We start from the raw sequence: 57,671 nt of genomic DNA on the forward strand, positions 1-57,671 counted from the left end.
TACAACGGCTCACAAAGTTTATCTGCAAAGGTAAAGTCAACCACTTGTTCCACTCGGCTCCAAAAAGGATGGGGAGGAACCGAAGAGAAGACTTCATAATCTGATAGGGTTAACTGACCAAATGATTTATATTGAATGTGCGCCATCACGATCACTCCATACGTAAGATATATCTTAATTTTACCGTACATATGGAGTGAGGTGATTAGTAGATTGGAAAATTTGGATAAAGTTTGTGAAAAAGGGGTTTTTTATGAGTTAATCGACGGTCTCAAATCTTCGCTTATTTCTTACTTATGCTGGTTTCTTGATTAAGGACAAGACATCTTATTTAAAAAGGAGTGAGTTTTATCCAAAAATCCAAAAGAACCTTTTAAATTTACAAAGAGATCCTTTTAAAAAACTTAGTTTTTCAATCTTTTTCAAGTTCAGCTTTCAAGAATTTTGCAAGTTCCAGCATGCCAAATTTCCCGGCATTGGCTTCAGCATCTGAATTATAGTTCGTATTCGTATTGATATCATAGGTGAAAATTTCACCTTCCACATTGCGGATAAATTCGATACCAGCAATCTGAATCCCATTATCCGCTAACACTCGCTGATATTTTTCAATGATCGGATCCGCAAAACCATCAATAATTTGGAACTTTGGTTTATTCTCTACCTCTTCCCCCACAGGGCAGAACAGGTCACCTATTTGGCATGCGTCTGCAGGACATAATTGGAACCCTTCTGATGTGTCTACCTTAACCGCATATACAAATTTCCCGCCGACAAACTCACAGCGAGTAATATAGCTTTCAGGAGCCTGAATATATTCCTGGATTAACGTAATACCATCAATCGATTCATCAAACGCTGGCCCTTCAACATAGGAACGAAGGGCTTCAATCGATTGGAATAACTGAACACCAAGTCCTTTTCCAGCCCGGTTATGCTTTGTAATAAACGGTGTACCGGCAAATTCGCGGGCAGCTTCGATTATTTGTTCTATTCCAACAGCCGCAATCGTTCTTGGTGTACGAACTTCATGTTTATTCAACTCTAAGTATTGTAAAACCTTACTTACCTCCAACTGGAGAGCTCGTGTGCCATTAAATACTTTACGCCCATGAGCTTCAAGCCATGCAAGAACCTGCGCAGTCAATTCAGGCGCAAAGCGATGACCTCTTGTGTGAGAGGATGCACTCATTCTGTTATAGAAGACCCCTTCTGGCGGTTCTTTCGCTAAATCAAGTCTCCCGTTGTCTAAATGCCATTCTTCGTATGGGACCTCCAGTTCGTCTAAACGCTTTGTTAAATGAACAGTCCACTCGCTATTTTCATGTATGATATATACCTTTTTCAAAAGAAGATCTCCTCTCATTACTGATTTTACTAGTCTATCCGTTTTGAATATACCACTATAAAAACTTCCCTATTTCTATAATAGAATAGTTTTTGCGTTTTTTTCAAAATTAATTTATTACAAAGATTATTTATTACCCCTGCAACTCTCCTACACTTTAAAGCGAAAAAGTATTTCAAGAAATTATTCTCAAAAATTAATAGATTTTCAAAATAATCTAAATTTACCACTACTATTTAATTCCATTTTCCTACATATTCGTAACTATTTTGAAATTTTAAGAAAATGGACTCATTGTCTTGTCATAATTTTCAAAATATTATGGAATTGTATCAAATTAAATCAGTTTAGGGGGAATTTGGTTGAAAAAGTTTTTAAAAACCGGTCTATCAACAGCCGTGATTGCCGGAACATTATTTGCAGGGTTTCCTGGCAACTACGCTAGCTCAACTGGGGGAGACATACTACATAAAAATCCTACTGTCTCACACTCTTACGGTTCACTAGACTTATCTGTAGTAAATGAAGACAAGTTACTAGATTCATTAATTAAACGTGGAGTGATTTCTAAGAGTGCCTCTTCTGCGGAAAAGCAAAAAGCATTGCAAAACTATTTAGAGTTAAAAGGGAAACAAGACAAAGCCACACAATCCGATCCACTAGCTGCTAAGGTCAAAGCAGCTGATTCCGAAAAACAACGGAAATTCAAAGACTTTAATAAAGGTCTCTTAAAAGGTAAAGGAAACAAATATGGGCAGTTAAAGGGAAATCCGGATCCAGTTGAGGAAGGGACTTCACCTGGAGTACAGAAAAAAGGGAAACTATTAACCCTGATGGTAGAATTTTCTGACCTTCCACATAACACTCTTAAACCTACTGAAACTGATAACTACTACAAAGATTATGATACCGATCATTTTGAAAATATGATATTTGGCGACAAAGGACAATATAAAGGCCCAAATGGCGAAGAGCAAGTTTCGCAAAAGCAATTTTATGAAGAACAATCAGGCGGTACTTATACAATTGAAGGGAAAGCTTATGGTTGGTTAAAAGTGCCTGGAACTGCTTCTTACTATGGTGCTGACGATCCAAAAGGCGGCCATGATAATGTTGTGGACAGTGAATCAGAAGGCGGAGCCCAACAACTTGTAAAAGATGCACTTGTAGCTGCAAAAGCTGAAGGCGTTCCTCTACAAAACTATGATTTAGAAGATCCACATGATTTGGACCGAGACGGTAACTTCTGGGAACCAGATGGTTTAGTTGACCACTTACAAATTATTCACTCTGGGATGGGACAAGAAGCTGGCGGAGGTGCTTTAGGTGATAATGCGATTTGGTCGCATCGTTCAGCTGTTTTCTTTGATCCAGATGGTTTAGGAAAAGGCTTGCCTGGATTCTATGATTATACTGTAATGCCGGAAGATGGTGCCACCGGAGTATTCGCTCATGAATATGGTCATGACTTAGGTCTTCCTGATGAATATGATACTCAGTATACTGGAACTGGTGAAGCAATCGGCTACTGGTCCATCATGGCGAGCGGTTCATGGGCTGGTAAAATCCCTGGTGCGGAACCAACAGGATTCTCTCCATTTGCAAAACAGTACTTCCAATCTACCCTTGGCGGAAAATGGACAAACCCAGTTGTTGTAAATTGGGATGATGTTTCTACGAAGGGAACTCAATTCTTACTTGACCAGGCAAATTCACCACTTGGAAAAAATGATCAAGCAATCCGTATTAATTTACCAACAAAAATTACACCTATTAACACCCCTACTGGAAGCTATGAGTATTGGGGTGGACAAGCGGATGAGTCTGATACAAACATGGTTACCGACGTTGATTTATCAGATAAATCTTCAGCAACCTTAACGTTTGATGCTTGGTATGATATCGAGCCACAATGGGATTTTGCCTTTGTTCAAGTTTCTACCGATAATGGTACAACTTGGAAATCATTAGGTAATGCGAATACTCGCACTGATGTAGTTTCTAATGGATATCCAACAATTAAAAACTCTATGCCTGGTTTTACTGGAAGTACTAATGGCAAATGGCAGCCTCAGTCATTCGACTTATCTGAGTATAAAGGTCAAAAAATTAAACTTCGCCTGCGCTATGCAACTGACTGGGGAAGTTCATACACCGGCTTCTATGCAGACAACATCAAGGTTGTTGCCGACGGTGAAACTTTAGTGGATGACGGTGCTGAAAATGCCACTTCTAAATTTACTTTAAACGGATTTTCAAAAGAAGATGGAAACAAGTATAGTGACCACTACTATTTGTTAGAATGGCGCAACCATAAAGGTGTTGACGAAGGTCTTGCCCATATTGCACGAGGTAAATCATTAATGAGCTATGATGGCGGTTTAGTGGTTTGGTACGTAGACAATAGCTTTACTGATAACTGGACAGGTCCAGTATCAGCAGGCGGTCATCCTGGAGATGGATTCTTAGGTGTAGTTGACGCCCACTTAGGTAACGACCTAGAATGGCTCCTAAGCACTGGAAAAACTGCCGAAGCAAGCACTCGCTACCATATTGCTGACGCTGCCTTTGGTCTAGATCCAACATCTGGTCTAAATATTGACTATCCAGGTGTACAAACATTGACTGCACCAAGCCAACCAGCGGTATCATTATTTAATGATAGCAACTCATTCAAAAACACATTTATGCCGGATGCCGGTCGAAACATCGGTAACTATGGCCTAAAGGTTCGTGTTAACGGCGAATCCAAAGACAAATCCGTCGGCTCAATCGTAATCTATAAATAACTGTAAGAAAAAGGTCGATTCATTGTGAATCGACCTTTTTCTTTAGAAATTATTGGTGAATAACCACCCTGGTTCCATTCGGTACTGTATCGGAAAGTTGTAGTACATCTCTGTTGTACATTCTTACACATCCGTGGGAAACGGCCTTTCCAATCGAACTTGGATTATTTGTCCCATGGATTCCATAGCCTTGTTTGGAAAGTGAAAGCCACATGACTCCAAATGGTCCCCCGGGATTCATTTGCCGGTTTACAATCACGAACTCACCCGTTGGAGTATTCGTCAGCATTTTCCCAACGGCAATTGGAAAAATTTTCACTAACTTTCCATTGTGGTATAATGCAAGTCTTCTTTTTCCTACAGAAACATCAATCGAATATGGAATTGTATTCGGGTCAGGCAGGCCAGGAATTTGAACTTTTTGACCTACATGTAAATGTCCAATTCCGGGGTTTGCTGCATAAAGTTGGTGCAAATTCACTCGATAATCTGCAGAAATCGACGCAAGTGTTTCCCCGCGTTTGACTGTATGAATCATGACTTCCCACCTTTTTTCAATATGATATGCCCGGACAAGTTTACCGTTGCCAACATTAAAGGCAGAAGCTATTATGAACTGCGTCCTTCAATCGATATAATAGCAAATAGGAGGTTTAAAAAAATGGATATACGTCAGCTAAAATATTTTTTAGAAATTGCCAAACACAAAAGTATTACAAAGGCAGCGGAATCTCTCCATGTTTCACAGCCCGCCCTCAGCAAAATGATGAAAGGCCTTGAAGATGAGCTCGGCATTCCACTCATCATTCGCTCAAATAAAACAAGTGATATCACAGACGCAGGCTTAATTGTCATGGAGTATGCTCAGAAAATGCTGCTGTTAATGGATGAAATGTCTACAACCCTTAATGATATGACCAATCTATCAAGAGGACAAATTCACATCGGCATCCCGCCCATTATCGGCAGTCTCTTTTTTCCAAAAGTACTGGCAAAATTTCATAAAGCTTACCCTAATGTACAAATCAATATAACCGAATATGGTGGAGCAAGGGTCGTAAAAAGTGTTGATGAAGGAGAGTTTGAATTAGGAGTGGCTGTCCTTCCTGTTTCAGAAAAAGATTTTGATGTCTATCCAATCGTCGAGGAGGAATTGAAATTATTAGTTCATCATGAACATCCCTTTGCAGATCGGGAAATGGTTAATCTTCATGAATTAAGAGATGAGGAATTTATTTTTTACAGTGAGGAATTCGCTTTGCATCAATTCGTCCGAGATGAATGTATTAATCAAGGCTTCGAACCGAAAATATTATATAAAAGCTCGCAATGGGATTTTATGTCGGAAATGGTAGCGGCCAATTTAGGCGTAACGGCACTTCCGGATTCTATTTGTCATCGTGTCCTTAATCCTGAAATTAAAATTATTAAACTGCGTCCAGTCATTCCCTGGAAGCTAGCCGTGATTACGAAAAAAGGGCGTTATATATCATACGCTTCTCGAACCTTTATTAATTTTATTCTCAGTGCAAAGCAATTTTTCCATTATAACTAAAAGTAATGTCCCTGATTCCAAATATGTATTTTACGAATAACCAATTTCATCGTAACATTACCTAGTAATTACAAATGATGCTTTTTTCAAGGAAGGTTGTTAGGATGAAACTACTAAAAATTTGTATCCAAATCGCATTTATCGATTTATTTTTTATTCTTGGCATGGCAATCAAGTCGTTTATCCACGGGCCCATTCCAGCATCCATGATTGGTTTACTCCTATTGTTTTTCGCTCTAAAGTTAAAAATTGTTAAACTTGCTTGGATTGAACAGGGCGGAAAATGGCTGCTCGCTGAATTGTTGCTCTTTTTTGTTCCATCTGCTGTGGGGATCGTAAATTATAAAGAAATCTTGGGGTTTGAAGGGATCGAAACGATTGCTTTAATTATTTTTAGCACGATTATCGTCATGGGAACTACCGCGTTTGTATCTGAAAAAATATATAACCATAAAAGAAGTGATGCAATATGAAAATTATTTTTTTCACATTAATAACGTATCTATTTTACCGCCTTTCTAAAAAGGCTTACATGAAATGGTCTTTTCCGTTATTTCATCCATTATTGATTGCACCGCTAGCATTAATTGGTCTCATTAAAATAATCCATGTTTCAGCGGATATTTATCTAGAGTCGACCAACATTTTAAGTTACATGCTTGGACCGGCAACCGTTGCCTTTGCCATTCCAATCTATAAGCATTTTCATTTGATTAAAAAATATATTGGAAACATCTTAATCAGTATTACAACAGGAAGCTTCATTGCTATTTTATCTTCCTTAGGACTTTCTAAGCTTATCCATTTAAATCCAGATTTTGTTATTAGTATCCTGCCAAGATCCATTACAACACCGATTGCCATAGAGGTTTCGAAGGAAATTGGTGGACTTCCAACTTTAACAACGGTATTTGTCATATTAACTGGCGTTGTTGGTGGAGTTGTCGGTCCGATGGTTATGAAAGGATTATCGATAAAAACACCGATTGCCAAAGGGCTTGCACTTGGGATGGCGGCACACGGTGCCGGAACGAATAAAGCCATGGAATATGGTGAACAAGAAGGAACCTTTTCAACACTTGCAATGATTTTTGCCGCTTGGATTACCTTGATTTTATGCTTTTCCTTTATTCCTGTACTGATGAATTTTATTCATATTCATTAAAAAACTGCCTTGCGATTTATCGGAAAGGCAGTTTTTTCGATTTAAATCAATCACTTAATCGGAACAGTGGTGCCATGTCTTCACGAATATGGTGGATATAAAAATAGTCATTACTAGCTGGATCGTAAACATAATCCTTTTTCCAAACATCGATATTCGCAATAATTTCTTTTATTGCATGAATAAACAACCAAATTTCCTCATTTGTCATAATCGGATGCAGGGAAAAACGAACCCAGCCAGGTTTTGTAGATAGATCCCCATGGTTAATTTTATCTGTTATTTGCTTTGAGGCAGGTTGATCAATCTGATATAAATAATGGCCATATGTTCCGGCACATGAGCAACCACCCCTGACCTGAAAGCCAAAACGATCATTCAGCAAACGAACGATTAAATTATAATGGATATTTTCAATGTAAAAAGAAATAATTCCTAAACGGTTTTTTACGTGACCGTCTAATATATGAAAGGTTGGAATTTTTTCAAGTTGTGGCAATAGGATTCCTAGCAGCTCTTTTTCTCTTTTCAATATATTTTCAACGCCCATTTGCTCTTTTAATTTTATGCAAAGGGCTGTGCGAATCGCTTGCAAAATCCCTGGGGTTCCTCCATCCTCTCTGAGTTCAATATCCGGATAATAATGATGCTCCCCCCAAGGATTGGTCCAAAGTACAGTTCCTCCCCCCGGATGGTCCGGTACCAGATTTGAATAAAGCCTTGAATCAAAAACTAATACCCCGCTTGTTCCCGGCCCACCTAAAAACTTATGAGGCGAGAAAACAATCGCATCTAACTTTTCTAAAGGATCCTCCGGATGCATATCGATTTTGACATATGGTGCAGAGGCAGCAAAATCGACAAAACATAATCCTCCATGTTGATGCATGATTTTTGCTAATTGACGATAAGGGGTTTCGATTCCCGTAACATTCGAACAAGCCGTAAAAGACCCTATTTTCACTGGACGTTCACGATATTTGTGGAGAAGCTCCTCCAATTGCTGAACATCAATCTCTCCGGTTGAGCTAGGTTTTAAAATGACAACCTCACCGATGGTCTCAAGCCAAGTTGTCTGATTTGAATGATGCTCCATATGAGTGATAAAAATTACGGGGCGCTCTTTTTCAGGAATTTGCAAATACCCTCTTAACTGTTCGGGCACCCGCAACCCTAAGATTCTCTGAAATTTATTGATCACTGAGGTCATCCCGAAGCCATCCAGAATAAGCGAATCCCGTTCATCCGCGTTGACATGATCTTTTATAATTTTTTTGGATTGTTTATAGATAGCGGTCATCATTAAACTTGTTGTATTGGACTCTGTATGTGTGTTTGCCATAAAGGGGCCAAATACCTCTGATATTTTCCTTTCGATTGGGCGGTAAAGACGCCCGCTTGCCGTCCAGTCCGTATAAATAATTTTCTTTTTTCCATAGGGCGTATCATATTCATGATTGATTCCGATCACTTGAGAGCGAAATCTTTGAAAATATTCCTCCAGGTTTTCTGGCAGTGAATAGGTTTTACTGCCGATCATGGCGGTGATCATCTGCTTCACCTCTCCTCTATCCTGTTAATCAATATATGCAAGGTGAAGGGATGCGGGTTCATGTTCTAAAGCATCATAAAAAGCAGCTTTATACCGTAAAAGCTGCTTCCATCCGGATATATTCATACTTATGAAACATTCAATTTAGCTGATTCTTTCCGAGTGACTTCGTCAATTTTTTGAATAAACATTTGAAAAACCTTTCGTTTCTCTTCTAGGTCTCGTATGTACACTTTTAGTTGGTTATAACTTTCCTCAAAAGGTTTATGGTACATTTGCCGAATACTCTCTATGATCTCCTCATTTACCGTTGATTGAATTACTTGTTTCGTAATGTTGTATTTATATGAATATACCTTTAACTCTTGCGCTACCTCTTCATATTCTTTATCAATTTCACCAAGGAAATTGGATATATCCTCTTTCCAATCATCCAATGATTTTTGTAAATATGATTTTACTAGTGTCTCTTCCATAAAACCACCACCTTTTAGTCTTATCAATTAGTATAGCGGTGTTTGTTTACATAATAATTTCTGTCCGTTTACAATATAATTATTTTTAAATCAACAAAGACTTAACAAATTGTTAACATTTTTTTCATCTGTTTTTAATCGGTTCAGTTTATTATGTTTATTGTAGGTCAAAGTTGTCCGGGCTTAAAATACTCTGGTTAGGAGTTCACCTGTTGGAGTGAGTTTTTGGCTATGATGCTAAGCTCGAACAACGGCCACACAAATTCTACATATTTTTCTTATTGACTGAAATCTTTTTCCTTGATAAGATTTGGTTAATTCAATATAGCAGGCTATGATGGTTGTGGATCACACTATAACCGGAGCAGCTTCTGGAGAGACCGCGCATTTGCGGCGCCGAAGGATTCACAATCTCAGGCAAAAGGACAGAAGAGAACGTTGTACATAAAACTACACACTCTTCTTTTACCGTGAGATTGGATCTATCCAATCTTTTTTTATTTTATTCATAGAGGTGGAAGAAATGGAGCGAAGACGAGCAGTTGTAAGTGTAATTGGAAAGGATCAGGTAGGAATTATTTCAAAGGTAACAACCATTCTTGCAAACAACAACATGAACATTCTTGATATCAGCCAAACGATTCTACAGGATTTTTTCACCATGATGATGATTATCGATGTTACCGGAAACGTAAATTTAAATAGGTTACGGGACGAATTGACCCTCATCGATGAAGATATGGGATTAAAAATTAACATTCAGCTTGAGGAAATTTTTCAAGCAATGCACCGCGTGTAAAAGGGAGAGATCGTATTATGACTATTGCAATGGATGAAATTCTACAGACGATTCGCATGGTTCAAATGGAAAATCTCGATATTCGTACGGTAACGATGGGCATCAGCCTCCAGGATTGTGCCGATTCCGATTTTGAAAAAATGAATCAGCGAGTCTATGAAAAAATCACAAAATACGCACAAAACTTAAGAGAAGTAGCTGAGGAAACCGAGAAGGAATTTGGAATTCCAATCATAAATAAAAGAATTTCCATTACACCGATTGCCGAAATTCTCGGCAATGCAACGGTGGAACAAACTGTGGAGCTAGCGAAAACGCTTGACAAAGCGGCCAAACAATTGGGAATTGATTTTATCGGCGGCTTTTCTGCCCTTGTCCATAAAGGAACATCAAAGGGTGACGAAACATTGTTAAAAGCCCTTCCGAAAGCACTGAGTGTAACGGAACGTGTTTGCTCTTCTGTTTCGGTTGCAACCACCCGTACAGGGATTAATATGGATGCTGTTAGAGAAATGGGTTTTATTATTAAAGAGGCAGCCGAAAGAACAAAGGATCAAAACGGGATTGCTTGTGCGAAGCTTGTTGTCTTTTGTAATCCTGTAGAGGATAACCCTTTTATGGCAGGTGCCTTTCACGGTGCCGGCGAAGGGGAAGCTGTTATTAATGTTGGCGTAAGTGGTCCAGGTGTAGTCTTAAGTGCGTTGAAGCGCTATCCAGATGCAGATCTTGGTGAGGTTTCCGATATCATTAAGAAAACGGCTTTTAAAATTACTCGTGCCGGAGAATTGATTGGCAGAGTTGTGGCTAGTCGACTCGGAATTCCTTTTGGGATTATGGATTTATCATTAGCACCAACCAATGCATTAAATGATAGTGTTGCCGAAATTCTTGAAGAAGTTGGACTTGAGCGAGTGGGAACCCACGGGACGATTGCAGCACTTGCACTTATGAATGATGCCGTGAAAAAGGGCGGTGCCATGGCTAGCTCTTATGTTGGCGGATTGAGCGGCGCCTTTATCCCCGTCAGCGAAGATAACGGGATGATTCGTGGAATTATCGATGGGGCTCTTAATTTATCTAAGCTCGAAGCGATGACTTGCGTATGTTCTGTTGGTCTTGACATGATTGCTATAACAGGAGATGCGGCTCCTTCAACTCTTTCGGCAATGATTGCGGATGAAGCTGCCATCGGGATGATCAATAAGAAAACGACCGCCGTCCGTGTAATTCCGGTTCCGGGAAAAAAGGAAGGCGAAATGGTCGAGTTCGGCGGCCTGCTTGGCAGGGCACCTGTCATCGGGGTGAACCCATACAGCTCTCAAAGGCTAATTAATCGTGGCGGAAGAATCCCAGCTCCACTGCAGGCACTGATTAACTAAAGCAAAAAAGGGGATGAGAGTCCGACAAAGGGAGGAGATATTCTCCCTTTGTCGTTTGGCCCTCTTCTATTGTCGAATAACTCTTCCCATTGTCGTTTGACCCTCTTCTATTGTCGGATAACTCTTTCCCATTGTCGTTTGACCCTCTTCTATTGTCGGATACTCTTCCCATTGTCGTTTGGCCCTCTTCTATTGTCGGATAACTCTTCCCCATTGTCGTTTGCCACTCTTCTATTGTCGGATAACTCTTCCCATTGTCGTTTGCTACTCTTCTATTGTGGGATAACCTTATCCATGTCGGATACCTCTCCTAGCTAAAAAACTAACTAAACGATGGCTTCCTCAAAGAGCAATTTGTGCTTTCTGCTTGAAGCTCAGGAGCGAATTCCGCTAATTTTTTCACAAAATAACAGGTCTCCGGAAAATGATGCTCCAAAAAGCGCAGTGTTGTTTTATTTAAGATCCGGTCCCCTCGATATTTTTCCACCACCGACCTTATATACCCATTCATTTCAATAACCGTTTTTCCTACCTCCAATGCCAATTCTCTCTGTCTAGGAAACCCTTGCTCTGTAAATCTTAAAAAACCTTTTACATGATGGTTTTGTAAAATAAACATTTGAAATCGTTGTGCATATAGGTCGGTTTGCCGATCAACCGCTAACTCTATTGGATCTGTGATATTTCTTAATAAAATAATATGGCCAAGCTGATCCTCTAGCCATAAATCCAATAATTGGTCTAGACGCAGCGAAACCGGCTCCTGTCCATTCGCATAAAAGGATAGCACCCGCAAATACTCTTGATTTTCATTCAACGTGCCATTCAGGTAAGTAGGAGATAAATTAAGATTAATCTCGTTTTTTATCCGCAAATTTTGCAGATGGCCTTCAAAACGGTAATACTCATAAGCAACGGAGTAGGCTTGTTTAGCAAACGAAATTAACTCACTAGAGCGATAATCTAATGCAGGATCCATTTTTCCAAGATTAGTTTCTAAATTAGCAAATGATTGAATAAACCTTTTTGCAATCGAAATTTCCTGTTCATGTTCAACGGATAAATGATCACGTACAAAAATCGCATGATCATAAAGAATTTCTGTCCAAAATAAATGTTCTTCCCACACACTGATTGTAGCAGCCATAAACAACAATCCCTCCCTATCTAAAGCATATTCCACGTTTGTCCCATTAAAAACCACAAAAAAAACGATTACGATTTTCGTAACCGCCTTAATCCATATTTACAATTTTTGCGAAATCGTCTAATGATGTGGAATATTTGATATAGGTCCTTGGCAGAAGATAATGTTCGTTTTCAATTCCTTGCTTGATATAGGGACCTGGTGTTGTCGTCAATCCAAAAAGGTAATACTTTTTTGTCTCATTCACAACCGTGGAATTAACATTTCCATATGGATAGGAAATCGCAATAACCTTTTCCCCAATTATTTTTTCCACCTTCTTTTGCGAATCTCTTAATTCTGAAACAAGATTTTCTGTTTTGGTCAGGTCAGGATGGGTAGCAGTATGAGACTGGATTGAAATCAAACCAGATTTAGAGAGCGATTTTAAATCAGCTTCCGACAAACGGTTCGCACGCCCAATAAAATCCGTGATGATAAAAAAGGTTCCTCTCGGTTTAAACTGACTGGTTTGAAGTTTTTGAAAAACCTTAAAGGCATTCAAATTATTTATATAGCCATCATCAAAAGTGAGGAAAATCGGCTTCTTAACAAGATCAATCTCCTGCCATTGCTCAAACGTTAATAAGGTAAATCCATGATCCCGTAAGTAAGTGATTTGCTTTTCAAAATTCTCCGGGGGCACATACAACTCCTTTTGGCCATGTCCTGTAAATTCTGCAATGGAATGATAGACTAAGATGGGTACCTTCTTTTGTGCAAACACTTCTGCCGGAGAACTGATAAGCAGAAATCCAAGGATAAGAACTAATAATTTATACATAGAATTCCTCTCTTTTACTGATTATTTACCTTTATTATCCCTAAGAGAAATCATTCTATGAACTTGTGTCATACTGGATTTATAGAGGTCAACTTTTCGGTCCCTTTAAATTTCCTATTTCTCCTCCATTCAATTATTCCAAGGTTAATCATGATGGATAAATATACAGCAATCGGGAAGGAAATAGAGTGATTGAGAAAGATTGATAGCGGTATTAGAACGATTCTGAATGTGACAAAGACCCAGGTGATGGCATAGCTTCTCATCATCCACAGTTTATGCTCCTGGACTTTTCGCTGAATTGCGCGCATGACCCCGAAAGATGTAGTCCATAACCAACAAACATCCAGGACTAGGAAAGCAATTGTGGACCCTCTCCCTCCTGTTGCAAAAAGGGAAAGATATGGTACGGCAAGGATATTAAGAAAAATGGCCCCTGCATATAGGTAACCCAATCTCTTATGGAGCTTTATGTTCTTCCGGCTTTTCATTGTTAATTGAAATGGCCCCAAAGCCAACGAAATGATTCCCAGCACAATATGCGGGTAAAAGAACCATTTCCATATGGATAATGAAAAATCATGATTCTTCAATTTTGCCTTTACCATGGGTGCATGCTCTACCCCATTGTATAAAAACATAAAGAAGATATATAAAGTAAATAAAAAAATGATTGAATAAAGGAACCCTGTTTGCCTATTTCTCTTTTTGGTATTTTTCATTCTTCCAATCTCCCTACCTATTTATATGGTTCGCTACTGTTTTTTCAAAACATTTATAGGGATATTTGCGAAAAGGAAAGTAGACCTCTCCCCGCTCTCCAAACCCTGCTTTTTCATACAACCTGACGGCACCCGGATTCCCGGTAAACACATCTAGGCGAATACTCGTATAACCATTTTTATCTGCAAATTCTTCAGCAAATAAAAGAAGCATTTTCCCAAAACCCCTGCCTTGAAAATCCGGGTGAACTGCTAATCGGTGAACAATCAACGGTTTCCCAGTAAGATCATCCCATTTAATCTGTTCATACTGTTTGCTTCCATTCGTATCCAGAGTTACTGCGGCGACTAATTGATCTTCCTCAAAGATTCCAAAAAGATTTCCTTTTTTAATATCATCCTTTATAACAAATCGATTTGGATAAAAACGATCCCATTGGAAAATCCTCTTTTTCTGTAAATCAACAGTGATCTTTGTGTAAAATTGTTTCACATTTTTATACTCCTTTAAGCCGATGGAGACAATCTCCATTCTTACCCCCTCTTTCGAAATACCGACCGTCGGTATGGGATGTTGTTAAGAATCCCCCCTTAGGAAGACTCTTTAAGACAATGTCTTCATAATCAATTGAAAAATATCACTCAATTCAACTTTATCCTCTTCTGAAGACGTTAATATTTGCGTGACCCGTAACCCATAGGAAAAAGTCATCAACAAAATTGACATTTTCGCTGCATCAATATTTGTAGGAATCACACCATTTTCCTGACCCATTTTAATCCATTGGGCTCCCGTCTCTTTGCTGTAATTAAAAAGATCATTAAGAATTTTTTTTACTTTTTCATTCTCCTGACTTAATAGATAAATAAAGATGAGATTGCCAATATCCTTCGTATTTTGACGCGAGTGGAAAAATTGACCAACTACATCAAAGCGGCTACCATCATCTGCTTCTTCAATCGAGCGTGTAATTGTATTGTGAAATTTTTCATTCATTTCGGTTATTTTCGATTTCAAGATCAGTCCAAATAATTCGTCTTTGCTATCCACATAATGATATATGGCACCTTTAGAAAGTCCGGATTTTTCAATGATATCCTTTAAGGTAGTATTTCTACAGCCCTTTTCTAAAATGATTTCTTCTGTAGTGGATAAGATATGCTGAAAGCTCGGATTATCGTAGATTGTTGGATTTGACATGATTACTACCTTCCCTGCTTGTTTAATTATGAATGATTAAGTCTAAACGTTTTTTGGCATACCTGCGATAAATAATGGTAAAAAGAATCGCTGCCCCAATAACACAATAAAAGATAATTTGAGAAACAGCTAAAAAAGTAGAAATTGAAAGTTCAAATACCAGAATGACCCTCAACACCGCATCACCAAGTAAAGCAATACCCCAAATTGCAGTCATGACACGAAGTACAAAACGGAAATACGGTACTTCCCAGTTTTTTGTAAACTGTCCCTTTTTTACTGATTCGTCATTTGCGCTAAATCGAATCGCAAAATGATAGATCAATGGCTTCCCAAAAAACAACGACCCAATAAAAATGAGCCCTAATAAACCAGTGACCATTGACTCCCGTAATAAAATAAGCCGCTCATTCCCTCCTAAAACAAATGCTGCTAAACTTAGCAGAAAACCAATTAACATAAATAAACCAAAAGCATCAGCTTTACGATCCTTTACAAGATGATAAAGATTATCCCCTAATGGAATCAATGTCGCCAAAAGTAATGAAACAAAGCTTGAAAAATGACCTAAAAGTAGATTGTAAACCAATACCGGAATAGCCCCATTTATGACGATACTGAAAGCAATACTTAAAATCAATTTCTTTTTGGATGAAATCTTCATAGCCCTTTCCTCCATTTACCAATTTATAAGAATATCATACAAACCGACAGTCGGTTTGTCAATAAGTTTATTTCCAATCTGAACCCAATTTTTTATGATTGTTCTCCTTATGTGACTTCTTTAATTCGAAAGTGGTAGACTAAAATTATATTCACAAAAAAGGAGTACCTATCATGCCGGAATACAAAGTATTATTTCTAGATGTTGATGGAACCATCCTAAGGCCGGATGACACCATTGAAGCCTCAACCAAGGAGGCAATTGCCACAGTCCAAGAAAAGGGAATCGAAGTTTTTTTAGCAACCGGAAGGCCACTGCATGAGCTTGATAAAATTGCTGAGGAATTAAATATTCATTCTTTTATTGGCTACAATGGTGCCTATGCCGTCTACAATCAGGAAGATCTTTTTAAAGAGTATATGAGTGAGGAAAATGTCAAACAGTTTCTGCAAATAGCAGCAGATAATCAACATGAAGCCGTCCTTTATACAAACGATAGTAATGCATTCACCCATCTGGAATCTCCTATTGCAGCACAGTTTATTGAAAAATTCCACATACACAAAAATAGCAGCTACACTGCATCATTGGATAATCAGATTTTAGGAATAACGCTGATGAATTTAAAGGAGGGCGATGCTGATCTTTATAAAAATAACGATGGGATTCATTTATCACAGGTGCATCTTGAAGGCTTAAAGCACTGTTATGATGTCATCAGGGACAAAGTGAACAAGGGAATCGGGATCCAAATGGTTTTAAAACATCTTGGGATTGACAAGGAGAGCTCGATTGCTTTTGGTGATGGAATGAATGATAAGGAAATGCTAATGAGTGTGGGCGAAGGTTTTGCGATGGGAAATGGCCACCCGGATCTCTTTCAATACGCGAAACATAAAACGACTGAGGTAACGAACTCAGGGATTTATAATGGCTTGAAAAAACTTGGTTTAGTGGGTTAATAAAAGAAGCAGTGGAATTAAATTTTCCACTGCTCTTTTAACGTCCTATTATATTTTTGTTAAAAGAATTCCCAGCACTGCCGAGAACACACCAATAATTTGATATAATTTTAATTTTTCCTTATAAATCCAGCAACCCGCCAAAACGACGATTAAACAATTTAAACTAACAATTGGGAAAACAATGCTGGCAGCTCCAAACTGTAGGGCAAAGAAATAAGCAGCATAACCAAAAACACTTATGATTCCCACCATTGCCCCTACACCCGCCTCATTCCGCCGCCATTTTTCTTTTTTCAGAAGACTGCAAACGGCCAAATAAACACTGCCGCCGCCATACATCGAAATAAGGATATTCACAGAATTAATGTGTAAATAGGTGGAAGTTTTCATCAATATTCCCAAAATACCAAAAGACAAAATGGCAAGTGCAACCCTTAGAATCCACGGCAGATAACTTGTATTCCGTTTTGAAGACGGTGAATACTGAATCACCATTGCGGACCCTAACATAAATATAATACCCAGCCATTGTAATAAGCTTATTTTCTCGTGAAAAATAAGCCCAGCACTTAAAATTGGAAAGAGTGCATTCGTTCCGATTAGTGGTGAAGTGAGACTTGCTGGTCCCTTTTCAAAGGCTTTAGACATTTGGATATTGCCGTTTGCATTTAAAATACCAATTAAAGAACCTAGTAAAATGGTGAATAGGTTAAAGTGAAGGATTCCATTCATCGCTCCATATCCAAATGATACGATAAAGGCAACAAAATAAAAGAAAAATTGGATATGAAGTTTTGATAGTCCATTTCCGGTACTCCACTTAAAAATCGTGTTATTCGTTCCAAAACTAATCATGGTTATAAATGCAGCTGCGATCCACATGATGAACCTTCTTTCTGTCTATCAAATTCTCTTAAAATTTTATTCCTTTTTTCGAAATTTCTCAATCCCTTTTTTGTCAATTTTCGATATTTACGCTCTTTTTGCAGAAAGCTGTAGGTATTTTGAGATTTCCGTCTTGTTTTGATAGCTTTTGTCACCTAGCAGGAAAAGCAGGTACTTCTTGGTGAATTATAAGATTAAGAGAAACATTCGTAGATAATAGGGGAAGGAATGAATTTTTTATGAAAGCATACACAATCAAAGAAGCCGCTAAGGAAATTAATATATCTCATGGAATTATTCGTAAGTGGGTAAAAGAATTTGATGGACTCTTAGACATTCCAAGAACAAAGCAAGGAGCAAGAATTTATACCGAGGCAGAAATAGAGCTCTTTCAAGAGATTAAGCAAAGATTTGCTAATAAAGAAAGCAAAGAATCTGTACGTGAATGGCTACTAATTAGACATGAACCTGTCGTTGAAACAATATCTGAACCAGAGGAAGTAACCGTTCCCATGGATTCTAATCCATTGGACAACGACCTCGATCCGGTGCCAAACCCGGATGAAAGTGAAAGCCCCGAAACTCAAGAAATCTCCTTAGAGCTTGTTTCCAGCCCTGAGCCGGAATCTGCAATTGCAACCCATGAACTTTTAAACAATGCTAATTTGTTTTTTGAAGCAATGGATACGTACAAGCAAACCTTTTTAAGTGAAGTAAAAAATGAAATCCGCAGTGTGGTTCGCAAGGAAGTTCTTGATGAAGTAAAGAAAGAGATTCAAAAAGGGAGTTGCATAACTGTAAAATCCCTTTCTGATGCGGTTTATAAGTCATCGGAAAACACCAAGGAAGAAATTAAAGAGCTATCTGCTGCAATTGAAAAAAACGGCGAACAGACAACGGATTCCCTTAAATATCTTTCGAACAGCATTGCAAACGTATCAATTGAAACCGCTGAAGAGATTTACTCCCTTTCCAAGCAAGTTGCCGAAACATCAGAAGGCCTTTCTCACTATATGGATGTCACCAATGAGGAAATTACCAATTTAACAGAAGCGATTACAAAGGAACGAGAGATTCACCTAGAAGAACGTGAACATTTATCACGTGAAATTATCAAAAGAGAGGCTGCCTTTCAAAACATGTTAACCAGTTTTCGTGATGTCGCTGCCACAAAAGAGAAGAAATGGTGGAAATTCTGGTCTTAGGATTATTGATCACTTATTGCCAAGGGTCTAAATCATTTTAGGAGGGTGATATTGATGAATACAAGTGAGGTTTCAAAATTATTAGGAGTATCTTCAAGTACCATCCAACGCTGGGTAAAGCAACTCGAACTTCCAATGGAAAGAAATGAACGGGGACATTATTTTTTTAAAGATGGGGACATTACCATACTAAAAAAAATCCAGGAACAAATCCAAAATGGAGCACTTATACAAGATATTGCACCCATCCAGGAGAAAAAGCCACGAAGGGGAATCGTTAAGGAAGTGGAAAACGATCATGCAATGGAAAAACTGTTTGCCAAGGTAAGTGAGTTGGAAATCAGCCTGAATGAAAAAGCGGACTCCGTTGCCTCGTATCAACTCCTGCAGCACCGTAGAGAAATTGAGGAACTTCAGTCCCAAGTAAAGGCATTAAATCTCCAGCTCGAAACACTTCAAAAGCAAGTTACCGAGCTATCCACCCCTGTTCAGACAGAAATTGTTCCTTTCCAAAAGAAAAAACCTAAAAAGAAGAACATTGTCAGCATGTTATTCGGATTGTTTTAATAAAAAAAGGGTCGAATGTGGGAAATCACATTCGACCCTTTTTTATTAAAGATTATCTGGTCAAACCCTTCTGCTTATGACCAGATAAAATATCTAATTCGACCAACGGACTTGTATACTTCTTGATAAGATAACTTCCAAGACCTATACAAATGATAAATGAAAAAATAATCAGTAAAACATAATTATTCGATACCATATCTAAACGATCGTTCGGTAAAAACGATTGAATCGATTTTAAAATAAACCCATGAAATAAATAGACATAAAGGGTTCTTTCCCCTATTTTTGTTACTTTAAACTTATTTGAAGGAATTAATGCCAAAAAGCCAAATACAACAACAAGTGTAAGGACATATTGACCGGCACGAAGTAATCCATCGATAAGCTGCTCTTCCCCCATATGTGCATAAGAGGTATCACCTAATAGCCATGGAACCGCATCCTTCGGAAAGCCAATCGCAAACAATACCATTATCGAAAGAATGACCACCACTCCAAGAGGACGTGAAATTTTGGAGCGAATCAGTCCTCTAAGCATTTCCTTATCCAACAAGTACCCTAATAAAAAATAAGGAAAAAACACGAAGGTTCTTGAAAGGCTTAAAAAACTGCCGACGGAATCAATATAACCAATCAGAATTCCTAAAATGACGGAAACCAAAAATCCATACCATCTGTATTTTGCAAATAAATAAAGCATTAAATTCCAACAAAACATACTAAGTAAGAACCATAACGACCAATGCGGATGAAGAAAATCAACTTCAAATGATTTTTCCTGACCGCTTACAAAGTAAAAAATGGAGTAGATAATTTGAAAAATAAAATAGGGTAATAATATTTTTTTTACTGTTTTTAATAAATAGCCTTTTTTTCGGTAGCCTTTGGCGAAATACCCTGAAATCAAAATAAAGGCCGGCATATGAAATAGGAATATGACTGTATATAACGTGAATAAGAATCCATCATCCTCTTTTAACGGACTAATCACATGACCAAAAACAACCAGAAAAATTAATACAAACTTCGCATTATCAAAAAACATACTCCTTTTTGAAGCTGAAGCCATTTTATCACCTCAAATATTATTTCAAAAAAGGTATTTAAAATTATTCAAGATTTTAAAAGTGGAGATCTAAAATCATTATACCCTTTTTATATTACAGGGATATGTAACTGAGTTTTCTTTCTGTTTCATCCTTTTTACAATTTTACAATAATAATCAAAAATACCCACGATTAATTTACCATAAAAATCTTAACCCAAGCTTAATATTAGCAATTTTTTTTTAAGCTTTGGTTAATTAATGTAAATGCCTTCCAATATTAATTTTAAAAAAATCATAAAAAAATAACTCGGACCAATTTTCAGATCCGAGTTGATTTTTCTTATTTATCTAATTTATCGATTAATTTTTTTACCAATGGTTGATAGTTTTCTTTGACCTCATCTATTTTGATTGAAAAAGCTTCCGCCAATTGTTGGATACATTCCTGATCATAACGAAGCCAAGATCCGTACGTCCGTTTAATATACCGTTCTGCTTCCTCATATGTTTTAAATATGGAATCATATCTCTTACCATTATGTATGACCGCATAGGCATTCTCATTTACCGGACGGATAAAGGAAATTTCTCCTTTTACACTTTTATAGCTTGTACCAGTTTTTGCTTCTTTTAAATTAAATTCATTCTTGTCCGGATCCGGCTTTAGCGTTGGTAAACTAAATACCTTTATCACAAATTTTTCAAATGCTTCGGCTGACATTTCTGAGCCGGAAGCTTTCGGATGGCCGCCGCCTCCAAAACGTTTTGCATATTCAGCAACATTCACTTCGTCATGTATGGTTCGATACCCAACCTTTTTGCCACTTACATTTAGAAGTAGAATCATATCTAAATGAGGATAGAGTTTATTTAACGCGTTTCCGAGCTCAGATAAATACTGTTCTGCATGAATGATTCCAATGCAATAATCATCAATAAAGGCTTGCACGGTCTGTCTGCTTTTCGAATGAATATAGCGGTTAATTTTCGCTTCTTCCATATCCAGCAGCATATTTTCAGTTTCCGTTAAATAGAAATTTTGTGGATTTTCAGAAAAACGCTTGAGCATCGCTTCTTCAAATTGTTCACGATTTAAAATATAGAACAAATCATTCAGGCGTTTGGCATCAATATTATTATTTTCGTCCCATTCCCATGTATCATATTGGCGGACTAATTCGATAAATTCCTCAAGTGCCTGATTCCGCTGAATTAAACCTTTTTCCATTAAATAATCATAAAATAAGGAAGTTGCGCAGGTTTTCTTTCCTGTATCATATTCAGGGTGAACAAGTGCCCACTTATATTCATTAAAATGCAGGGCTGTAACATGATGGTCAATCATTCTAATATGCTTCCCTTGTTGATAACGGGCTGCTAGCTTTTTCTCATTCGTTTCATTGACAGCTAAATCCGTAATATAGATTTGTGAACTATGATTTTCGGGATTTTCGATATATGTTTCTACCTGCTGGTTTAAAGTCCGATATGAGCAATATGAAACATCAGCGTTTTCACCAAATGCAAGTTTAGCAATGACTCCGCAGCCAAGTCCGTCCAAATCAATATCGGTAAATAATTTTACCATCTTCCTTACCACCATTCTTCATTTTTTCCATAAGAGTTAGTTTGTTGTTGGAACAATCATCTTATACGATTGTCAAAAAAGTGGAGCCAACTGCAAAGTAGCAATTGGCTTTTCTAGTCTATCGCAGTTCCTTTAGTTTATTTTGCATGGGTGTCCGTGGTTTTGGCTCACTGATTTCTTCAGGGTAACCAACGCCAAATACCCCAATCACGTCATATCCTTCTGGTACCCCCAGAATCTCCCGTTTGTTTGCTGCCGCTGCAATAGAGGACCAAAATGTCCCGACCCCTTCTTCCCATGCAGCTAAATTAAAATTTTGAACAAAACATGCCGTTGCTAGAGCATTTTCCTCTGTTTCAAGAGCTGTTGCCCCATGTTTTGATAAAACAGCCATTAAGACAGGAGCATTTCCAAAATTGGTTTTATGGTTCAATTTTGCTCGAGTTTCTTGTCCAATAAAATATACTTCCCAAGGCTCCGTCATTCGATGATTGGGGGCCATGGCCGCCGCCTCAAGCCAGGTGATCAGTTTCTCGGATTGAACCGGATCAGTTTTAAATTTTTTTATCGTGCGGCGTGACTTAATCGTTTCCAAAATACTCAATGGATTTCTTCCTCCCATTCAAAATACAGTTAACGAATACACGTTATACTATCATATGTAGGATGTATTTTCCAGATTCCTTTCTTTTAGAGTTACAGTTATAAAAAATACATGCCTGTACACAATAATGGTCGAGGTTAAAGAAAAGGGGTGACATCATGACCAATCGTAATGATAACCGGGAACGTAAAAACAAGTATCCGAATAATAAAAAACAAGACAGTGAATTTGCGAAAGAAACAAGCATCCGCAGTGAAATCACTAAAAAAGATATGCAAAATAATTAAAATAAAGAAAAGAAACTCACTCCTAAGGAGGGTTTCTTTTCTTTATGAACGAAAGATGACCGTTCGTTTACATTTTTGGAAGTGTCACTTTAATGGTTGTTCCTTTGCCTTTTTGGCTCAATGCCTCTACTTTTCCATGATGCAACTGCACAATCGATTGAACGATCGACAGCCCAAGGCCGGTTCCTTCAACGAATCGCGTCCTAGAAGTATCCGCCCGATAAAAACGGTCAAATATTCTTTTCAATTGCTCTTGTTCCAAACCAATTCCACTATCTTTAACTGTCACTTCGACGGATGAACTGGAATCAATTAGGTCAATTTCAATATTTCCATTTTCATTATTATACTTAATCGCATTTGTCAGCAGGTTTTCCCAAACAGAATAAAGCAAAGAGGAGTCCCCATTAATCCACGTTTCAGGGAGTGAATAACTCATCATAATCCCTTTATCACCAATACTCCACTGATATTGATGTAGCACGCCTTTTAATTGCTCAGCAAGATTAAAACGGCTGATCTTCATTAAGTCCTTCTTGCTTTCAATTGAGGCAAGAAGTAGTAACTGCTTTGTAATCGTCGATAACCGCTCTACTTCCGATTGAACAACATGGATATATTGAGTTTTTTCCTTTTCCTCAAGATTTTGATCATCTAGTAAATTTAAATATCCCTTTATATTGGTTAGCGGGGATTGTATATCATGAGAAATATTTGAAATCAATTCTCTTCTTAATTGTTCCACTTTCGCTAATTTCTGTGACATATTCGTAAAGCTGACTGCCAAATCCCCTAATTCGTCACTCCGGTCAATGTCTAATTTTACCGAAAAATTACCCTCTGAAATTTCCTTTGTTGCTGCGTTTAGCTTTCTAATCGGTTTCACCAAATAATTTGTACTCACTAGGACCAAAATAACACTGAGCAAAATCGCAAGCAGCAGGAGCCAGCCAAATAAAATATGCATTTCATTAAACATTAACTTAATATCAGGGCGAATAAAAATAGCATATGATTTTTTCTCGTATGTAAACGGAACACCAATTGAGTTCTCTAATTCATTAGCAAAAAAACCAGTCACAAAGGTTTGTTTCGGAAATTGACGAATCCCATGGTACACCTCACCATTGAGCACCATTTCCTTCACAGCATCAGGGAGATTTTTTTTTCGAAAGGCTGACCCAAATGACTGTTGATGCCCCGTCGAATCGACCAATAAGATTTGATAGCCGATTCCGCCAATATGAGTGAAATAATCCTTTAAACTGATCTTTTTTTGCTTACTGGCAAAGTCAGCAATTTTTAGGGCAAAACCAGTGATTTTCTCATCATTCTGTTTCTTCAATGTCACCTGGTAATAATGATTGGAAACAATAAACGAAAGAACCCCGCTTAAAATCATGATTAAAATCGTCGTAATCGCGAACTTACTATAAAGAGATTTCATTTATTGAACCTCCAGCGAATAGCCAACCCCTCTGATTGTCTTGATGGAAAAATCTTTTTCAATCGTATTGAATCGTTCTCTGAGGCGCTTAATATGTACATCGACGGTTCGTTCATCCCCTTCAAAATCCAGTCCCCAAATCTTTTCAATTAAATGGCCGCGGCTAAATACTTGATTTTGGTGTTCGGCTAGAAAGGAAAGCAATTCAAATTCTTTTAATGGCAGCATATAGGTTTTCTGATTGATTTTCACCTCATATCCCTTTTTATTAATAAAGAGGGAGCCAAGACTTATATTGGCTTCACTTGTTTTTCCATATCTTCTTAACAGTGCGTTCACGCGGAAAATTAATTCGCGGGGTTCAAATGGCTTAACTAAATAATCATCCGTTCCCGACTCAAACCCTTTCTCTTTATCTTCAATCTGGCTTTTGGCTGTTAATAAAATAACTGGGATGTCATACTGCTTCCGTATTTCTCTTGTTAAACTATATCCATCCATTACGGGCATCATAATATCGACAATGGCCAAATCGCATATGTCTGATTCGAGAAGCTTTAATGCTTTTGCACCGTTCTCTGCGGCAACAACCTTAAATCCCTCTTTCGTTAACAATCCTTTAATCAGATTAAGGATATTCACATCATCGTCAGCTGCCAAAATTGTTTTCATTTACACACCTTCTACTAATTTACATTATTAATTCCCCTACAATTGTAATCAATCCATAACAATAAGGAAAGATTAAGCCTTTAAATCAGCGATTCCAATCTCGATTCGACAAAGTAACAACTTTTATGTTATACTTAGGTTGTTGCATTAAGGCATGCTAAATAACAAGGTTGATTTTTAAAGCATAGTTAATTGAAGCGGAAATCAACAACCAACACAAAAAGGAGGACAAAACATGATCGAATTTAAAAATATTGTTAAAAAGTATCGGACAAAGACAATTATCAATTCATTTTCGTTAGATATCGAAGCAGGACAGTTAGTCGTATTTATCGGTCCCAGTGGATGTGGAAAAACAACACTGCTGAAAATGATCAATAAATTAATTCAACCCTCATCGGGAAAAATCTATGTAAATGGGAAAGATATCTCGACCATGAATACGATTGAACTTCGCCGAAACATTGGCTATGTTATCCAGAATACGGGTTTATTCCCACATATGTCGATTAAGGAAAATTTGGAACTCATTCCGAAGCTAAAAGGCGAAGATCCGGAGGCAATTACCAAAAAAACGGAGGAATTATTGGAGACGGTCGGATTAAATCCAAAGGAATATCTGCACCGCTATCCAAATGAACTGAGCGGCGGGCAGCAGCAAAGGGTTGGAGTAGCTCGTGCTTTCTCCACTAACTCCGATATCATCTTAATGGATGAACCATTTAGTGCCTTAGACCCCGTGACTAGAAGCTCTCTGCAGGATGAACTATTCCAAATGCAAAAGGAATTTAACAAGACGATTATCTTTGTAACGCATGATATGGATGAAGCTATTAAAATAGCTGACAAGATTTGTATTTTAAAAGATGGTGATATTCTTCAATATGATTCACCTGAAAATATCTTAAAAAATCCGGCTAACCATTTTGTTGAAGACTTCATTGGAAAAAGAAGGGTATGGAATAACCCTGAATTACTATTGGCCGAGGATATTATGATCGCTCATCCGGTTAAAATTACTGGCAAACGTAATGTTCTTCAGGCAATTGAAATTATGAAGGACCATAAGGTAGACAGCTTAATGGTAACGAATAAGAATAATATTCTCATCGGTTTAGTGACATTGAAAGGAATTCAATTGCTGAACCGTAATGATGCAATTGAGGATGTGATGGAGCAAAATGTTCTATCTGTATCCCAAGATGCCAATTTGATTTCAGTTCTTACAACGATGAATGAACACAAGATTGGCTATGTACCTGTTGTAAATCACATGAATCAATTAACAGGTCTTATTACAAGGAGCAGTATTTTATCAGCATTAAGCAGCCAACTAATTGACTTGGAGGTGGCCTTTTAATGAAGGATTTCTTGAACTATTTACAATCAAACTCAGACCAAATTTTTGGTTTAATCGGGGAACATTTATATTTAAGTGTCGTTTCAGTTGTGATTGCGATTATTGTCGGCATCCCGCTCGGAATCTTGATTTCCAGAGAGCCGAAATTATCAAAGCCGATTATTGGAACAACCAATGTCATTCAAGCGGTTCCAAGCTTGGCCTTACTCGGGTTTTTAATCCCGTTTATCGGGATTGGCAGCACCCCTGCCATTGTAATGGTAGTGCTTTATTCTTTACTTCCTATTGTTAAAAATACCTATACAGGGTTAACGAATATTAATGCAGACATTCTGGAAGCCGCCAAAGGTATCGGTTTAACCAAGAGCCAGACGATGAGAAAGGTTCAGTTGCCGTTAGCTTTCCCGATGATTATGGCGGGAATCAGAATTTCAGCAGTTACCGCAGTAGGTCTGATGACGATCGCTGCCTTTGTCGGAGCTGGCGGGCTTGGTTATTTGGTCTTCTCAGGTGTGCAAACTGTTGACAACAACATGATCTTAGCGGGTGCGATTCCTGCATGTATCCTGGCACTGTTAATTGACTTTATTGTTGGAAAACTTGAGTCTTCCATCTCTTATACTAGTAAAATCAAATCCTCTAAAATGAAGAAGAAACCAGCAAAAAAATGGCTAATTGCCACTAGTGCTATTGTTGTTGTCGTTGCTGGAGGCTTTGGTGTTTACGCAAAAGCAACAGGGAGCTCCAAAGATAAAATTGTCATTGGTTCTAAAAATTTTAGTGAACAATTAATTTTAAGTAACATGCTTGCTGATGTCATTGAAGATAAAACAGATTTGCAGGTCGAACGAAAATTAAACCTCGGTGGTTCACAAGTGGCTTTTAGTGCCCTTAAGAATGGTAATATTGATGCCTATGTCGAATACACTGGCACTGGTTTTGTGAATATTTTAAACCAACCGCCTGAAAGTAATCCTGATAAAGTTTATAAATATGTCCAAAAAGAATTTAAGAATAAATATGGCATTGACATGCTAAAACCGCTTGGCTTCAACAATACGTACGCACTGGCAGTACGTCAAGATACGGCGAAACAATATGGATTAAATACTATTTCGGACTTGGCAAAAGTAAGTGATGGTTTAACCTTCGGACCGACAATTGAATTTCCAAACCGTGAAGATGGATTAATCGGTCTTACCAAAACGTATGGAATAAAATTTAAAGATGTGAAAGCTGTTGATGGCGGCCTGCGCTATACGGCTTTAGATCATCATAAGAGTGATGCCATTGATGCATTTTCTACTGATGGATTACTTGAAGCCTTCCATTTAAAAGTATTAAAGGATGATAAACACTTTTTCCCTCCATACTATGCCGTACCAATCGTAAAAGAGGAAACATTAAAAAAACATCCGGAATTGAAAAAGGCATTAAATGCGCTCTCGGGTAAAATAACAGATGAGAAAATGCGTGAATTAAATTATAAAGTAGACAGCTTAAAGCAGTCTCCGGCAAAAGTGGCAAAAGAGTTTTTACAAAAGGAAGGAATTATAAAATAATTCTAAAGACCGGTCTATACTATAGACCGGTCTCCTTTTTATTCCTCTAAAAAATGCTGAACTCTTTCGTATGTTTTTTCATCTCCTATGACAAGGAGAATATCGCCTTCGTGGATTAAAGCATAAGGGCCGGGTGAGATAATCATCTCCCCTTTCCTTTTCATTCCAATCACTGTCCCTCCAGTGTTTTGCCAAAACTTCATATCTGAAATCGTCTTGCCAATATGGATGCAGCCAGGAAAAATTTCAATCTCAAGTGGTGCTAATGGATTCGTATGGCGCAATTTGTCTGAATAGTCCATAATTTTCGTTAACGTTTCATACAACTGTTCGTCCAATTTTTCTCGTTCCACAATCAGATGATTCATTTGCTTCTTCAGGTCTTTTACACTGGCAAGATTCGAAAATCGATGAATATACTTGAAGGCATTTTCCCTTGAGGAGATCACAATTCCACTGCCTTTAGTAGAATGAACTATCTCCACATCTTCTAATATTTTTATTGCTCTGCGGACGGTTTCAGGAGAAACCTTGTATTCACTAGCCAATGTGGATCTGCCATGAATTTTTTCTCCTACCTTGAATTTACCATCATAGATTCGATTGGCTAAATCAATGGCGATTCGTTCATAGGTAGGTATTTGTGTCCTTTCCATAAAAAACCTCCGACACCACTAGTTTTAAAAAATTCTTGTCTTACTTTTTGTATCTAATACCCTTCCACTATACTCTTTTAGACGATAGCTTGCGAGTGAAAAGTTAAAGACTCTATTCAGAGAATTTTGGGCATAATTGTAAAAGGAAATGGAATGAGGTGAGGACATGAAACGTAACATAATTCTTTGTTTAAGTATCGCCTTTATGATTTTTATGACCACCCTATTTGTCTTTTACCTCATTAAAGACGACACCTCTAATTGGCAGGTAGCTCTCGGCGGTATCATTGTCAGTGCCTTACCATTATTACTATTGCGCTTAAAAAATAATCCTTTTAACATTCCGCAAATTATAGGTTATTTCTTATTTCTGTTTTGTTCTACTTATTTAGGGTCTATTGCCCTTTTTTATCTTCATCATAAATGGTGGGATTCAACACTTCATTTTTACAAAGGAGCATACGTTGGTGTGATCGCCTTTACACTTTTTAAAATACTGGTGCCTTCTCAAAATCGAGAGGATGTATCGCAGTGGGTTCTCTTCCTATTTGTGCTTTCTCTTGTTGCTTCAGCTGGTGTATTTTGGGAAGTCTATGAATTTTTAGGGGATCTAACGTTTACACATACGATGCAAAGGGGCGGCAACACCGATACCATGTATGATTTATTATGTGGTTTAGCCGGCGGACTCCTGATTGCACTATACTCCTTAGTCCGCAAACAACAGGTTTAATGGGAGGAAATAAACAATGAATCGGAAACTTGTCATTCTCATTAGTGCAGCCTATGTACTATTTATGGCCATTTTGGCTTTTTATTATCATTCAACCGGTGCATCATTTAAATCTACAGTAGCAATTGGCGGAATTGTCTGCGGTGCGATTCCGCTTCTGTTAGCTCTTTTTACAAAACTTCAATTCAATTTGCCGATCGTTTTTTCTTATTTGATTTTCTTGATTGGTTCACAATATTTAGGTTCGATTCGCGGCTGGTATGGCCTTGGCTGGTGGGACACCTTTATGCATTTTATCAGCGGTGGTATCCTTGCATTTGCAGCGATTGCTTTATATGAACGCCTGATTCACAGAGATGCCGGTAATGCCATCTCCCCTTGGTTTGTCTTTTTGTTTACTCTATCTTTTGCGGCCCTTGGCGGAGTCTTATGGGAGGTTTATGAATTCAGTTGTGATCAATTTTTGGGAATGACCTTGCAAGGAGGCGGAAATACAGACACGATGACCGATTTGATTGCCGACACTGCAGGAGGGCTTGCCATTGCCATTTGGGCTGGAACTCGAACAAAAATAAAATTAGAGAAGAAATGAAAAAGCAGACCAAAAATAGGTCCGCTTTTTCTCGTCTTGTGATGTATGTAACGTTTAAACCATCACGGCTGCAAAGAATTCATCATAAAGTGCTTGAACGGCTCTTTTTTCTTCGACTTCCTTAACACCAAACATCATGCTCACTTCAGATGAACCTTGATTAATCATTTCGATATTAATTTTTGCCTTTGCTAAAGCTTTTGATGCTCTGGCCATTGTACCCACATTTCGGCGCATGCCTTCACCAACGACCATAATCAGGGCTAGGCTGTGTTCGAATTTTACTAAATCAGCATTAAGGTCTGTTTCGATACGTCTTTTAATTTCTTCCTCCATTCCTGGAGCAAGCTGATTCTCTCTTAGGATCACCGAGATATCATCAATACCGGAAGGAGTGTGTTCATAAGATAGACCAAACTCCTCTAGAATACCAAGAAGCTTGCGGCCAAATCCAACCTCTCGATTCATTAAATACTTGCTTACATAAATACTGCAGAATCCCTCATCACTAGCAATTCCGATAACAGGACCGTTTGTATTATCGCGTTCATAAACAATTCTTGTACCAGGTGCTGAAGGATTATTTGTATTTTTTATATTTACCGGAATTCCTGCTCGGAATGCTGGAACAAGTGCTTCATCATGAAGAACAGAAAATCCTGCGTAGGAAAGCTCGCGCATTTCACGATATGTCAATTCTTTGATCTCCTTTGGGTCGCTCACTAATGACGGATTAACGGAATAAACTGCATCCACATCGGTAAAGTTTTCATAAAGATCGGCCTTTAAGGCATTGGCAAGGATTGAACCGGTAATATCTGATCCGCTTCGTGAAAAGGTAAATACATCCCCTTCCTTGCTATAGCCAAAAAATCCTGGGAATACTAAAATTCCTCGTCGATCATGTAGTGAGGCTAATTTTGTATATGATTCCGGTAGAGTTTGAGCATTTCCTGGCTCATCACTGACAAGAAGTCCAGCATCTTTAGGATCAACATATGAGGCATCGACACCTTGCGATTGAAAATAGGCAGCAACTAATTTTGCGTTGTTATCCTCTCCGCTAGCTTTCATTAAATCCATAAACCGTTCAGGATTACTCTTATCCGAGGAAACTCTTCTTTTTAGGTCATTCTCAATTTCCTGAATGACATCTGAAGAAATGGCTAATTCTTCAGCAATTAACGCATATCTTGCCACTACGGCGTCTAATTTTTCTTTTGGATCCTGATTCTGTAAGGAAAGTTCAGCACACTCAATCAATAAATCCGTTACCTTCTCATCTTCAGAAAATCTTTTTCCTGGTGCCGAAACGACTACTACCTTCCGTTCAGGGTCTGAAACAACAATCTGGAAAACCTTCTCTAATTGTTTTCCTGATGCTAAAGACGATCCTCCAAATTTAACGACCTTCATTTCTTACAACTCCTAATCTTTTAAAAATATAATCTTAATTTTATTCTAATTCTGAAAATAATCAATAGTTTTTTTCCTCCTATTGAGGACATTTGTTTATTTGCAGTGGACAATAATACAATTAGACCAAAAAAGCAGGTAAATTTCAACTATTAAAGCCCACTGTCTTTCCTATAAATAAAATTTAACGAATGAGTTCAATAAAATGAAAAAGAATCTTGGCAGTTAACCCCCATATAACCTTTTCTTCATAAATATAGAAATATTCGTCCAATCCTCTTGTCCGCCATTTATAATTTTCTCCCCCCGGAATTAACTCCAATGGAAAGTTTTTTTCCGGTTCAACTTTAAAATTCAAATTGTACACTTCCGGCTTATGATTTAAGAAAAAGGAAATGGGTACCGAAAAAACATCCCCCACTTCAGCTGGATTAGGTTGTATCGATTCAGGACAATCAATAAATCCAGCGAAGGGATAAATAATCATACCAAACTGTGAAACCATATAATCCAAAGGAAAAACTCTCGAGATATTTTCTCTTTTTATTCCTAGTTCCTCAAGTGTTTCCCTTATTGCTGCTTCTTTCTCATCAGAATCGTCAGAATCAATTCTTCCACCCGGGAAACAAATTTCTCCCGGCTGTCTCCTCAGCTCCATCGACCTGACTTCAAACAGGATATGGATTCCATCCTCTTTTTGAATAAGAGGTAAAAGTACTGCATACTTGGAAAATTTTTCACTTCCCAGTATGGTCGGGGTATGTGTTTTTAATTTATGATGAATAAATTCCAAATCCATAAATTTCACCTCTTTTGTTTCACTATACTTGATAAACTGCTATCAAGTATTCCCTGTCATAAAGGAATTGTTATTTTAATTTTAGACAAGATTCATGGTAGAAATTACTCTTTTCAATTCAAATTTCTTATTATCCTCATACATTTGTCTTGATTGCCAATAACAGCCCTGTTGACCAATCCATTTCTGTAATCACCAAATCCGGTCTTTTTCGGAGTGTATCAACAAGTTTGGGAGCTTTGATTCTATATTCTTCCGGCACTCTCTCATCTGGAAGCAAATCATGAATCACATAAAACCCTCCCACATTTAGATGATCTAGGGTTTTATCAAGTAGCTCGAATTTTCCTGGCCAGGTGTCGGCAAAAATAAAATCAAATTGCTCTGACATTTTTTGAATAAAAGCCGCTCCGTCCTCGCACCGGAATGATACTCTGCTGTCTTGCCCGAGGTACCTCTTAGCAATAGATTGCACACTCGCATCTATGTCAACCGTCGTGAGCCTGCTTTCATCATCCATTCCCTCAATAATCCATGAAGCCGATGCCCCTGCGCCTGTTCCTATCTCTAAGAAATTCCCTCTTGATTTTGAGGAAGCCAATCCTTTTAGCAAAAACCCTGTTTTTCTGTCACATGACTGCTCAAAGCCAATCAACTTAGAGTCTTGTAATATTTTCGCGTAAGCAAGTGGCGCTTGCAAAACTTTGTTTTCCTCCATGACAATCCCCCTATTTAAATTGGCTGATGATTTCCGCTCCAATCAATATAGTTAAAAATCAGCAATGACCTTTTATATAGAATATAAAAAATAAAAAGGCCTCTTGTGATAAGAGGCCTTTGGATAAACGATACCGACCTCTTATCTCCCAGAGTATGTCTACTCTGTTGGAATTAGCACCTTCCTGAAATAATCAGGGGTTGCTGAGGTTTCGCAGGGCCAGTCCCTCCACCTCTCTGGATAAGAATAAATTTTATGGAATTTATTTCATTTGCCAATAAGTATCGCACAGTTTATACAAAAAGACAATACTTTTACACGATAATAATCTCTACCCATTTCATAAAATTATTGCTTTTTCTCTGCCCAAGAGTACATATAATCAAGATCTTCAACGGCAGCTGCGGTTTTAACAACCTTCAATGGATGAAACGTATCAATCATAACAGCTAATTCCAATGTTTCTTTTTTGCCAATGCTTGCTTCTGTTTTCCCAGGATGAGGCCCATGCGGGATGCCGCTAGGGTGAAGAGTGATCGAGCCCTCTTGAATCCCCTTTCGGCTCATAAAATTACCCTCCACATAATAGAGGAGCTCATCACTGTTCACATTGCTATGGTAATATGGCGCCGGTATGGATTGCGGATGATAATCATATAATCTTGGCACAAAGGAACATACCACAAAATTATTTCCTTCGAAGGTTTGGTGAACAGGCGGCGGCTGATGGACCCTTCCCGTAATCGGTTCGAAATCCTCAATATTAAACGCCCAGGGATAGAGATACCCATCCCAGCCAACCACATCGAACGGATGATGGCCAAAGATATGCGAATGGATATTTCCTCTCGATTTTGTTAAAACCTCAAACTCGCCCTTTTGGTTAAATGTCTGTAACGATTCCGGACCACGGATATCCCGCTCGCAATATGGACTATGTTCCAAAAGTTGCCCATATTCATTGCGATAACGCCTTGGTGTTGTAATTTGGCTAAAGGATTCTACAAACAGCATTTTCGTCGTTTCATTTTCATTTGGAATCAGACGATAAATGGTTCCAATTGGTATCACTAAATAATCCCCCGGCCGGTAAGAAATCGTTCCAAACATCGTCTCAAGCCTTCCGGAACCATAGTGAATAAAGAGCATCTCATCGCCATCGCCGTTTCGGTAAAAGCTAGGCATTCCTTCCATCACATTTGCGGTTCCCATCAGCATATCCTGATTACCTAAAAAGTACTGTCTTCCTGTTAGGGCATTTCCGTGCTTGGATACATTGCCGGTAAAAAAGTGACGGTGCCGTAAACTTTGCTGGTCTTCATATTCCGGCAAAAAACTCCCGACTAATTCGGATTTCACTACTTCGGTAGGCATGTATTCATGATATAAGATCGACTGAGTTCCCGAAAACCCGCGTGTCCCCATCACCTGCTCGCGGTAAAGGCTGCCATCTTCCTTCTTATGGATTGTATGACGTTTATGGGGAATCTTGCCCATCTGGCGATAAAACATCCGGCCACCCCTTTTCTAACCCTCTATAATCGTATTCTTTAAAACCCCTAATTTTTCAATCTCAAGCTCTACACGATCTCCGGGCTCTAACCAGCGGTGGACCTTAGGGCCAAGCTCAAGAATACACCCTGTCCCAACAGTCCCAGACCCTATGATTTCCCCAGGATATAGTGTCACTCCTTTGGAGGCCTGTTCAATCATTTCGGCAAAAGAGTAGTAAATGTCTTTCATATTCCCTTCCGATAGGAGAACGCCATTTACACGCGCCCTCATGGCAAGATTAAAGCCTTTCCCCGCCTTCAATGGTTCTACTTCATCCTTCGTTACAATCCACGGTCCTATAGAAGTAGCAAAATCCTTCCCCTTCGCAGGGCCAAGTCCTACCTTCATTTCTTTTCGCTGAAGATCTCTTGCACTCCAATCATTTAATATACAATAGCCGAAAATATACTTGTCTGCTTCCGCGGCAGGAATATTTCTGCCCTCTTTGCCGATGACACAAGCAACTTCTAGCTCATAATCCAGCCAATCTGATTCTCCTGGCTTCACAATTTCCTCTTCCGGTCCCTTGATGGCTAAATGATTGGAAAAATAAAATACAGGAATCTCATACCATTCTGGAATCATTTCAAGTCCCCTGTTGTCTCTTGCCGTTTTTACATGCTGCTCAAATGCATAAAAATCTCGGAAACTCTTCGGTACGGGTAATGGAGCTTTTAAGCGAATATCTGATAATCGATAGACTGCGGAATCTTCAACTGAAATCGAAATAAGCTCAGCAGCCTTTTTCAAGTATTTTTCATGGCAATTGATAAAGTCTAGTAAGTTAGCAGGAAAGTCATCGCCTGTTGCTTCAATCAAATCAACAACATACTCTTCGTTTAACAAGAGGCCGGCCCGAACCGTTTTATCACTTTTTTCAAAAGTTACAAATTTCATTTTCCAGCCTCCGATTTTCTTACCATATCAAAGGTCCGCACTAACGGATCCGTAAAGGTGTTTCCCGCCATCCTGCCCAGCGGCTTTAGTTTTTTAAAATCAATCCGGCCATTGTTATAAAGGTCGTCGGTCACATGTACATGGACCACTTTGCCAATAACAAGGCTTCCGGCCCCTGGCTGATCACCAAAATCCAATACTTGGTACAACTCACATTCCAAATGGACAAGCGACTCCTTTATCCGAGGGACCTTGATTTTTTTACTAGATTCTTTCGTTAAACCGCTCTCATTTATTTCATCAATTTCAGGAGGGAATTCAATCGCACAATCATTCATTTGTGATGCGATTCCCTCACTGACGATATTAATAACAAACTGTTGCGTCTTTTCAATGTTAATAAGTGTATCCTTTTTCGCACCGTCCTTCCCTCTCCGCATCGGAGAGAAACAGACCAGCATTGGACTGGCACAGATAGCAGTAAAAAAACTAAACGGCGCCGCATTCGCCGTCCCATCCTCCGCCAAGGTTGATACAAATGCAATCGGCCTTGGCAAAATAGATCCAACTAATAGTTTATAGGCTTCTTTCCATTCAAGTGTCTCCGGGGTGATTTCCACTGCATCCACCACTCTTCCTTATCAACATAAACTTTGAAAAAAGGGAGAAAGCATTTCCCCCCTTTTTACCGACCATATGGTGATCCCTTTAAAAATATTACACTCTTTATCTAGTCATTATAAATTTCCCCGTCTAGCCTGCTCACGTTCAATCGACTCAAATAAAGCTTTGAAATTCCCTTCTCCAAAACCTCTTGCACCCTTACGCTGGATAATTTCCACAAACAAAGTCGGGCGGTCTACAATCGGTTTCGTAAAGATTTGCAGTAAATATCCTTCATCATCCCGATCGACTAAAATATTCAGCTCACGGAGCTTTTCTATTTCTTCATCAATTTTTCCAATCCGCCCGCCTAATGCTTCATAATAGGATCCCGGGGTTTTTAAAAACTCAACACCATTCTTTTTCAATGTGGTTACAGTCGATACAATATCTTCTGTTAAAATTGCTAAATGCTGAACACCAGGGCCATTATAAAATTCCAGATATTCTTGTATTTGTGATTTCCGTTTTCCTTCTGCCGGTTCATTGATCGGGAATTTAATCCTGCCGCCATTGTGCATGACCTTAGACATGAGAGCAGAATATTCCGTCGTAATATCTTTATCCGTAAAATGCTTCATTTCCATAAAGCCCATGACCTTCGAATAGTATTCCACCCATTCCTCCATCCGTTCCACATTGCCGACAACATGGTCGAAACCAATTAAACCGGCATCCTCGATTGGCAAATCATTTGAATAGGGTTCAAAGCCCGGCATGAATACGCCCTGATAATTTTTCCGTTCTATTAACGTATGGACGGTATCCCCATATGTACCAAGAACGGCCTTTTTCAAAACTCCCTTTTCATCCTTCATTTCAAAAGGTGCAATAATAGCGATTGCCCCTCTTTCAACTGCTGCACTGTAAGCCTTTTCAACATCATCTACTAGTAGCGCCACATCCCTGACACCGTCACCGTGTTTCTTTACAAATTGGGCAATCCTGCTATCTTCCGTATAGGAGCCTGTGATGATCAAACGAATATTTCGCTGCTTAAGAACATAAGATACGGACTCCCGATTTCCCGTTTCTAAACCTGAATAAGCCACTGGCTTAAACCCAAATGCCGTACAAAAATAATGACAGGCTTGCTTAGCATTACCTGTGTAAATTTCAATATAGTCAACATCACGCACCGGAAAGAAGTCATCCGCCAGCATTTCAGCTCTCACTCTTTGTTCTTTCATACGAAAACCTCCAAATGGAAAATTTAAGCTTTTCTGTTTTTATTTTACCGGAAGGGTTTTCGTCCTCTCAAGAATAGGGTGTAAAGCAATAACGCTTTTAGGTAATAAAGAAAACAACACACCTATAGTGATAAATTCATTATAAATCAAAAAAAGGAACAGCCTCTTGTCGGCTGTTCCCCTTCCTACTAAAAAAATATTTTTTTATCGACAAAATCTCGCTTGAATTTCATTATGCCAGGATGGCTCTATCACTTGCCATCTGTTCGCCGCGAATGCGTTTAAATTCTAATAATAAGCCCTCGATTGTTAAATTCTTCTTATTTTCCTCATCTACTTCAAGGATGATTTGGCCCTTATCCATCATGATTAATCGGTTGCCAAGGTCGATCGCCTGCTGCATATTATGTGTAACCATTAAGGTAGTGAGCTTGTATCGATCGACAATTTCCTTTGTTAGATTCGTAATCAGTTCAGCTCTTGATGGGTCGAGAGCCGCCGTATGTTCATCGAGAAGAAGAATCGATGGTTCAGTGAATGTAGCCATCAATAGGGATAGCGCCTGACGCTCCCCGCCGGATAGTAAACCAACCTTTGCACTTAGGCGGTTTTCCAAACCTAAATGTAATGTTTCAAGCACCTCACGAAAATATTCTCGGCGCTTTTTTGTAACTCCACTTTTAAGTGTTCTTGTTTTATTCCGTGAATAGGCCATCGCAAGATTTTCTTCAATGGTCATACTAGGAGCGGTTCCTGCCATGGGGTCCTGAAAAACCCGGCCAATCATCTTTGAACGTTTATATTCCGTCATGGCTGTGACATTTTTATCGGCAATATGAATATCGCCAATATCAGGAGTAATCACACCAGATATGATATTCATTAAGGTTGACTTTCCGGCACCATTACTACCGATAATCGTGACAAAGTCGCCCTTTTTTAGATTTAAATTGATTTGGTCAATTGCAATTTTTTCATCAGGTGTCCCTTCGTTAAATATCTTATGAATCTGATTTAATTGCAGCATGACTTTCACCCCTTTGATCACTTGAAGCCTTTATGATGTTCATTTTTTCTGCTCTTTTGCGTGCTTTTCGCTTTTTCTCTTTTGTGCCGTCAATAATTTTGGGAGCGATTAAAGCAATCAAAACAATTACAGCTGTAATCAATTTCATATCTCCCGGATCCAAAAACTCAATTCGTAATGCGAGCGTAACCACAATACGATATACGATGGATCCACCAATGACCGCAAGGGTGGTTCTGGCAATGGATTTGGTTCCAAACAGTGCTTCACCAATGATAACAGATGCAAGCCCGATGACAATCATCCCAATCCCCATTCCAACATCTGCAAAACCGCCCTGCTGTGCAATTAATGCCCCTGAAAAAGCCACTAATGCGTTAGAAAGCCCCAAGCCAAGAACAACAAGAAGGTTCGTATTGGCTGAAAGACTGCGAATCATTCGCTTATTATTTCCTGTCGCTCTGATTGCAAGACCAATTTCCGTTTGTAAAAACCAATCTGTAAACCCTTTAATAATAAAGGTAATAATAATCATGGAAATCAGAATTCCCCATGTAGAAGGAAGGCTATCTCCTAAACCGACAAGTGATAATAAATTGTTGAAAAAGGAATCGATTCCTGTTTTTTCAAACAGACTGCTTATTTTTGTGAATGATGTGTCGGAATTTAATAATGGTATGTTTGATCTGCCCATGATTCGCAAGTTAATGGAATAAAGAGCAATCATCATTAAAATTCCTGACAGTAAATTATTTATCTTCCCAACAGTATGGATCAATCCGGTCAAACAGCCTGCAATAAAACCCGCGAATAAGGCCATGATTGTAGCAAAAAACGGATTGGCTCCACCTGCAATCATTACTGCCGAAATCGCTGCCCCTGTAACAAAACTCCCATCCACCGTTAAATCTGGGAAATCCAGAATTCGAAAGGAAAGATAGACGCCCAGTGCCATAATCGCATAGATGATACCTGCTTCGAATGATCCAAATATGGCTGTAAACATTGAGTTCATCCTTTCTTTATTTAAGTTCTAAAGGAATAGGTATAGAAACCTATATGTAAAAAATTTTGGGAGAAGACCTAATAAGGCCTCCTCCAATCGTACTTTTTTAAAAGTGATTATTTTCCTTCGTAAAATTCTCCTAGCTTACTCCATTCATCTTTTACAGTTAAGCCCTGAGCTTCTGCGGCTTTCTTATTGATTACAAGTTTCAAAGATTTGGGTAGTTCAACTGGAATTTCAGAAGGCTTTTTCTTACCGGTTAAAATGTCAGCGGCCATTTCACCTGATTGATAGCCAATATCGTAGTAGTTGAATCCGCTTGCCGCCACAGCTCCGCGCTTCATTGAATCAAGTTCACCAACGAATAACGGTATTTTCTTGCTGTTTGCAACTGAAATAACCGACTCAAGTGCGGATACAACGGTATTATCTGTTGGAACATAGATTGCATCGACACGTCCAACTAATGATTCAGCCGCTTGTTTTACTTCTGCAGAGGTAGAAACAGAAACTTCAACTAACTTAGCACCTTTTGACTCAACCAAATCTTTTACTGCTTTTACCTGGACTTCTGAATTTTGCTCACCGGAATTATAGATAACACCGATTTTCTTTGCTTTCACTTCATCTGTAATAAAGCTGATTGTTTTTTTCGTAGCATCTGGGTGGTTATCCGTCGTACCGGTGATGTTTGGTCCTGGTTGATCGAAGGATTTTACCAATTTAGCCCCAACTGGATCGGTAACAGATGTAAAAACAATCGGAATATCCTTTGTTGCATTTAATGCTGCTGTTGCACTTGGAGTTGCATTAGCAAAAATCAAATCTACCTTGTTGCCGACAAAATTTTGAGCAATTGTCTGGGTATTATTCATATCCGCCTGCGCATTTTGGTCATCGTACTTAACCTTTAGTCCTCTATCAGCAAGTGCCTTTTTAAAACCTTCAGTTGCTGCATCTAATGATGGGTGTACGGCAAATTGGGTAATACCGATTGTATATTCCTTTTGACCCTCTTCTTTTTTCCCGCTTCCAGCTGTATCCTTGCTGCCGCAGCCTGCAAGCATCAGCATCCCCGCTAACACAAAGGAAAGCGATCGAACTGTCTTCTTCATAAGTAAAAATCCCCCTTAAATTTCTCTAAAACCAATATTCAAAAAATTCTTATATTAAAAATTATTCTAGTATTTCTTTGAGTTAAAATCAATAGAAAATTGAAAAATATTTTTCTGCTTTAAAGCGGCAATTTCCATCAAAATTACTTTGTACTGAAAAATATTTTAGAAAACCGTCATTATTCTCTTTTTTAAAAACAAAAAACCTTCTTTCATTAAAGAAGGTTTTTACAAGAATGTATATTAATGGATAAATTTCAGAACCAAAGATTCTACCATTCTCTTGTTTTTTCTAGTAATTGATCAATTTCTATTGGCTTTATCTTATAACTGTTCTTTTCAGATGTTAGATCTGATGTAGATTCTAGTAATTTGTCAATATCAATCAAAATGATTCCCATTATCTAACCTCCAAGTTTTGATTTACTTAGGAAATTTTTTATCTTGCTAAACGGTTCGAAACTTCCTGAAATGTTATGGGGGTGTTTTTTCTAAAATAATTGTTTTTCTTTATCCCGGCCTCTAAATAGTACTAAAGGATTAGCCCTTATAATAATGCACTAGTTAGGTATGATTTATTTCACTTTTATTTCACAATTTGTTCATTAAAATGATAATGGGAAATCAAGTAAGAAGTTGGGGGACTCCTTGCTTGATGAAAAATTAATGGGAGGGGTTATTATGTACCAATCGATTGCATGGTACGCTACACTCTTTTTCGTTTTCCTAATTGCACTGGCATTTTCCTTCGTGTATGGGGAATCGAGAAAACTCAAAGATTATGGGCCAATCCAAGAGAAAGGCTACAAAATTCGTAAATTTTATTTTCTAGGTTTAATCGCCATTTTAGGATTTGCATCTGCCCTATCGCTAAGCAGACTGCCTTATCATGCTCAACATGCGCAGGCAAAAGAAATGGGGAAAGTAGTTAAAGTTACGGGAATGCAGTTTTCATGGGAATTAAGTGACGATCATTTTACGGTTGGGGAGCCGGTCATATTTCATGTGACAAGTAAAGATGTTACACATGGGTTCGGGTTGTATGATGAAAATCTTCATCTTATAGGCCAAACACAGGCAATGCCTGAATATACAAACATGCTTCAGGTTACCTTTAAAAAACCTGGAACCTATAAAATCCTATGCTTAGAATATTGCAGCACCGGACATCATTTAATGATGAAGGACATCGTTGTGGAGCCTAAAGGAGGAAGCAGCAATGGAAACTAATGCACAGAATGCCATCAAAAAGGGTGTTTCTATTTACCTCATGGTTACCTCGGTTGTTCTTGTTCTCATGATGATTTTCGGTGTTATGATGCTGTTAAATCAAGGGAATGTTATTAAAATTTCCGCCCAGACCTTTTATAAGGTGATGACGATTCATGGAACTGGAATGGTTGGAATTGCGTCTTTAGGTGGAAGCGCTATCCTTTGGTACTTCCTATCAAAGTATATCCATTTAAATCCAAAGATTCTTTTTGCTAATTTAATTTTTTCGCTTATTGGAGTAGTCATGATTCTTGTAGCGATTTTTGGATTTAATTTTTCTGATGGATGGACTTTTCTTTACCCGTTGCCATCTTTTTCAGCTAAACTGAACGGTTTAATAGGTGCACTATTATTCTTGTTTGGCCTATTATTACTAGGCGTTGGTTATCTAGTGATGTATTTTTATTTAGCAGCAAGACTTATTAAAGAATACGGAGGTCTAGGTAAATCACTTGGGTGGGACTATATTTTCCGAGGTAAAAAGGGCTATGGTCCACCAGCTGCAGTCGTTGCTACAACCATGGTGATTATCGCTAACTCTGTCGGAATTCTAGCTGGTGCAACTGCATTAGTAGAATCGATTTTAAACATTCTTAATCCGAATTTTGCTTTCGACCCAATGCTGGCGAAACACTTAACCTATGCTTTTGGTCATATTTTTGCTAACTGTACAATTTATATGGCGGTTATTGCTGTTTACGAAGTTCTTTCTGAGTATACAGGGCGCCCTTGGAAATCAAATAAAGTATTTTTAATCGCTTGGAACTTTTCGACCTTGTTTACGTTAATGATTTATACTCACCATTTATTAATGGACTTTGCCGTTCCAGAATGGATGTTAATTATCGGGCAAATTTTCTCCTATGCTAACGGTCTTCCAGTCATGGTTGTAACCGCATATGGTGCCTTAATGATTGTTTTCCGCTCAGGCATGAAATGGGATTTTGCTTCAAGTATATTTTTCCTTTCCATGTTTGGCTGGGTTGCAGGTGCCGTTCCAGCGATTATTGACGCAACAATCGTTGTTAACCATGTAATGCATAATACAAAATGGGTTCCCGGTCACTTCCATACTTATATGGGGATGGGAGTAGTCGCAATGATTTTCGGTTTCATGTACTACTTCAATAAAATGGAAGGAACCCAGAAACAAAAAGGTATTGATAAGTATGCAATTTTCACTTATTTCGTTTTCTTTTCCGGTTTAACCGGCTCATTCCTCTATGCTGGAAAAATTAGTGCGCCAAGAAGATGGGCTGAACATCTGCCGCAATGGACCGGCTCTGACCAAGTAGGTGCACTTTGCGGAGTCTTTATCATAATTGCTGCAATTATTTTTACAACTAGATTTTTCATTGGCTTAAGAAATGTTGGTAAAAATACACCAACAAAGTCATTTAAAAAAGTTTCATAGCATGCGAAAAATCCAGTCAGTGAGATATGACTGGGTTTTTTTATAAAATTAATAGACTAGTAATCTTTTATTCATAATTTATTCATTTTTGTTTTGTAAGATATTTTTTGTAGGACAATCACTTCCCCCCTTTGACATCCGGCTAACATTTAGCCGGATTTTTTTTATGCTGTATTAGAGCAGATTAACCGCTATAAACACTATCACATGTTCCAGCTTTTGGTTCATAAAAACAATGTTGCTTAAATTGACCGGATTGAGGTTGACCGTACCATGTTGGAGGGCATGACTGATATGCTCCCCTTAATTTATTGGTTAACTGCCTTTGAATTTATTTCAATTTCCTTGGATTTAAAGGACCATTTCATCATCGGTGGAGTGACAACTGTTGTTACAATAACAACAACAATAATTGTAGCAAATAAATCCTGAGTAATTAAATTGGATGCTAGGCCCATTGATGCAACTATTAATGCAACTTCACCACGCGAAACCATTGCTGAACCAATTCCCATTGCGCTATTCCAACCAAATCCAGAAAGTTTGGCACCTGCACCTGCACCTACAAATTTCGTTAAAATCGCTAAGAAGCTAAGCAAAATAATAAGACCTAAATGATCAAGAATGCCAGTAAACTTAGCCGAAATGCCAATGTAGGCAAAGAATACTGGAACAAAAATCGAATAGCTTAGTGTTTCAACTTTTTCAAAAACTTCCTGTTTGAATTTTGTTAAGCCGATAGCGATACCAGCGATGTATGCTCCAATAATATTAGCAACTCCAGTATATTCAGCCGCAAATGCATATACAAAACAAATAATTAATGCAGATGAAATAACAGCCTCGCTTACAGGTAATTTTGTAAATTTATTCATTGCCCATGGAACAACTTTCCAAGCAACTAAGATAGATACCACAAAAAACAATACTTTCTTTATTACCAATGTCGTTAAAGATACTTCCCCACCTCCAGCAAAGGACATTAATATTGCCAAAATTAACATTACAACAACGTCATCCAAGACGGCGGCGCCCAATATTACACTTCCTTCAGATGTCTTTAATTGATTCATTTCTTTAAGAGTTTGAACGGAGATACTTACACTTGTAGCAGAAAGCATAACACCCAAAAACCAGGATTGCATGTTCGATAAATCCAGCATGATTCCTGTAAAATACCCCAAAAATAATGGAACAATAATTCCGCCGAAACCAACAAATGCCGATGATTTTCCAGATCGTTTAAATTCATCAAGATCAGTTTCTAGGCCAGCAATGAACATAAGTAAAATAACACCAATTGTACTAAATGTTGATAAAGTATCTGATGCACTGATTAATCCAAAAACAGATGGTCCTAATAAGACCCCTACAATAATTTCTCCCAGCACGGAAGGTTGACCTAGTTTCGCACTCAAACCTCCTGCAAGTTTTGCTGCAATGATAATAAGTGCTAAGTGAAGAATGAACATTTTATTCCACCTTTCAAATATAAAAAATTCTCCCATTGAAGAGCAAATACAAAAAGAGCCTGTTATTCCATAAACAGGCTCTTAAAAACATACAAAAAAGCCCGTCAACCAAAGGGCATAAATACCCCTTGGTGACAGGCTCCTCCATACGTACAATATATAATTATTAATATATTAACAGATTTTATAGTATTTTTCAATACCGACTTTCTAATCCCATTTCCTTATTTTGGTGATTATTTTTTCCTTCAGCACCATTAAAAAGGTTGTTTCACCCTTTTGGATTTTTTGCTTGTTCCATTCATTGGTGCTGGCAACGGTAATGAGGATAAGTCCTGCAACCAGCAGATATCCCCACCAAGGCATATTTCCCCAATAGGGTCTTGTTTGTAAAAAAACATTTAAAAGCAACACGCCAGAGCCAATAAAGAAGTACGATTTAATTTGCAAGAACATTCCTGCTAACACCGAAAGCAGGGATAATGACCCTAAAATAATCGCATCGTAAATGGTTGAACTAGCCAGCCCATCTTGGATTAAAAGAATTGCAACCACACATAGGACGGCCCATTCAAGCGGTTTTGTCAGGCTTGTATAATGATCTTTTAATTTGATGCGTATCAATATCACCACGACCACCAGCGGCAATACCATTGCCTCCCGGTCCCATAATGCCGGAATATTCAAATCTGTTACAACCGAGTAGTAAGGCTGCAATAAATATAGGCTCCCTAACATCACAATCAAAACGGAATAATTTTTTGGAACCCTTTTACGCTGCATCCAAATGGAAGCAGAGATAAGCAATCCCGGAAGCGCCTCTGTCCAGACAGATTGTTCAGTAAAATAATACATAAACGAAAAAAATAAAAGTGAAATAACTGTGTATCCATCCAGCTTTAATTCATGCGGTTTATTTCCAAGCTCAATTAATTGTTTATAGATCAATTGACCAACCAAAACCAATAAAATGCCTATTCCTCCAGAAAGGAGCATCTTTTCAACCGAAACCAAATTGTCCAAAAAGGAAACTTCAACGGTTGCAATAAAAGCAATAAATAGTGGAAATATAACAAATTGATCCCATTTGATCTTGTGTAAAAAAACCAAGACACCAATTGTATAGAAACAAGTTGTTAAATATGGACCCCAATCGAACGGATAAGCATTCAAGGTACAGCAAAGCCCAAATAAAGAGAAAGGTACGAGATAAAATATAGTTCGTTTTTTGTATGCAGGGTCAGTGGCCATCCAAAATAAACCGAGCACGATACTTGTAGTTGGAAATTCGTAGTACCGTTTTAACGTATCAAATAGATGGTCCATACCAAGGGAAATCACACAAAAAACACTGGTAAAACAGCCATAGAGAAAAAGCTTGATCTTCCACTCATCCCCTGCTTGCCTGGCGCTAATGGCATAGACAATAATCGCAATGACAAAGCTTACCCAAGCCGTATCGTGATCAACCAACCACATATACCCGAGTACTGCCGGGAAGAGGATATGGCCAATCCACCCAAAAGCAGATGATAGATCTTGATCTTTATTTCGCCAAAGGTAACTAATGACAAGCAATACAACAGCACTCGTACTCGCAATCAATGTATTCATCATTTGATTAAATTCAATTTTCATGGACAGGGCATGGACACAAGTTAAATAGGCCAATAATGTTGCCATTCCAATTAAATACGGTACCCATTTCGTCCCGATTCTTTTGTATAAATACGAATACATCCCTACCCCAATCAGGAGGACAAGCGGTTGTACCCATAGTTCGTTAACCGAACCTATATAAGATTGACCAATGGCCAATGTATAAAAAATTTGGGATAAGAATAACGAGGTTTGTTCCAACCTCTTTTCTTTTACCTGTTTCCAGCCGAAACTTGACAGTAAGACAAGAATTGCCCCTATGGCAAAATTAACTGTGTTCCCATAATCATTTTCATATAAAACTGAATGAGCATTTATTTCACTGCCAAAGGCTATAATTGAAAGCCCAAAAGTACTTGGTAACATCCATTCTGCTGGTTTTTTATAATGTAACCTTTTCTCGGATTTTAACAGTAAATAGGTACTAGGGACGAGCAATAAAAGCATTACCCCTAACTCCCACCATTTTTGGAATACGAATGCTGCCAGAATAGCGATTCCCATCACAACTAACCCAACATCCCTTGAGCTAATTCTTACAATTTCCAAGTATGCTCCTAAATGTAAAATCCCAAATAGAATAAACAAAAGGAAACCTGTAAAAAACAGTGTCAATGAAAAATGGAAATCAATTACCAAACTTATGAAGGAGAGTGATTCCATGATTGCGACCGTCAAGAAGACTGAACTAAAATACGGGAATATTGCTCTAGGAGTGTGATGGGATAAATACGTAAAATTAGCAGCAATAATGAGATATGCAATCAAAAGTACGAGTGATGGCTCACCCGAACGCAGCAGAATCCCTTCAAAACTGATATAAATAAAGGCTAAACCCGAAACGACTGCACTCGTAACCTGGAAAACCTTATCCAGTGAAAATTCTTCTTTTATAGCTTTAGGAACAAACATAAACCCAAAAGCTGCTAAAGCATAAAGGATTGGCCCAACAGATTCAAGCACAGAATGTTCGATTACCTGATAAAATCCATATACAATCATGGCACTGAAGATAAAATGATATTCCTTCCTGCCACTGACATAGATCATCGATAAGTAGATGACCGCTGTCAGAAAGAGATTGAAACCATACAAGATTTGATTATCATAGATAAACAGCATTAAGAGTGTACATATGACCAGATTCGCTTGGATATAAGGAACAAACTCACTAGTAAATAACCTTAGGTCTTTTCTGTTCTTTACCAAATGATAAATAAAAATTAGAATAGCATTGAAGCCCATCAAGCCTAAATAAAATAAATCAATTTCAAGCTTCAGGCTTGCTAGTAAAAATGCAAACCCAGTAGTCAGCGAAATATAGGTAAACCAAACAAACAATCTTGAATCTAGTTTTTTTGCAAAGTATATATAGTCAATGATGGGGATGAAACTTCCCAGCACTCCGAGAATATATCGTCCATCACCTGTTATGGATAAATACGGCCCTAAAAGACCGAACCAACCAAGGGATAAAATGAAAATGGGCAAAAATAAACTTCCCAGTATGATGAAGGCAAAAGCGGTTTTGTTTATATGCAAAATCTTTTCGGATAATCCTGAAATTCCGAAAAATAACAATGCCACAATTCCGATTGATCCACTTTTCATCAAGCTGGACATGGATTCCCAATTGCTTGTCGCAACAAATAATCCACCGATTAACAAAAAGATCACGCCAATATTAAGCAGCCATGTTATATTTCTTTCTCTGATTTCCTCTTGTGATAATACCTTTTTTAATTTTTGAGGCTTTTTAGGAACAGATTTTTGAACGGATATTTTCTTCTCTGGTTCTTTTAATTGTTCTTCAGCTTCATTTTTGATTAAATCAAGGTGAAATGTATGATGAGCTTTCGCAACCGTAGCAACAATTGCTTCAGATAAGTACCCCTTTTCTTTTAATATATATAATTCCTGCCTGAAAATTTTTCTTCTCTCTTCCCTTAAATTTGTCTCCATTCTATCTCCCCTCAAATCATTATCTTTATATTTTTACCACATTTTCCCTCTATAGTGTAATTTTACACTATAGTTTATTTTTTTCAACAATTTCATAAAATTTCCCTTTTTTAAGGATCGGAAGTTCGTCCAAACAAAAGGACTGGCAGTTACATACAATAAAGTAAGTGAATAAAGGGGGTGTAAAATTAATGAGCTACGGTGGAAATAACAGTTTCGCATTAATTGTAGTGTTGTTCATTCTTTTAATCATTGTAGGCACTGCTTTCATGGGAGGAGGTTACTACTAAACCTCAGTATCAAACCTCTTTGTAGAACAAAACAAGCTGTGCAATTAGCACAGCTTGTTTTTTGTTTCAATTTCCTTTAGTTCTTGATTGATCCACTCATCCAAACGAGTGATACTTTGTTTAGCCCGTTCATACTCAATTTTTCGGTAGTGATGCATTCCGCCGGTTTCCTCGTCTTTTTCGTCTGCCCATTTGACAATTTGCTGTAAAGGGGTACGGACAATATCGTTCGATGGCAAAAAGGAATCTGTATGAAAAAGAATTGCTAGAGCAATCGTTTTGGCCTTTATTGGATTCTCTCCTAAGCGAATTAACAGTTTGTGAGCACGTTCAGCCCCTTTAATGGGGTGGATATCATTTTGCTTGTACAATTCATAATCCCACTTCCCGTTTTTATACCATGTATAATGCCCCATGTCATGAAGGAGACCAGCCTTTGCGGCAATATCGACATCGACTTTATGCTCTTTCGCTAACTTAACCGCATGATAGGCAACGGCAATGGCATGGGCGAGGCCTGAGCGGTTTAAATATTTTTGGGCAATATGATGTTCAAATATATTTAATAACGTTACATCTCTCATATGGTTTTCCCCCATCCATTGTGGATTTTTTATCATACATTATATGACAAACTTGTCTTTATTGCTATTTTTTCATGCAAAAAAGGGAATTCAAATTGATGAATTCCCTTTTTCAGATATTATCGTTTAGATTTTCGGTACCCAGCTTGCTCTGCATCTTGTTCTGAGCAAAACCAGACAATATTGTCCTTTACTGTATCATAATAGGATCCATCAGGAACATGATAAATATGAGAGTTGGCATTTCCTTTTATTTTCCCTTTACAATTCAGGTTTGTTTCTTTGTCATCACTTGGATTATTTTGATAATAATTGCTGCCTGAATTTGTTGATTTTGAATCTGTAGATTTTGTAGATGGTCGACCTAAAGATCCTTTCACCACTTCTTCATGGTACCCATCTTCTTCAGCATAATTTTCAATTGACCAAATGCCAATCCCCTTTTTCTGTGCCACTTTGAATCGCATAGAATTGATCGACATATTTTGTATTCGGAGCATAAATATAGGCAACCCGCGCCAAACCCTTTTCTAAGAGCATTTCATTAAACATTTTTCCGTCGACATATATATAGGCGAGTAGACGCCCATATTTATCACGCCCATCCCCAATACCGGTTTCGATTTGTACCTTCTTTCCAACAGGGAGGATTTTTTGGGTATAAGCGGATGCTTCCGGTCCAAACGGCTGAACACCTAGACGAGGATGATGTGTTTCAGGTGTATCCACACAAAGCATTCTCACCTTTTCCTCTCGGCCCTTTAATTTAATCACAACCGTATCCCCATCGACATTTTTAACAATGGTTGCCGGTATCAACTTTTTATCAGCTTTCAGGCTACTATCAATTAATTGATTTTCACTTTCATCATCATTGGCAACTGAAGCATTCTGTTGTGGGTGATTTGTATTTGTGTTTGTGTTTGTGTTTGTGTTTGTGTTTGTGTTTGTATTATCGCTCGTTGAACAGCCTGAAAACATCATTGTAAAAAAGAAAACAAGCGATAATATGCCGAATCTTTTTCTCATTTTTATTCTCTCCTTTAACTTCAAAAAAAGAGAGAAGAACCAAATGTTCTTCTCCCATTACCTAGTTAAGGCGTTTCGGTTCCTGTTGCTTTAACGGTTCCTTTTGGCCCTAAATATTCATAATCGTCCGGATTAATTGGTGTATATCCTGCAGGTTTATAGAATCTTAACAGGTCCTTATAAACCACTTCGTCAGACATTTGAAGTTCTGTTTTTACTTTTTCATCAATGGCCTTACATGAGCTGTTATCCGGCAGTAATTCTTCTGTATTGGTTGAATAACACTTATCACTTACTTGTATCACTTTAGGAGAAACATAATCACCATTTCTGAATAATGCCCAGTTGCGGTGGTCCTTTGATAATAAATCAGAACCAAACTCCATGTAATCCTTCGTATCCACACCTAGTAAATGAAGAAGTGTTGGGCGTACGTCGACTTCACCACCGTATTGGTGCTGAACCCCGCCTTTCACACCAGGTACATGGATATATAATGGAACCTCTTGTAGTTTTGCGTTCAATGCAGGTGTTATCTTATCAACACCAAGAACCTTTGCCATTGCCTCATTATGGTTTTCAGAAATACCATAGTGATCCCCATATAGGACAATAACCGTTTTATCATAAAGTCCATCTTTCTTTAAGTCATTAAAGAATTGTTCCAATGCTTGGTCCATATAATGGGCAGATTGGAAATATTGGTTTACCACTGTATCACCGTAATCTCCAGCAGGGAAATCGGTATCCTGCGAATCCATTTCAAACGGGAAGTGGTTGGACAACGAAATAAACTTTGTATAAAAAGGCTGTTTTAAGCCTTCAAGCATTGGCATGGATTCCTTAAAGAACGGTTTATCCTTCATCCCATAGTTTTTGGTATTTTCATCTGACATATCATAATATTCTGCATCGAAGAATTGATCATAGCCTAATGCTTTATACATCACATTTCGATTCCAGAATGTCTTATAGTTACCATGGAACACAGCTGAATTATAGCCAAGCCCCTTTAAAATGGCCGGGCTTGCTTGATAGGTATTTTGTGCCTTATTCACAAAAACCGCACCCTGTGACATTGGATATAATGAGTTTTCCATTAAGAATTCAGCATCGGAAGTTTTACCCTGTCCAGTTTGATGGTAGAAATTATCAAAATAGAATGTCTTGCCATCATGTGCTAATGAATTTAAAAATGGTGTAACCTCTTGACCATTTGGCATTTTATAATCAATCATAAAGTTCTGGAATGATTCAAGCGAGACGTAAATCACATTCATTCCTTTTGCCTTGCCAAAATACTTTGGATTTGGTTTTGCATAGTTCGCTTTCCGATAGTTTTCAACATCGGTAATATCACTGCTGTCAGCAAGTGCACGCTGACTGGATGATTTAATATTTTGAATCATGTCATAAATTGTAAAGTTATACGCCCCAAGATATTTAACTAAATAGTTTCTGTCAAAAGAACGTGATAATAATTGCGGGCGATCCTTTTCTGCCAAACCAAGATTAAAAAGGAAAACAGTGATTGAAAATAAAAGAACGATCTTGAATGATTTCCTAGTTTGAACCGTAACCTTTTTAAATACTGTTAAGGCAAGAATAATTAGAATAATAAAGTCTGAAAAATAAAAAATATCTAATGGTGACATTAAAGAAACCGCGCTATCACCAAGCTGTCCTGCATTCGTCTTTGTTTGCATAAGAACAGGAATGGTGATGAAATCATTAAAAAATCGGTAATATGCAATATTTGCATACAATAGGAACGACAATAAGAAATTGATGATAATCATCACAAGCTTAACATGCTTTTTAAAAAGCAAAGCGATACCGAAAAATAGTAATGCCGAGCTTAATGGATTAATGAACAATAAGAATTTCTGTAGGTTATTATCAATTCCTAATTTAAATTCAAGTTGGTAGGCTACATATGTTTTAATCCAAAACAATACTACAGCAATTGCAAAAAAAGTAATATGGTTATTATTTTTTAGTGTTTTGGGAAGATTAATCTTTTTCATCTAAATTCTCCTCTCACTTACCAATAAAAAACTTCGGTAAACGAACCTCAATTACTATAACACATTTTCTTTAAAAATAAAAACATAAATAATCCCAGTTTACGCATCCTTTTGGACAAAATTTTTCGTCAATTTTCTTACTTTTTCGTTAAAATTTTATTACTAATATTAGGGTTCATTTCGTAATTAGTCATGAATTTCACTTTTTTATTCTTATGCCAATGACTAGTGGGACATGACTATTTTTCCGGACTCAATTATATAAGACGAACAAAAACCACTTTAGTTTCACTGTTGATTTAATTTTTTAGCGATGAGTTTATTTTTAGCTATCTTAATCGTGAATGTAGTTAGATGCAATAAGTATTTGGTCTTATCTTTAAAATAATGACCTATGGCTTGAATAGTGGAATGCGGTTATGAAAAGGATAAATTTAAATAGAAAGAAAGAGGAGATAAAAGATATGCCGAGAATAAGACCGGAGTTTACAAAAAGCCCTTATTTCGTAGATGAGCCTGGGAATTGGCACTTAATGCCTGGCGCACCAGTGGAGCTGCAGGAAGAATTTGAACAGTATATGGCATCGCTAAGAGACACAGATGAGGATGGGGCATTTAACGGAATTCATATATCCTATCCCTATAATCGTGGTAGGGATCAATACTGATCCTTCCTTTTTTTCTAAGTTAAACGAATTTCTTCTATATATAATAGAGAGCGTTTACATTCATCATTGAATAAAAGGACATGTACTAACCAAAAATAAAATGAAAAACTGTTTTAGGAGTGAAGGAAATGAATGTAAATCGTGTAAAACAAATTTTATCTTCATCAGCTGATATTGAAGTTAAATACAATGGTGCATCCGTTTGGATTGACCAATTAAACGAGGATGGAAGGACAGCAACTGTTCATTTAAGAGGGCCGTTGGAGGAACGTTCTACTGTTGAAATCCATGAGTTAATTGAGGAATAATCTCTTAACCACCTATTTTCCAATGGGTGGTTTTTTTTAACATAATAAAAAAGACAGGAGGTTTTCCTGTCTTATACCATGTCTTCGTTTTCTCTTTCTATTTCACTTGGCTGGGGTTGTTCATTTTGAACGATGCTTCCGAGTACTTCTCTGTCCATCTTGCCGGCATCTTTTCCGGCCCCCGGTGCTATATGAGACATTGGCAGTTGTTCTAATTCTTTACCTCTTGGCAATTTTCTTCACTCCTTTTTCTTTAGAGTGTGCATTCCCAATAGGTTTTACTCCGTAATGTTCGCTATTGCGTGTTTGGCAAGAAGCTGAATCGTCATATCATCCATGGGTGGATTGTGAAGGCCGGCTCTCACATCACGATAATAACGCTGCAATGGATTTTTTAATGAGAGGCTTCTAGCCCCGACAATCCTCATTGCAAGATCGACAATCTCAATGGCCGAATTCGTAACAGTCATTTTGACCGCACCTAAAACTGGCCCCATTTGATTCCGATCTTGAACACCTGAGGAGTCCCATTCTTTAGCCACCGAATATAAAAAGTACTCAGCCTCCATGATCCTCCATTCTATTTCACCAATTTTTTGCTTGACGTTCGGTAAATCGATAATTGCTCCCTTTATACTACTTGGAGAATACTCTTTGGCAAATTGAATACAATAGTTTTTTGCCGCTTTGGCAATCCCAAGATAACAGGCCGGAATATGGAGAAGCCAGCCGCTTGGTTTTTTCCCTTCTAATCCAAGCTGTTCGACAAAGAATTCGTCAGGCACTTTTACATTTTTAAGTATTAAATCATGGCTTCCTGTACCCCGTAAGGCAATACTATCCCATGTTTCTTCAATAGAAACCCCTTCTGTAGGACGGGGAATAAGAAAATTTCCAACCCTATCTGTTTCTTTGATTGCTGCACTGACAATAAAATAATCAAGCACAGGCGACATGGTAGTAAATGTCTTTCTGCCATTAATTATCCAGCAGTCGCCTTGTTTTTCCGCAATCGTTTCCGGCCTGCCCCCTCGCGTCGGACTTCCAGTACTTGGTTCTGTCGCGGCACTGTTAATTAATGCTCCTTTTTTAACTTCCTCACAAAGCATTTTAAAGACCGATTCTTTCCAACTATCTTTTTCTCCGAGATTCATCATGATTCCCATATGCCAGCCAATCGAAAGTGCCGTGGCCCCGTCACCTTCTGCCATCTTCTCCTGCATGCGTAGTAATTCATATAAAGAAATTTCTTTACCACCATTCTTTTTAGGAACAGTTAAGGCAGTATATCCTGTATTTTTAAGATCATCCATATTTGCATACGGAAAACTTCCCTCAATATCCACTTGATGTGCACGTAATGAAAATTGCTTGGCTAAGATACTCATGATTTCGAGACGTTCTTCAACTGAATTTTTTTCTAAAAAACTCATCTAATCCTCTCCAATTCATAAAAACCATCCAAACATTTGAGGATGGTTTTACTATCTATCTGTCTATTCTATATTCGAAAATTGCTCCAAATCACTATTTTCCCCAATTACTACAAGAACATCACCACTCGCAATTTTCTTATCAGGAGATGGGGTAATATTGATTTCATGCCCATGGCGAATGGCTATCACTGTTAGATTAAACTTCGCCCTGAGGTCGAGTTCCCTTAATGTTTTTTCCGTCATTTTTTCAGGGATTTTCACTTCCTCCACACTATAATCCTTTGAAATTTCAATGAAATTTAGAACATTTGGAGAAAGAAGCTGATGCGCCACCCTGATTCCCATATCTCTTTCCGGATATACCACCCAATCGGCTCCAACTTTTTTAAGAACTTGACCATGTAATTTATTAAGTGCTTTGGCAATTACTTTTTTAACCCCAAGTTCTTTTAATAACAGAACACTAAGGATGCTTGCTTGAATGTCATTTCCAATTGCCACAATGACGGTGTCAATATTACGGATACCGATGGATTTCAACGCTTCGGCATCCGTCGAATCGGCAATTAATGCATGTGTCGTATATGGATGGGCATCATCCACCCGCTCCTCATTTACATCTACGCCAAGAACTTCTTTACCTGATTCGAATAATTTCGTTGCAATACTAAGGCCAAATCGTCCTAATCCAATCACTGCATATTGTTCTGTCATGGAAATCAACCTCCTGCTGTAGATTTAACCAATCATAATTTTCCCTTTAGGGTATCGGAACGCATCGGGATTTCTTCTCATTGTCACTGCAAAAGCAATCGTTAATGGCCCAACTCTGCCGGCAAACATCGTAAAAATTATCAATCCCTTGCCAACATGAGACAGCTCTGGGGTTAATCCCATTGAAAGTCCTACAGTGGCAAAGGCTGACGTTGCTTCAAATAGGATCATTAAAAAGTCTTTGCCGCTTTCGGTAATGGTCAAAAGCATCGTAATCACTACAACTAGAAATAATCCGCTAAATGCAACAGTTATCGCTTTATAGATCGTTTCATAAACAATCCGCTGGCGGTAAAAAATAACATCTTCCTTCCCGCGGATTTGGGACCAAACCGCACCGATAAGAGTGGTAAAGGTAGTGGTTTTAATACCGCCCCCTGTGGAACCCGGTGAGGCACCAATAAACATTAAGATAATGATTAAAAATAATGAAGGGTGAGTCATATCACCAATACTGATGGTATTAGCCCCCGCTGTTCTCGCAGTAACCGATTGAAACAAGGCACCAAGAAATTTCCCTAAAAAGGATAATGGTTTTAATGTTTTTGGATTTGCATACTCAAATGAAAAAACACCAATTGTTCCAACCACTAATAAAAATAAACTTGTCATCAGGACGACTTTGGTATGTAACGATAACCGTTTAGAAACCCGAAATTCATAAATCTCATTCATAACAATAAAGCCAATCCCGCCTAATGTAATTAAAGAGCATATGGTAAGTACAACAGTCGGATCATCTACATAACTTGTTAGACTATGAAACTCCCCCATTAAATCAAAGCCGGCATTATTAAAATTGGAAATCGAATGAAAAATACCAAAATAAATAGCTTTTCCAATCGGCATATCCAAAGAAAAACGCAGTGTAAGTAAAATCGCCCCTGCTAATTCGATTACCGCCGTAAAAATTAAAATTCGTCTTGCTAGCCTTACGATCCCTTCCATTGAAAGATTATTCAGCGATTCTTGAAGTAAGATTCTTTCTTTTAATGAAATTCTTTTTCCAATCAGAAAGGCAAAGAGAGTAGCAAACGTCATGAACCCTAACCCACCGATTTGAATCATGAATAGAATGACCAGCTGGCCGAAGATTGTAAAGGTGGTTCCGGTATCTACAACAACAAGTCCAGTTACACAAGTGGCTGAAGTTGCGGTAAATAAGGCATTAAGAAAAGATAACCCTTGTCCATTTGTTGTTGAGATTGGCATTGTTAATAGTAAAGCACCAATTAATATAATGAGTGCAAATCCCAAAACCAGTACCTTTGGGGGGTCAAGATAAAATTTTTTTCGCTGCATAGTTTTCTCCTTACCTAATATGGCATTCTATAATAAATATCTGACATAAATATAAATCATTGATATAAAAATGGATAATAACATAAGAGGAAAGCCGACCTTTAAATATTTCATAAACGTTATATGGTATCCTTCCTTCGATGCGATTCCAGCTACAACCAGATTGGCACTGGCACCAATAAGGGTTCCATTACCACCTAAACATGCGCCAAGAGAAAGACTCCACCATAATGGATCCAAATTGGTTATACCCAATTTCCCCATTTCTTTTATCATCGGAATCATGGTCGCAACAAACGGAATATTATCAACAAAAGCCGAGATAACCGCACTCATCCAAAGAATTAAAATCGTGGTTGCTTTTGGTTCTCCCCCTGTAAGTGCAATTGCCTTTTTAGCAACTGCTGCAACAAGACCTGTCTCAACCAAACCGCCAACGATGACAAATAAACCAATGAAAAAGAAAAGAGTTGTCCATTCTACTTTTTCCAATACCGTCACTAAATATTTGTCCCCAGTCAGTAAAAGCAAGATAAAAGCCCCGATTAAGGCAATTGTAGCCGTCTCAATATGTAAAAGTTGATGAGCAAAAAAGCCGCCCAATGTCAGGACAATGACAAATATACATTTTGCTAGTAAATCATAATCCTTCAATTCCTGTTTCGCATTTTTACCTAATAGATGACTCTTTAGTTCCTTTGTTGATTTTAGTTGTTTCTTATATATTAGCGTAAATATAAAAATAGTAACAACTAAGATGATGATGTTAATCAATGCAAGATTATTGATAAATGTCATAAAGTCTAATGATTTTACCGCACTTCCAATCATCAGGTTTGGAGGATCCCCTATCATCGTCGCAGTTCCACCGATATTGGATGCGAATATTTCTGACATTAAAAATGGAATGGGGTGTACCTTTAGCTGATGAGTAATACTTAAGGTAACCGGTACAACGAGAAGAACCGTTGTAACATTATCAAGAAAAGCAGAAGCCACAGCAGTAAAAAAACTCAATACAATTAAAATCCGAACCGGTTCCCCCTTTACCTTCTGGGCCGCCCATACAGCAATAAATTCAAAAACACCTGTTTGTGAAGTGATTCCAACAATAATCATCATACCAACCAAGAGACCAATTGTATTAAAGTCAATATGATGAACAGCCGCCTTCTGATCTAGTATCCCAAAAGCAACCATTAAAAGACCGCCCAGCATAGCAATCGTCGTCCGATGAATTTTTTCCGAAATAATTGTCGCATATGTAAATAAAAAAATAATCAAGGCAATCCAC

General features: G+C 38.0%; 56 protein-coding genes, 2 pseudogenes and 2 riboswitches (1 of these 60 running past the window's edge). Of the genes and pseudogenes, 19 read left to right on the forward strand and 39 right to left on the reverse strand.

Going from position 1 to position 57,671, the window contains the following annotated elements:
* Positions 1-412: 412 nt before the first annotated feature.
* On the reverse strand, positions 413-1,348 hold the full coding sequence (locus M028_RS0126050; RefSeq protein WP_026576469.1) for an ATP-grasp domain-containing protein: 936 nt from the start codon (positions 1,346-1,348) through the stop codon (positions 413-415).
* A 362-nt stretch (positions 1,349-1,710) separates the two neighbouring features.
* Between M028_RS0126050 and M028_RS0126055 the strand changes: the two genes are divergently transcribed.
* Positions 1,711-4,137, forward strand: coding sequence for an immune inhibitor A domain-containing protein (locus M028_RS0126055; protein WP_026576470.1), 2,427 nt, complete (start codon positions 1,711-1,713; stop codon positions 4,135-4,137).
* A 49-nt stretch (positions 4,138-4,186) separates the two neighbouring features.
* Here the strand turns inward: M028_RS0126055 and M028_RS0126060 are convergent, their stop codons facing one another.
* On the reverse strand, positions 4,187-4,675 hold the full coding sequence (locus M028_RS0126060) for a L,D-transpeptidase family protein (protein WP_026576471.1): 489 nt from the start codon (positions 4,673-4,675) through the stop codon (positions 4,187-4,189).
* A gap of 123 nt (positions 4,676-4,798) precedes the next feature.
* On the opposite strand from M028_RS0126060, the gene M028_RS0126065 reads away from it, so the two are divergent.
* From M028_RS0126065 to M028_RS0126075, 3 genes are all read left to right on the forward strand, one after another.
* Entirely contained in the window at positions 4,799-5,692 is an 894-nt protein-coding gene (locus tag M028_RS0126065; protein ID WP_026576472.1) for a LysR family transcriptional regulator, read from the forward strand.
* A 104-nt stretch (positions 5,693-5,796) separates the two neighbouring features.
* On the forward strand, positions 5,797-6,165 hold the full coding sequence (locus M028_RS0126070) for a CidA/LrgA family protein (protein WP_026576473.1): 369 nt from the start codon (positions 5,797-5,799) through the stop codon (positions 6,163-6,165).
* A complete protein-coding gene (locus tag M028_RS0126075; protein ID WP_026576474.1) occupies positions 6,162-6,857 on the forward strand; it encodes an LrgB family protein in 696 nt (231 codons plus the stop codon). The genes M028_RS0126070 and M028_RS0126075 overlap by 4 nt, the downstream gene beginning before the upstream one ends.
* A gap of 46 nt (positions 6,858-6,903) precedes the next feature.
* Here M028_RS0126075 and M028_RS0126080 read toward each other — a convergent pair whose 3' ends face one another.
* The gene (locus M028_RS0126080; protein WP_026576475.1) at positions 6,904-8,409 is read right to left on the reverse strand and encodes an aminotransferase class V-fold PLP-dependent enzyme; all 1,506 of its coding nucleotides are present in this window, start codon (positions 8,407-8,409) and stop codon (positions 6,904-6,906) included.
* A 128-nt stretch (positions 8,410-8,537) separates the two neighbouring features.
* Positions 8,538-8,885 (reverse strand): hypothetical protein, encoded by a 348-nt coding sequence (locus M028_RS0126085; RefSeq protein ID WP_026576476.1) that lies wholly within the window; start codon positions 8,883-8,885, stop codon positions 8,538-8,540.
* 361 nt (positions 8,886-9,246) lie between these two features.
* Positions 9,247-9,324: riboswitch (glycine riboswitch) on the forward strand.
* A gap of 84 nt (positions 9,325-9,408) precedes the next feature.
* Here M028_RS0126085 and M028_RS0126090 point away from each other — a divergent pair.
* Together M028_RS0126090 and M028_RS0126095 are read left to right on the forward strand one after the other, a co-directional pair.
* Positions 9,409-9,684, forward strand: coding sequence for an ACT domain-containing protein (locus M028_RS0126090; protein ID WP_026576477.1), 276 nt, complete (start codon positions 9,409-9,411; stop codon positions 9,682-9,684).
* 17 nt (positions 9,685-9,701) lie between these two features.
* The gene (locus tag M028_RS0126095) at positions 9,702-11,063 is read left to right on the forward strand and encodes a PFL family protein (protein WP_026576478.1); all 1,362 of its coding nucleotides are present in this window, start codon (positions 9,702-9,704) and stop codon (positions 11,061-11,063) included.
* Positions 11,064-11,385: 322 nt separating this feature from the next.
* Here M028_RS0126095 and M028_RS0126105 read toward each other — a convergent pair whose 3' ends face one another.
* The 6 genes from M028_RS0126105 to M028_RS0126130 all read right to left on the reverse strand — a co-directional run bounded on the left by M028_RS0126105 (position 11,386) and on the right by M028_RS0126130 (position 15,620).
* Positions 11,386-12,210, reverse strand: a complete 825-nt coding sequence (locus M028_RS0126105; RefSeq protein WP_026576480.1) for a DUF2935 domain-containing protein — start codon at positions 12,208-12,210, stop codon at positions 11,386-11,388.
* An 88-nt stretch (positions 12,211-12,298) separates the two neighbouring features.
* Positions 12,299-13,033 (reverse strand): polysaccharide deacetylase family protein, encoded by a 735-nt coding sequence (locus M028_RS31120; RefSeq protein WP_051591264.1) that lies wholly within the window; start codon positions 13,031-13,033, stop codon positions 12,299-12,301.
* A gap of 68 nt (positions 13,034-13,101) precedes the next feature.
* Positions 13,102-13,755 carry a DUF2306 domain-containing protein gene (locus tag M028_RS0126115; protein ID WP_026576481.1) on the reverse strand — a complete coding sequence of 218 codons (654 nt, stop codon included), beginning with the start codon at positions 13,753-13,755 and terminating at the stop codon, positions 13,102-13,104.
* 13 nt (positions 13,756-13,768) lie between these two features.
* Complete coding sequence (locus M028_RS0126120; RefSeq protein ID WP_026576482.1) at positions 13,769-14,287, reverse strand: GNAT family N-acetyltransferase; 519 nt, start codon at positions 14,285-14,287, stop codon at positions 13,769-13,771.
* Positions 14,288-14,359: 72 nt separating this feature from the next.
* Positions 14,360-14,956, reverse strand: coding sequence for a TetR/AcrR family transcriptional regulator (locus tag M028_RS0126125; RefSeq protein WP_035424852.1), 597 nt, complete (start codon positions 14,954-14,956; stop codon positions 14,360-14,362).
* Positions 14,957-14,978: 22 nt separating this feature from the next.
* The gene (locus M028_RS0126130) at positions 14,979-15,620 is read right to left on the reverse strand and encodes a VC0807 family protein (protein WP_051591265.1); all 642 of its coding nucleotides are present in this window, start codon (positions 15,618-15,620) and stop codon (positions 14,979-14,981) included.
* Between the two features lie 173 nt (positions 15,621-15,793).
* Here M028_RS0126130 and M028_RS0126135 point away from each other — a divergent pair, with 173 nt between their 5' ends.
* On the forward strand, positions 15,794-16,582 hold the full coding sequence (locus M028_RS0126135; RefSeq protein ID WP_026576485.1) for a Cof-type HAD-IIB family hydrolase: 789 nt from the start codon (positions 15,794-15,796) through the stop codon (positions 16,580-16,582).
* Between the two features lie 48 nt (positions 16,583-16,630).
* On the opposite strand, the gene M028_RS0126140 is transcribed toward M028_RS0126135, so the two are convergent.
* Positions 16,631-17,467, reverse strand: coding sequence for a DMT family transporter (locus tag M028_RS0126140; RefSeq protein ID WP_026576486.1), 837 nt, complete (start codon positions 17,465-17,467; stop codon positions 16,631-16,633).
* Between the two features lie 242 nt (positions 17,468-17,709).
* On the opposite strand from M028_RS0126140, the gene M028_RS0126145 reads away from it, so the two are divergent.
* Together M028_RS0126145 and M028_RS0126150 are read left to right on the forward strand one after the other, a co-directional pair.
* Positions 17,710-18,675, forward strand: a complete 966-nt coding sequence (locus M028_RS0126145; protein ID WP_026576487.1) for a MerR family transcriptional regulator — start codon at positions 17,710-17,712, stop codon at positions 18,673-18,675.
* A gap of 54 nt (positions 18,676-18,729) precedes the next feature.
* Positions 18,730-19,242, forward strand: coding sequence for a MerR family transcriptional regulator (locus tag M028_RS0126150; protein WP_026576488.1), 513 nt, complete (start codon positions 18,730-18,732; stop codon positions 19,240-19,242).
* Between the two features lie 52 nt (positions 19,243-19,294).
* On the opposite strand, the gene M028_RS31125 is transcribed toward M028_RS0126150, so the two are convergent.
* The 3 genes from M028_RS31125 to M028_RS0126165 all read right to left on the reverse strand — a co-directional run bounded on the left by M028_RS31125 (position 19,295) and on the right by M028_RS0126165 (position 22,486).
* Complete coding sequence (locus tag M028_RS31125) at positions 19,295-20,314, reverse strand: acyltransferase family protein (protein WP_035424856.1); 1,020 nt, start codon at positions 20,312-20,314, stop codon at positions 19,295-19,297.
* A 320-nt stretch (positions 20,315-20,634) separates the two neighbouring features.
* Positions 20,635-21,882: a DHH family phosphoesterase gene (locus M028_RS0126160; protein ID WP_026576489.1), complete on the reverse strand. Its 1,248-nt coding sequence runs from the start codon at positions 21,880-21,882 to the stop codon at positions 20,635-20,637.
* Positions 21,883-22,000: 118 nt separating this feature from the next.
* Positions 22,001-22,486, reverse strand: a complete 486-nt coding sequence (locus M028_RS0126165; protein ID WP_026576490.1) for a nitroreductase family protein — start codon at positions 22,484-22,486, stop codon at positions 22,001-22,003.
* Between the two features lie 158 nt (positions 22,487-22,644).
* Here M028_RS0126165 and M028_RS33915 point away from each other — a divergent pair, with 158 nt between their 5' ends.
* Positions 22,645-22,773, forward strand: coding sequence for a hypothetical protein (locus M028_RS33915; protein ID WP_269320961.1), 129 nt, complete (start codon positions 22,645-22,647; stop codon positions 22,771-22,773).
* Positions 22,774-22,840: 67 nt separating this feature from the next.
* Here the strand turns inward: M028_RS33915 and M028_RS0126175 are convergent, their stop codons facing one another.
* Positions 22,841-24,220 carry a sensor histidine kinase gene (locus M028_RS0126175; protein ID WP_026576491.1) on the reverse strand — a complete coding sequence of 460 codons (1,380 nt, stop codon included), beginning with the start codon at positions 24,218-24,220 and terminating at the stop codon, positions 22,841-22,843.
* Positions 24,221-24,892 carry a response regulator transcription factor gene (locus tag M028_RS0126180; RefSeq protein ID WP_026576492.1) on the reverse strand — a complete coding sequence of 224 codons (672 nt, stop codon included), beginning with the start codon at positions 24,890-24,892 and terminating at the stop codon, positions 24,221-24,223.
* A gap of 235 nt (positions 24,893-25,127) precedes the next feature.
* On the opposite strand from M028_RS0126180, the gene M028_RS0126185 reads away from it, so the two are divergent.
* On the forward strand, positions 25,128-26,252 hold the full coding sequence (locus M028_RS0126185) for an ABC transporter ATP-binding protein (RefSeq protein ID WP_026576493.1): 1,125 nt from the start codon (positions 25,128-25,130) through the stop codon (positions 26,250-26,252).
* The gene (locus M028_RS0126190) at positions 26,252-27,814 is read left to right on the forward strand and encodes an ABC transporter permease/substrate-binding protein (RefSeq protein ID WP_026576494.1); all 1,563 of its coding nucleotides are present in this window, start codon (positions 26,252-26,254) and stop codon (positions 27,812-27,814) included. The genes M028_RS0126185 and M028_RS0126190 overlap by 1 nt, the downstream gene beginning before the upstream one ends.
* Positions 27,815-27,852: 38 nt before the next feature.
* Here M028_RS0126190 and M028_RS0126195 read toward each other — a convergent pair whose 3' ends face one another.
* Entirely contained in the window at positions 27,853-28,470 is a 618-nt protein-coding gene (locus M028_RS0126195; protein WP_026576495.1) for a TrkA C-terminal domain-containing protein, read from the reverse strand.
* Positions 28,471-28,636: 166 nt separating this feature from the next.
* On the opposite strand from M028_RS0126195, the gene M028_RS0126200 reads away from it, so the two are divergent.
* Entirely contained in the window at positions 28,637-29,203 is a 567-nt protein-coding gene (locus M028_RS0126200; RefSeq protein ID WP_026576496.1) for a hypothetical protein, read from the forward strand.
* A gap of 16 nt (positions 29,204-29,219) precedes the next feature.
* Positions 29,220-29,795: a hypothetical protein gene (locus M028_RS0126205; RefSeq protein WP_026576497.1), complete on the forward strand. Its 576-nt coding sequence runs from the start codon at positions 29,220-29,222 to the stop codon at positions 29,793-29,795.
* Positions 29,796-29,849: 54 nt separating this feature from the next.
* Here the strand turns inward: M028_RS0126205 and M028_RS0126210 are convergent, their stop codons facing one another.
* From M028_RS0126210 to M028_RS33920, 11 genes are all read right to left on the reverse strand, one after another.
* A complete protein-coding gene (locus tag M028_RS0126210) occupies positions 29,850-31,211 on the reverse strand; it encodes an aspartate kinase (protein ID WP_026576498.1) in 1,362 nt (453 codons plus the stop codon).
* A gap of 184 nt (positions 31,212-31,395) precedes the next feature.
* Complete coding sequence (locus M028_RS0126215; RefSeq protein WP_026576499.1) at positions 31,396-32,010, reverse strand: NUDIX hydrolase; 615 nt, start codon at positions 32,008-32,010, stop codon at positions 31,396-31,398.
* A 136-nt stretch (positions 32,011-32,146) separates the two neighbouring features.
* Entirely contained in the window at positions 32,147-32,728 is a 582-nt protein-coding gene (locus M028_RS0126220) for an O-methyltransferase (protein ID WP_026576500.1), read from the reverse strand.
* 138 nt (positions 32,729-32,866) lie between these two features.
* Positions 32,867-32,975: riboswitch (SAM riboswitch) on the reverse strand.
* 101 nt (positions 32,976-33,076) lie between these two features.
* On the reverse strand, positions 33,077-34,240 hold the full coding sequence (locus tag M028_RS0126225) for a homogentisate 1,2-dioxygenase (RefSeq protein WP_026576501.1): 1,164 nt from the start codon (positions 34,238-34,240) through the stop codon (positions 33,077-33,079).
* 15 nt (positions 34,241-34,255) lie between these two features.
* Positions 34,256-35,179: a fumarylacetoacetate hydrolase family protein gene (locus M028_RS0126230; RefSeq protein ID WP_026576502.1), complete on the reverse strand. Its 924-nt coding sequence runs from the start codon at positions 35,177-35,179 to the stop codon at positions 34,256-34,258.
* Entirely contained in the window at positions 35,176-35,799 is a 624-nt protein-coding gene (locus tag M028_RS0126235; RefSeq protein ID WP_026576503.1) for a flavin reductase family protein, read from the reverse strand. Before M028_RS0126235 ends, M028_RS0126230 begins: the two co-directional genes overlap by 4 nt.
* 117 nt (positions 35,800-35,916) lie before the next feature.
* Positions 35,917-37,032 (reverse strand): 4-hydroxyphenylpyruvate dioxygenase, encoded by a 1,116-nt coding sequence (gene hppD, locus M028_RS0126240; RefSeq protein ID WP_026576504.1) that lies wholly within the window; start codon positions 37,030-37,032, stop codon positions 35,917-35,919.
* Positions 37,033-37,264: 232 nt separating this feature from the next.
* Positions 37,265-38,059, reverse strand: a complete 795-nt coding sequence (locus M028_RS0126245) for an ABC transporter ATP-binding protein (protein ID WP_026576505.1) — start codon at positions 38,057-38,059, stop codon at positions 37,265-37,267.
* A complete protein-coding gene (locus tag M028_RS0126250; protein WP_026576506.1) occupies positions 38,034-39,065 on the reverse strand; it encodes an ABC transporter permease in 1,032 nt (343 codons plus the stop codon). The genes M028_RS0126245 and M028_RS0126250 overlap by 26 nt, the downstream gene beginning before the upstream one ends.
* Positions 39,066-39,181: 116 nt before the next feature.
* A complete protein-coding gene (locus tag M028_RS0126255) occupies positions 39,182-40,180 on the reverse strand; it encodes an ABC transporter substrate-binding protein (RefSeq protein WP_026576507.1) in 999 nt (332 codons plus the stop codon).
* Between the two features lie 272 nt (positions 40,181-40,452).
* A complete protein-coding gene (locus M028_RS33920; RefSeq protein WP_269320962.1) occupies positions 40,453-40,581 on the reverse strand; it encodes a hypothetical protein in 129 nt (42 codons plus the stop codon).
* Positions 40,582-40,861: 280 nt separating this feature from the next.
* Here M028_RS33920 and M028_RS0126265 point away from each other — a divergent pair, with 280 nt between their 5' ends.
* On the forward strand, positions 40,862-41,410 hold the full coding sequence (locus tag M028_RS0126265) for a cytochrome c oxidase subunit II (RefSeq protein ID WP_026576508.1): 549 nt from the start codon (positions 40,862-40,864) through the stop codon (positions 41,408-41,410).
* Positions 41,400-42,866 carry a cbb3-type cytochrome c oxidase subunit I gene (locus M028_RS0126270; protein ID WP_026576509.1) on the forward strand — a complete coding sequence of 489 codons (1,467 nt, stop codon included), beginning with the start codon at positions 41,400-41,402 and terminating at the stop codon, positions 42,864-42,866. Before M028_RS0126265 ends, M028_RS0126270 begins: the two co-directional genes overlap by 11 nt.
* Positions 42,867-43,050: 184 nt before the next feature.
* Here M028_RS0126270 and M028_RS33745 read toward each other — a convergent pair.
* The 3 genes and pseudogenes from M028_RS33745 to M028_RS0126280 all read right to left on the reverse strand — a co-directional run.
* Positions 43,051-43,161 (reverse strand): annotated as a pseudogene (locus tag M028_RS33745) (cell wall hydrolase); the annotation flags it as partial.
* Positions 43,162-43,174: 13 nt separating this feature from the next.
* Positions 43,175-44,338 carry a cation:proton antiporter gene (locus tag M028_RS0126275; protein ID WP_026576510.1) on the reverse strand — a complete coding sequence of 388 codons (1,164 nt, stop codon included), beginning with the start codon at positions 44,336-44,338 and terminating at the stop codon, positions 43,175-43,177.
* 210 nt (positions 44,339-44,548) lie between these two features.
* The gene (locus M028_RS0126280) at positions 44,549-47,959 is read right to left on the reverse strand and encodes a hypothetical protein (RefSeq protein ID WP_026576511.1); all 3,411 of its coding nucleotides are present in this window, start codon (positions 47,957-47,959) and stop codon (positions 44,549-44,551) included.
* 191 nt (positions 47,960-48,150) lie between these two features.
* Between M028_RS0126280 and M028_RS32430 the strand changes: the two genes are divergently transcribed.
* Complete coding sequence (locus M028_RS32430; protein ID WP_035424860.1) at positions 48,151-48,249, forward strand: YjcZ family sporulation protein; 99 nt, start codon at positions 48,151-48,153, stop codon at positions 48,247-48,249.
* 44 nt (positions 48,250-48,293) lie between these two features.
* On the opposite strand, the gene M028_RS0126290 is transcribed toward M028_RS32430, so the two are convergent.
* The 3 genes and pseudogenes from M028_RS0126290 to M028_RS0126300 all read right to left on the reverse strand — a co-directional run bounded on the left by M028_RS0126290 (position 48,294) and on the right by M028_RS0126300 (position 51,889).
* The gene (locus M028_RS0126290; protein WP_026576512.1) at positions 48,294-48,833 is read right to left on the reverse strand and encodes an HD domain-containing protein; all 540 of its coding nucleotides are present in this window, start codon (positions 48,831-48,833) and stop codon (positions 48,294-48,296) included.
* 119 nt (positions 48,834-48,952) lie between these two features.
* Positions 48,953-49,862, reverse strand: a pseudogene (locus M028_RS31135) (thermonuclease family protein).
* A gap of 65 nt (positions 49,863-49,927) precedes the next feature.
* Positions 49,928-51,889 (reverse strand): LTA synthase family protein, encoded by a 1,962-nt coding sequence (locus M028_RS0126300; RefSeq protein ID WP_051591268.1) that lies wholly within the window; start codon positions 51,887-51,889, stop codon positions 49,928-49,930.
* 464 nt (positions 51,890-52,353) lie between these two features.
* Between M028_RS0126300 and M028_RS0126305 the strand changes: the two genes are divergently transcribed.
* Positions 52,354-52,557 carry a hypothetical protein gene (locus M028_RS0126305; RefSeq protein ID WP_026576514.1) on the forward strand — a complete coding sequence of 68 codons (204 nt, stop codon included), beginning with the start codon at positions 52,354-52,356 and terminating at the stop codon, positions 52,555-52,557.
* A 128-nt stretch (positions 52,558-52,685) separates the two neighbouring features.
* Positions 52,686-52,865, forward strand: a complete 180-nt coding sequence (locus M028_RS0126310) for an H-type small acid-soluble spore protein (RefSeq protein ID WP_026576515.1) — start codon at positions 52,686-52,688, stop codon at positions 52,863-52,865.
* 71 nt (positions 52,866-52,936) lie between these two features.
* Here the strand turns inward: M028_RS0126310 and M028_RS33465 are convergent, their stop codons facing one another.
* The 5 genes from M028_RS33465 to M028_RS0126335 all read right to left on the reverse strand — a co-directional run.
* Complete coding sequence (locus M028_RS33465; RefSeq protein WP_026576516.1) at positions 52,937-53,098, reverse strand: hypothetical protein; 162 nt, start codon at positions 53,096-53,098, stop codon at positions 52,937-52,939.
* Positions 53,099-53,143: 45 nt separating this feature from the next.
* Positions 53,144-54,298 carry an acyl-CoA dehydrogenase family protein gene (locus M028_RS0126320; RefSeq protein ID WP_026576517.1) on the reverse strand — a complete coding sequence of 385 codons (1,155 nt, stop codon included), beginning with the start codon at positions 54,296-54,298 and terminating at the stop codon, positions 53,144-53,146.
* A 63-nt stretch (positions 54,299-54,361) separates the two neighbouring features.
* On the reverse strand, positions 54,362-55,015 hold the full coding sequence (locus M028_RS0126325) for a potassium channel family protein (protein ID WP_026576518.1): 654 nt from the start codon (positions 55,013-55,015) through the stop codon (positions 54,362-54,364).
* A gap of 24 nt (positions 55,016-55,039) precedes the next feature.
* Positions 55,040-56,377: a TrkH family potassium uptake protein gene (locus M028_RS0126330; protein ID WP_026576519.1), complete on the reverse strand. Its 1,338-nt coding sequence runs from the start codon at positions 56,375-56,377 to the stop codon at positions 55,040-55,042.
* Positions 56,378-56,404: 27 nt separating this feature from the next.
* Positions 56,405-57,671, reverse strand: partial view of an SLC13 family permease gene (locus M028_RS0126335; RefSeq protein WP_026576520.1) — the 3' portion only. It continues 14 nt past the right edge of the window; 1,267 of the gene's 1,281 nt are visible here — the last part of the coding sequence; the start codon falls outside the window, past its right edge; the stop codon is at positions 56,405-56,407.

It is taken from the genome of Bacillus sp. UNC438CL73TsuS30 (assembly GCF_000482325.1).
Classification (GTDB): Bacteria; Bacillota; Bacilli; order Bacillales; family Cytobacillaceae; genus Neobacillus.

Bases quoted from the DNA above. Each gene is read 5' to 3' on its own strand.
- M028_RS0126060 (WP_026576471.1), bottom strand. From the start codon at position 4,675: ATGATTCATACAGTCAAACGCGGGGAAACACTTGCGTCGATTTCTGCA.
- M028_RS0126065 (WP_026576472.1), top strand. From the start codon at position 4,799: ATGGATATACGTCAGCTAAAATATTTTTTAGAAATTGCCAAACACAAA.
- M028_RS0126070 (WP_026576473.1), top strand. From the start codon at position 5,797: ATGAAACTACTAAAAATTTGTATCCAAATCGCATTTATCGATTTATTT.
- M028_RS0126075 (WP_026576474.1), top strand. From the start codon at position 6,162: ATGAAAATTATTTTTTTCACATTAATAACGTATCTATTTTACCGCCTT.
- M028_RS0126080 (WP_026576475.1), bottom strand. From the start codon at position 8,409: ATGATCACCGCCATGATCGGCAGTAAAACCTATTCACTGCCAGAAAAC.
- M028_RS0126085 (WP_026576476.1), bottom strand. From the start codon at position 8,885: ATGGAAGAGACACTAGTAAAATCATATTTACAAAAATCATTGGATGAT.
- M028_RS0126090 (WP_026576477.1), top strand. From the start codon at position 9,409: ATGGAGCGAAGACGAGCAGTTGTAAGTGTAATTGGAAAGGATCAGGTA.
- M028_RS0126095 (WP_026576478.1), top strand. From the start codon at position 9,702: ATGACTATTGCAATGGATGAAATTCTACAGACGATTCGCATGGTTCAA.
- M028_RS0126105 (WP_026576480.1), bottom strand. From the start codon at position 12,210: ATGGCTGCTACAATCAGTGTGTGGGAAGAACATTTATTTTGGACAGAA.
- M028_RS31120 (WP_051591264.1), bottom strand. From the start codon at position 13,033: ATGTATAAATTATTAGTTCTTATCCTTGGATTTCTGCTTATCAGTTCT.
- M028_RS0126115 (WP_026576481.1), bottom strand. From the start codon at position 13,755: ATGAAAAATACCAAAAAGAGAAATAGGCAAACAGGGTTCCTTTATTCA.
- M028_RS0126120 (WP_026576482.1), bottom strand. From the start codon at position 14,287: ATGGAGATTGTCTCCATCGGCTTAAAGGAGTATAAAAATGTGAAACAA.
- M028_RS0126125 (WP_035424852.1), bottom strand. From the start codon at position 14,956: ATGTCAAATCCAACAATCTACGATAATCCGAGCTTTCAGCATATCTTA.
- M028_RS0126130 (WP_051591265.1), bottom strand. From the start codon at position 15,620: ATGAAGATTTCATCCAAAAAGAAATTGATTTTAAGTATTGCTTTCAGT.
- M028_RS0126135 (WP_026576485.1), top strand. From the start codon at position 15,794: ATGCCGGAATACAAAGTATTATTTCTAGATGTTGATGGAACCATCCTA.
- M028_RS0126140 (WP_026576486.1), bottom strand. From the start codon at position 17,467: ATGTGGATCGCAGCTGCATTTATAACCATGATTAGTTTTGGAACGAAT.
- M028_RS0126145 (WP_026576487.1), top strand. From the start codon at position 17,710: ATGAAAGCATACACAATCAAAGAAGCCGCTAAGGAAATTAATATATCT.
- M028_RS0126150 (WP_026576488.1), top strand. From the start codon at position 18,730: ATGAATACAAGTGAGGTTTCAAAATTATTAGGAGTATCTTCAAGTACC.
- M028_RS31125 (WP_035424856.1), bottom strand. From the start codon at position 20,314: ATGGCTTCAGCTTCAAAAAGGAGTATGTTTTTTGATAATGCGAAGTTT.
- M028_RS0126160 (WP_026576489.1), bottom strand. From the start codon at position 21,882: ATGGTAAAATTATTTACCGATATTGATTTGGACGGACTTGGCTGCGGA.
- M028_RS33915 (WP_269320961.1), top strand. From the start codon at position 22,645: ATGACCAATCGTAATGATAACCGGGAACGTAAAAACAAGTATCCGAAT.
- M028_RS0126175 (WP_026576491.1), bottom strand. From the start codon at position 24,220: ATGAAATCTCTTTATAGTAAGTTCGCGATTACGACGATTTTAATCATG.
- M028_RS0126180 (WP_026576492.1), bottom strand. From the start codon at position 24,892: ATGAAAACAATTTTGGCAGCTGACGATGATGTGAATATCCTTAATCTG.
- M028_RS0126185 (WP_026576493.1), top strand. From the start codon at position 25,128: ATGATCGAATTTAAAAATATTGTTAAAAAGTATCGGACAAAGACAATT.
- M028_RS0126190 (WP_026576494.1), top strand. From the start codon at position 26,252: ATGAAGGATTTCTTGAACTATTTACAATCAAACTCAGACCAAATTTTT.
- M028_RS0126195 (WP_026576495.1), bottom strand. From the start codon at position 28,470: ATGGAAAGGACACAAATACCTACCTATGAACGAATCGCCATTGATTTA.
- M028_RS0126200 (WP_026576496.1), top strand. From the start codon at position 28,637: ATGAAACGTAACATAATTCTTTGTTTAAGTATCGCCTTTATGATTTTT.
- M028_RS0126205 (WP_026576497.1), top strand. From the start codon at position 29,220: ATGAATCGGAAACTTGTCATTCTCATTAGTGCAGCCTATGTACTATTT.
- M028_RS0126210 (WP_026576498.1), bottom strand. From the start codon at position 31,211: ATGAAGGTCGTTAAATTTGGAGGATCGTCTTTAGCATCAGGAAAACAA.
- M028_RS0126215 (WP_026576499.1), bottom strand. From the start codon at position 32,010: ATGGATTTGGAATTTATTCATCATAAATTAAAAACACATACCCCGACC.
- M028_RS0126220 (WP_026576500.1), bottom strand. From the start codon at position 32,728: ATGGAGGAAAACAAAGTTTTGCAAGCGCCACTTGCTTACGCGAAAATA.
- M028_RS0126225 (WP_026576501.1), bottom strand. From the start codon at position 34,240: ATGTTTTATCGCCAGATGGGCAAGATTCCCCATAAACGTCATACAATC.
- M028_RS0126230 (WP_026576502.1), bottom strand. From the start codon at position 35,179: ATGAAATTTGTAACTTTTGAAAAAAGTGATAAAACGGTTCGGGCCGGC.
- hppD (WP_026576504.1), bottom strand. From the start codon at position 37,032: ATGAAAGAACAAAGAGTGAGAGCTGAAATGCTGGCGGATGACTTCTTT.
- M028_RS0126245 (WP_026576505.1), bottom strand. From the start codon at position 38,059: ATGCTGCAATTAAATCAGATTCATAAGATATTTAACGAAGGGACACCT.
- M028_RS0126250 (WP_026576506.1), bottom strand. From the start codon at position 39,065: ATGTTTACAGCCATATTTGGATCATTCGAAGCAGGTATCATCTATGCG.
- M028_RS0126255 (WP_026576507.1), bottom strand. From the start codon at position 40,180: ATGAAGAAGACAGTTCGATCGCTTTCCTTTGTGTTAGCGGGGATGCTG.
- M028_RS33920 (WP_269320962.1), bottom strand. From the start codon at position 40,581: ATGGGAATCATTTTGATTGATATTGACAAATTACTAGAATCTACATCA.
- M028_RS0126265 (WP_026576508.1), top strand. From the start codon at position 40,862: ATGTACCAATCGATTGCATGGTACGCTACACTCTTTTTCGTTTTCCTA.
- M028_RS0126270 (WP_026576509.1), top strand. From the start codon at position 41,400: ATGGAAACTAATGCACAGAATGCCATCAAAAAGGGTGTTTCTATTTAC.
- M028_RS0126275 (WP_026576510.1), bottom strand. From the start codon at position 44,338: ATGTTCATTCTTCACTTAGCACTTATTATCATTGCAGCAAAACTTGCA.
- M028_RS0126280 (WP_026576511.1), bottom strand. From the start codon at position 47,959: ATGGAGACAAATTTAAGGGAAGAGAGAAGAAAAATTTTCAGGCAGGAA.
- M028_RS32430 (WP_035424860.1), top strand. From the start codon at position 48,151: ATGAGCTACGGTGGAAATAACAGTTTCGCATTAATTGTAGTGTTGTTC.
- M028_RS0126290 (WP_026576512.1), bottom strand. From the start codon at position 48,833: ATGAGAGATGTAACGTTATTAAATATATTTGAACATCATATTGCCCAA.
- M028_RS0126300 (WP_051591268.1), bottom strand. From the start codon at position 51,889: ATGAAAAAGATTAATCTTCCCAAAACACTAAAAAATAATAACCATATT.
- M028_RS0126305 (WP_026576514.1), top strand. From the start codon at position 52,354: ATGCCGAGAATAAGACCGGAGTTTACAAAAAGCCCTTATTTCGTAGAT.
- M028_RS0126310 (WP_026576515.1), top strand. From the start codon at position 52,686: ATGAATGTAAATCGTGTAAAACAAATTTTATCTTCATCAGCTGATATT.
- M028_RS0126320 (WP_026576517.1), bottom strand. From the start codon at position 54,298: ATGAGTTTTTTAGAAAAAAATTCAGTTGAAGAACGTCTCGAAATCATG.
- M028_RS0126325 (WP_026576518.1), bottom strand. From the start codon at position 55,015: ATGACAGAACAATATGCAGTGATTGGATTAGGACGATTTGGCCTTAGT.
- M028_RS0126330 (WP_026576519.1), bottom strand. From the start codon at position 56,377: ATGCAGCGAAAAAAATTTTATCTTGACCCCCCAAAGGTACTGGTTTTG.